This window comes from Acinetobacter sp. 243_ASPC (assembly GCF_001054715.1).
Taxonomy (GTDB): domain Bacteria; phylum Pseudomonadota; class Gammaproteobacteria; order Pseudomonadales; family Moraxellaceae; genus Acinetobacter; species Acinetobacter soli.
In genome coordinates this window covers 1-57671 of sequence record NZ_JVOR01000071.1, presented here as the reverse complement: position 1 = coordinate 57671, position 57671 = coordinate 1, and the positions used below count along the sequence as shown (strand labels likewise).

Sequence of the window (57671 nt, the reverse complement as noted above, 5' to 3'; positions counted from 1 at the left end):
GATTGCCGCCGCTGCTCAGGCTAAACAGATCCGAGTGTGTGATGCACCTGTATCGGGTGGTACCTTGGGCGCAAAAGATGGCACTTTGACTTTCATGATTGGTGCCGATGAAGCCACCTTTGAAGCGGTCAAGTTGCCTCTGAGCTGTATGGGTAAAAATCTGGTGCATTGTGGTGCTGTGGGAACAGGACAGGTCGCCAAAATCTGTAACAATCTGATTTTAGGCATTTCTATGACCGCCGTGGCAGAAGGGATGGCGCTCGGAGCAAAACTGGGTATGGATCCACAGGCGCTGGCCGGTGTGATCAATAGTTCAACTGGACGTTGCTGGAGCTCTGAAATCTATAATCCATGGCCAGATGTCTGCGCCAACGCGCCATCTTCACGTGGTTATACGGATGGTTTTGCCGCGCAACTGATGCTCAAGGATCTCGGCTTGGCAGTCGATGCCGCTCAACAGGCTGCGCAACCTGTGGTGCTGGGTAGCATGGTACAACAACTTTATCAAAAGTTATGTCAAGACGGTCATGCTCATCTGGACTTTTCCAGCATTATGCATCAATACACCACGCCACCCACTTAAAGCACACAATGATTCAATGAAGCAAGGATTCGCTTCATCAAAATAACTTGTCAGTAATAACGATAAACTCAGGCTGAGGTTGAATATGTTCGATTATCAAAAAACAATTGAAAATTTTAATTTAGAGACGGTAGCAAAGCAGTATCTATCTGGTTCTATGCAGGCAGTAAATGCGTGCTATGAATGCTGTGACCGGCATGCCGATTCTGACGCGATTGCTTTGTACTGGTATGCGAAAGATGGCCGTAAAGAACAATATAGCTTTCGTGAACTCAAAAAATACTCGACCCAATTTGCCAGCTTTTTAAAGTCACAGGGTGTGGGTAAAGGCGATCGCGTATCTGGTTTACTGCCAAGAACAACAGAGCTGATCATTACTATTTTGGCCACTTGGAGGATTGGCGCCGTATATCAGCCCTTATTTACCGCATTTGGACCCAAAGCAATTGAGCATCGCATCCAACTGGCACAAAGCAAGTTGGTAATAACAGATCTTGCTAATCGTGAAAAATTATCTGAGATCAGTAATTGTCCTCCGATTGTGACCGTGCAGGCAGAGTTACACACGCAAAATTATCCGCAAGATTTCGACTTCTGGCGTGAGTTAAATCGACAAACAGAAACCGTCGAACTTGAAATGTTGAGTATCAATGATCCATTTTTGCTCATGTTTACTTCAGGCACCACAGGGCCAGCTAAACCATTAAAAGTGCCGCTAAAAGCGCTGATCGCTTTTGGTGATTATATGAAAAATGCAATTGGCCTGAGCCAAGATGATATTTTTTGGAACATTGCAGATCCAGGTTGGGCCTATGGGTTGTATTACGCCATTACAGGGCCTTTATTGCTCGGGCACTCAACACTGTTTTATGAAGGTGGTTTCAATGCCGAAAGTGTATGCGATGTTATTAATGAATATGGCATCACCAATTTGGCGGGTGCTCCAACTGCCTATCGAATGATGATGGCAGCGGACCCATCACAAATGGCCCAGCTTCGCGGTAAGTTGCGTGTGGTGAGTAGTGCGGGAGAGCCTTTAAATCCAGAAGTGATTCGCTGGTTTAAAGAGGTACTAGATGTGCCGATTTATGATCATTATGGTCAAACTGAAGTCGGAATGGTGGTATGTAACCATCATGCGCTAGCGCATCCCGTTCGTTCGGGTTCGGCAGGCTTTGCTAGCCCGGGTTATCGAATTACGATTATAGATGAGCAGGGGAATGAACTAGCTACTGATGTTCCGGGTATTTTGGCAATTGATATTGCTCAATCTCCAATGATGTGGTTTTCAGGCTATGAAGAAAGCCGAAAATCACCTTTTGTTGGACAATATTATTTAACAGGCGATACGGCTGAAATCCATGCCGATGGCAGTATGAGTTTTGTTGGCCGTAGCGATGATGTTATTACGACCTCAGGGTATCGGGTGGGGCCATTCGATGTAGAAAGTGCCTTGCTCGAACACGACGCCGTGATTGAAGCAGCGGTGATTGGCGTACCTGATTTAGAGCGGACTGAAATTATTAAAGCATTTGTGATTTTGGCTCATCACCATACTGCATCAGCCGAATTACAACAGGAATTAAGCTTATTCGTCAAAAAACGGTTGTCTGCACATGCATATCCACGTTTGATTGAATTTGTAACTGAACTTCCAAAAACGCCAAGTGGAAAAATTCAGCGTTTCTTGTTACGCAATCAAGAAATGAATAAATCACATTCACAAACCGCCTAAATAGCCTAAGCAATATTAAAAAATTTAAATTACAGGATACTCTTCTATGCAATTTACAGAAGAACAGCAACTGATTCAAGACATGGCAAAAGATTTTGCTCAAGAACAGATCAAGCCATACGCAAGCGATTGGGACCAAAAAAGTATATTTCCTAAAAGTACACTCGCCCAAATGGGTGAATTGGGATTTTTAGGAATGCTTATTCCAGAACAATGGGGCGGCTCTGATACAGGTACACTGGCATATGTGTTGGCTTTAGAAGAAATTGCAGCAGCGGACGGCGCAACGTCTACCATTATGAGTGTGCATAATTCGGTTGGTTGTGTACCGATTTATAAATTTGGAACAGAACAACAAAAGCAACAATATTTAAAGCCGTTGGCCCAAGGTGAAATGATCGGTGCGTTTGCCTTGACCGAACCACACACTGGTTCAGATGCTGCTGCAATTAAGACCCGTGCAATAAAAGACAGCGATCACTATGTGATTAATGGTGCCAAACAATTTATTACCTCTGGAAATAACGCCGGCGTAATTATTGTTTTTGCAGTAACCGATCCGGCAGCAGGCAAAAAGGGAATGAGTGCATTTTTGGTACCTCGCGATACCCCTGGTTATGAAGTGATACGAGTCGAAGAAAAATTAGGCTTACATGCGTCAGATACCTGTCAGATTGCTTTAACCGATGTGCGAATTCATGAAAGCTTAAGATTAGGGGCAGAAGGCGAAGGACTGAAAATTGCACTTGCCAATCTGGAAGGCGGTCGGATTGGTATTGCTGCACAAGCAGTCGGTTTGGCTAGAGCTGCCTTGGAAGAAGCCACACGCTATGCACATGAACGCGAAGCGTTTGGTAAAGCCATTATTGAGCAACAAGCCATTTCTTTCAGGCTGGCCAGTATGGCCACCGAGATTGAGGCGGCGCGCCAACTGGTTCATTTTGCTGCACGAAAAAAAGAAGCAGGTGAAAGCTGTTTAACCGAAGCTTCCATGGCCAAATTATTTGCATCGGAAATGGCTGAGCGAGTTTGTTCTAAAGCCTTACAAATTTTTGGTGGTTATGGATATTTAAAGGATTTTCCAATAGAACGCATTTATCGCGATGCCCGAATTTGTCAGATTTACGAAGGGACAAGCGATATTCAGCGCTTGGTAATTGCACGCAGCTTATAAAAAATAAAAAAGGGATTTTTATCATGCAATGGCAAACGATTTTATTCGAAAAACGAAATGGTGTCGGACTGATTACATTAAATCGGCCCAAGGCACTTAATGCACTCAATAACCAACTGATTATCGAAGTCAATCAAGCGCTGGATCAGTTTGAAAAAGACCCAACGATCGGATGTATCGTGATTACAGGTTCGGAAAAAGCCTTTGCTGCCGGTGCCGATATTAAAGAAATGGCCGATTTAACTTTTCCCGATATTTATCTCGATGATTTTTTTAGTCTGGCCGATCGAATTGCTCAGCGTCGTAAGCCTCTTATTGCCGCAGTCAGTGGTTATGCCTTAGGTGGTGGTTGTGAGTTGGCACTGATGTGTGACTTTATTTACTGTGCCGATAATGCAAAATTTGGTCTGCCAGAAGTCACTTTAGGCGTATTGCCCGGTATTGGTGGTACTCAGCGCTTAACTCTGGCCATTGGCAAGGCCAAAGCCATGGAGATGTGTTTGACTGCACGGCAAATGGGCGCACAAGAGGCAGAGCAAAGCGGCTTGGTGGCGCGAGTATTTACCAGAGAAGAACTTTTACCACAAACCTTACAAGCGGCAGAAAAAATAGCTGAAAAATCTTTGCCAGCTCTGCTCATGATTAAAGAATCGATCAATCGAGCCTTTGAAGTCAGCTTGACTGAAGGCTTACGTTTTGAACGGCGTGTTTTTCATTCCATTTTTGCCAGTAATGATCAAAAAGAAGGCATGCAGGCCTTCGTAGAAAAACGTCCTGCCAAATTTACCCATCAATAATAAATATTCGAATAGGAAAAAATAATGAATGATCATGACGATTTGGAAATTCGAAGCGAAGGTGCTTTAGGCATTATAAGTTTAAACCGTAGTAGCCATTTAAATGCTTTAACTCTAGAGATGATTCGGGGTATTCAGGCGCAGCTCGATCAATGGCGAGAGGATTCGCAAGTACAAGCTGTGCTCATCAAATCCAATGCTGCGAAAGCATTTTGCGCAGGAGGTGATATACGCTATCTGTATGACAGTTATCAGGCTGGAAACACGCAATACCAAGATTTTTTTTCTGCTGAATATACCATGCTCAGTACAATACGTAATTATTCAAAACCTGTCATCGTGATGATGGATGGCTATGTGCTGGGTGGTGGCTTTGGGCTTGCTCAGGCCTGTCATATCAAAATTACCAGTGAAAAATCGCGTTTCGCTATGCCGGAAACGGCGATTGGCTTTTTCCCAGATGTTGGGGCGACTTATTTTCTATCCAGACTCGATGAAGTTGGTGTGTATATGGCGCTCACTGGAGCACAGATCAGTAGTAGTGATGCGTTATATCTGGATCTGGTGGATTATCATGTGCCAAGTGAGCATTTTGTCGCGCTAGAACACGCATTAAGTGTTGCACCCATTCTCAATCCGGTAGAAATCCGAACCATCATTAGCTCATTTATCACTCATCCGCAAGAAAGCGAATTACAACAACATATCGATCTGATTAATCAGTATTTTTCTTATCCTGACATTAATGAAATTGAGCAAGGCTTAGCTGATGCCAACGATACTCTTCATCAGGACTGGATCAAGAAAATGCAAGCGATTTTAGAGCAACGTCCTGAAATGGCAAAACAAATCAGTTTGAAGTTACAGCAGGTTGGGCAAAATCTTTCGCTTGAAAAATGTATGCAGTTAGAACGCGGCTTGCAGGATATCTGGTTACAGCAAGGAGATTTTATTGAAGGCGTAAGAGCATTGATTGTCGATAAAGACAAAAATCCGAAGTGGCAAACTGATAATACCGAATTTAAAAAAACACTGGAAAAATTCTGGCCAGTATGGAGTAAGCAACATAAAGATTCGCTTTGTTAAAAATAGATGGAATTTATTTTAAATAACAAAGCGAGTCACGGATGACACAGCTCAAAGAATAAGAGGGATAAATAACAATGAAACACGTACAAGAATCATCTACTCAAAGTAAAAAGCCTTCACATCGTCTGGCGGGTATATCGAGTATGGTGGGAACAACCATCGAATGGTATGACTTTTTCATTTACGGTGCTGCGGCTGCGTTAATTTTTAACAAACTGTTTTTTCCAAATCTAGATCCATTAATGGGAGTCATGGCTGCATTTGCCACTTATGCCGTCGGTTTTATTGGTCGACCTTTGGGAGGAATTGTATTTGGCCATTTTGGAGACAAAATTGGCCGTAAAGCGATGTTGTTAACTACTTTAATAATGATGGGTATTCCCACTGTGCTGATTGGTCTATTACCTACCTATGAAAGTATCGGTTACTGGGCAACAGTGTGTCTGGTGATATTGCGTTTTATTCAAGGTATGGCTATGGGAGGAGAGTGGGGTGGCGCAGTTTTAATGGCAGTTGAACACGCACCCGAAGGCGGCAAAGGATTTTGGGGAAGCTTACCTCAAGCCAGTGCAGGTGGTGGACTCATGCTTGCATCAATTGCTTTAGGACTGGTATCTATGCTACCAGAGGCTGCATTATTTAGTTGGGGCTGGAGAATCCCATTTCTGATCAGTATTGTTTTACTCGGTGTGGGTTGGTATATAAGAGTTAAAGTACCAGAATCCCCTGATTTTGAAAAAGTGAAGGATCAGGCAAAAGAAATTAAAGTACCGGCTTTGCAGGTTTTCAAAAATCATCCTAAAGAGCTTCTTACCATTATTTTTGCCCGCGCTGCTGAAAATGCATGGTTCTATATAGCTTCTACCTTCGCACTTGCCTATACCACCACTAAACTTGGCATTGCGCGTCAAGATATTCTATTTGCCACAATTTGTGGAGGTGGCTTGATTATGATAATGACTCCTTTATTTGGACATCTGTCTGATAAAGTAGGCCAAAGAAATATGTTTATGTCTGGCTTATTGGTACTCGCACTCTATTGTTATCCATTCTTTAGTATGTTGGATACCAAAGATCCTTTTCTGGTTTGGCTTGCAATTGTATTGGCCATTGGTGTGGTTTTTCCACTCATGTACGCACCGCAATCTCAGTTGTTTGCTCGACAATTTCCAACTGAAATCCGATACAGCGGTATTTCAATTTCTGTGCAGTTTGCTGGCGTCATTGGTGGAGGCTTAGCACCTTTAATTGCGACCAAGCTTTTGAGTATAGGCGCGGGAAGTCCTCATTTAATTATTAACTATATTATAGGTATGGCAATATTTGCGATTTTCTGTACTTGCTTTATGAAGCGTGACAAGTTATCTATTCGTTCTACTAAAGCAACTATAAACAATACAACAAAAACTGACTTATCTCGACCTTAATACAAAACACGCACTATGTCGTTTTGAATGCTTGGCAACGTGAATGATGATTGTGGAGATTTACGTTGCTGAGACATTATTACAAATAGATCAGTGAAGGCATTAGAATTCTGATAATTACGATTTCTGTTTGGCTTTTTGGCGTAAGACATACAAATATAAGCTTTCAACTTTTTCACGCGACCATGGTGTAGTACGTAAGAATCGTAATGATGACTTAACACTTGGATCTATACAAAAACATCTAATTTCTATTTTACGACTCAAACCCTCAAAGCCACCATAGTAATCCAATAATTCATCCAGAATGTCAGCAAGTTTTTTGCCGTGTAGAGGGTCATTGGAGGCGTTCATAATAGATCAATCATATTTGGGAAGGCTATTATTATAACCTGAGCGAATAGAAAAATGAGAGGTTTTAAATTTAAACGTAATTAACATAGAAAATTAGAGCTTCTCAAAAATGAGTTCATAAACTTATAGAGTTTTTGAGTACATTTACATAAAAATTAAGTTCTCCCAGAAAAGAAACAGATGCTATTTAGATAAAATTTCAATCAAATAATTTTATTGTTGATATTTCTAGTCACATAGTCTATTTTTATTTTATGAATTATTCTTCTTTACCCAAAAGACCACGTGGTCGACCAACCAAACACGGTTGTAACTATGCAGACACTAAAGAAGTGTTAATCCGCCGAGGTATCGAGTTACTAACCGAACGTGGAATGAATGCTATGAGCTTGGACGATCTCATGAAATCAGTCCAAGTTCCTAAAGGATCTTTCTATCATTATTTTGCAAATAAAGAAGCTTTTATTTTAGAAGTTCTAGATACTTATGAGCTTTATTTTGTGAAGCGGTTGAATAAGTTTTTAAGTCAAATTGATCTTTCCCCATTAGAAAGACTGCAAAATTTTGTAAAAGATGCCGGTGAAAAACTGGAAAAATATGATTTTAAACGAGGTTGTATTTTAGGTAACTTAGGACAAGAAGTTTCGTATTTGCCACCAGAGATCATCGCTCGAATTGAAAGTATCTTTAAGGTATGGGAGAAACTGGTTTCAGATTGTTTATATCGGTCAAATTCACAATATAGCGTAACTGATTGTGATGAAGCTGCTTATCAGTTTTGGATTGGGTGGGAAGGTGCAGTTCTAAGAGCACGTTTGGTCAAATCAACAAGTCCCTTAGATGCATTTTATCGCTTGTTTACTTTAGCTGTAAAACAACAAAATCACGTAAAAATTTAATTAAAAAAATAAATGCAGACGTCTGTATTTATTTTTTAATTAATTCTAGACAAGCAGTCTAATTAAATAGAGAGGAAATTCTATGTACCAAGGTATCGTAATTAATAAAGATGATGCAGGTTACACATCAAAAATTACAGAGATTGCATCAAAGACTTTAGAAGAAGGAGAGGTTAGAGTTGAAGTTAAATATTCAACACTAAATTATAAAGATGCTTTAGCCATTACTGGACGCTCTCCCGTAGTGCGTAGTTTTCCACTAACACCAGGGATAGATTTTTCAGGTGTTGTAATTGAATCAAAACATCCAGCATGGAAAAAAGGCGATGAAGCTCTATTAAATGGCTGGGGTGTTGGTGAAAAATATTCAGGCGGATTAGCTGAACAAGTGACTGTTCCAGGCGATTGGCTTATACAGAAACCTTCTGCTTTTTCTTTTAAAGATAGCATGATTATTGGTACAGCAGGTTATACCGCAATGTTGTGTGTTATGGCTTTGCAAAAGCATGGCCTTAAACCAAGTGATGGGAAAATTTTAGTAACAGGTGCAAATGGTGGTGTCGGTAGTATTGCGATTATTATTTTGAACCATCTTGGTTATGAGATTACAGCTTCAACTGGTCGGCCTCAAGAGTCAGAGTATTTAACCTATTTAGGTGCAAATGAAATTATTGATCGCGCTGAATTATCTTCACAAGGAAAGCCATTAAACAAAGAAATTTGGGCTGGTGTGATTGATACTGTTGGAAGCCAAACTTTAGTCAATGCATGTGCTAGTACAAAATATCGTGGTGCGGTCGCTGCGTGTGGCTTGGCAGGTGGAATGGACTTTCCAGCGACAGTTGCTCCATTTATCCTGAGAGGGATTACCTTATATGGAATTGATAGTGTGATGGCACCAATTGAATTAAGAAAAGAAGCATGGGAACGTTTAGCTACAGAATTAGATCAAACGAAATTGGAAACAGTAACGACTGAAATTCAGTTAACAGAAGCTTTAAATATTTCAAATGATATTTTAGATGGAAAAGTTCGAGGGAGAGTTGTTGTAAAACTATAATTCGAATTTATTTGTAGTTATAGATATATTAGTCTAAGGATTTCTGCATAACTCATATTATGTTCATTAGGATACTCAGCAACGTGAATCTCTACGATCATAATTCACGTTGCTGAGCTGTGGCAACAAACAGGTTGTGTAGGCCACATTTTTAGATATCCTATTTAACATAATATACATTATGCGAAATCATATGTATTTTATTATCCTAGAGTTTTCTGTGATCTATACGTTCTAATTTCCTCACGTCATTCCTTCTTTTTTGGTTTACTCTATAAATTGAAACGCTTCAAAAATTGCGCTGACCAACTATAAGTAAATGACTAAATACAAGGATGAAAAAAATGAGTGATGCTGAACGAAAACAAGTTAAAGCTGAAATGGAAATTGATCCTAAGCTAAGTTGGCAAGAAAAATTAGCCGTTGAGGAACAAGAAAAATTATCACCACGACTGGTCTATGAAATTATCCGTCGTGATGGTGTTGAAGAATTGAGTCGTCCGTTAAATGCACTCATTTTCTCTGGTATCACAGCTGGATTAGTCATGAGTTTTTCTTTCGTGTTTAAAGCTGTAATTGGTTCTTATTTACCGGTAGATGCTGTTTGGAAAGATTTAGTCACGAATATTGGATATACCATCGGATTTATTATTGCAATTTTAGGACACATGCAGCTTTTCACAGAGAATACCATCACAACTGTCATTCCGTTATTTAAACCCTTTAGCTTCGCAAAACTTAAAGCCGTGGGTCGGCTTTGGAGTATTGTTATTACTGCCAATGTGGTCGGAACTTTTTTATCGAGTCTATTTTTTCTCACAACAGCACTATTTACGCCTGAAGTGGATCATGCACTAAATGAGATTGCGCATCATGTTGCTTCATTTTCTGCTTGGGAAAACTTTCTTAAAGGTACAATGTCTGGTTTACTCATTGCTGCACTCGTTTGGATGTTGCCTTCTGTTAACAATAAGATTTTATTGATTTTTTTATTAACCTATCTGATTGGTTTAGGTGATTTTACCCATGTAGTTGTTGGCTCTGTTGAAGTTGCGTATTTGGTTTGGCAAGATCAGGTTTCTCTGAGTGAGTTTTGTTTTCAGTTCTTACTTCCAACTACGCTTGGTAATATTTTAGGTGGTACAGGTGTTTTCACCCTGTTAATTTATGGTCAAGTAAATGAAGAATTAGAGGAATAATAATTACTTACAATCTTAAATATCAATAAGTCAGCTTAAAATTATTAAATATTGTAATTTTAAAGTATGTATAACAATTTTAGCTGCTTATATCTAAAATAATCGATATTTCTTATAATAGTCTCATGTAACGCTAATATTTAGGAACATATATGCTGCAATGGTTTGAAAAACTCGTAGACCCCTATCCTACTCGTGGTTTAAACGAACCATTGCCTAGCAGTTTTTTTGCATTTATCTGGAAATCGACACAAGGCGTACGTCCTTTCCTATTTATTTTGATTTTGTGTACCGCCGGTGCCGCAACTTTTGAAGCAATTTTATTTTCAAAAATTGGTCATCTGGTCGATTGGCTCAGTACCAGTACGCCAGGTAATTTTTTAGACCGGCACACTGAGAACCTGACTATTTTGGCCAGTGTTTTATTCGCCAATATCTTTTTTGTGTGTTTACAGTCGATTGTTAAACACCAAATTCTATACAGCAGCTTTCCTATGCGTTTGCGCTGGCAGTTTCATAATCTCTTACTTCAGCAAAGTATCGATTTTTTCCATAACGACTTTGCTGGTCGTTTGTCTGCCAAAGTGATGCAAACTGCATTGGCTATTCGTGAATTCTGGATGATTTTGGGTGATATGCTGGTTTATGTCACCATTTACTTTATTACTATCAGTGTGGTACTTGGGTCTATTTCACCAATTTTACTGATTCCTTTAGCGTTATGGTTAGGGCTTTTTATTTTAAGTGCATGGTACTTTATTCCGCGTTTATCTAAAGTATCTCAACAACAGGCAGATGCACGCGCAGTGATGACTGGCCGTGTAACCGATGCCTATACCAATATTCAAACGGTTAAACTATTTGCACATGCGGGCCGTGAAAGCAAATATGCGAAACAGTCCATGGTCGAGTTTATGGAGACTGTATTTCGTCAGATGCGTTTGGGTACACAGTTTGAAATCAGTACCACGTTTTTAAGTGCAGTCTTATTTATTGGTGTGATTGGAACAGCTGTCTGGCTATGGCTCAATGGTCAAGCTGCACTGGGTGTGATTGCTGCCACCACAGCCATGATTTTAAAACTCAACAGCATGTCTGAGTTTATGATGTGGCAAATGTCTATGCTATTTGAAAATGTAGGCACCATTCAAGATGGTATGCGTACTTTGGGTCGACCGGTAAGTATTCAAGACAAAGAAGATGCCAAACCATTACAGGTAAAATCAGGTGAAATTCGTTTTGAAAATGTCAGTTTTGCCTATTCAGATAACAACGTGATCAGCCAATTTGATTTAACCATTCGTCCGGGTGAAAAAATTGGTGTGGTGGGTCGTTCTGGTGCGGGTAAATCGACTTTGATTCAATTATTACTGCATTTTTATGAGCTGAATCAAGGCCGAATCTTAATTGATGGCCAAGATATCAACGACGTTACTCAAGACAGCCTACGCGCCAACATAGCCCTAGTTACGCAAGATACTTCGTTACTGCATCGTACTGTTGCTGAAAATATTAAATACGGCAAGCCAGATGCTTCAGATGAAGAAATGTTCCATGCTGTTTCTAAAGCGCAAGCGGATGAATTTATTCCACAATTAAGTGACTTACGCGGCCGTCAGGGCTATGAGGCTTATGTCGGTGAACGTGGTGTTAAACTCTCTGGTGGACAGCGTCAGCGAATTGCAATTGCCCGTGTATTCTTAAAGGATGCACCGATTTTAATTCTAGATGAAGCCACGAGTGCTCTAGACTCGGAAGTTGAGGCAGCCATTCAATCGAGTTTAGATGCGCTCATGGAAGATAAAACAGTGATTGCAATTGCACATCGATTATCTACAATTGCCCAAATGGATCGTTTGATTGTTTTAGATCAAGGGCATATTGTAGAGCAAGGAACCCACGACGAACTGATCGCCCAAAATGGTTTATACGCACATTTGTGGAAACGACAAACAGGTGGCTTCTTGGTCGATGAATTAGAAACAGAGGGAAAAGAATAATGTTGTACCTGGAAGATCTTAAAGTGGGTGATCGTTTTATTAGTCGTGATTATGAAATGACCCTTGAAGAAATCACACAATTTGCCCAGCTTTACGATCCTCAGCCTTTTCATCTCGATGAAAAAGCTGCACAGAAGCATCCCGTCTTTCAGGGTTTGGCAGCCAGTGGTTGGCACACCTCTGCAGTGGTGATGCGTTTATGGACTGAGTGCTTTCAGGTTGCAGGTGGTCTCATTGGCTCTGAAACCAGTTTGCGCTGGCCACGTCCTACGCGTGTGGGTGATCTGGTGCATGTCGAAGTTGAAATCGCCAGTATTACCCCTTCAAAATCCAAACCAGATCGTGGTATCGTGAGCTACATCACACAAGCACTTAATCAACATGGCGATGTATTACTCATTTCAACCACCAAAATTCTTGTCTTTAAACGAGATAATTCAGTCATTAGTTAAAATTTTGTCTGACAATTTTTATTTTTTAAAATAATTTTCATGTAAATATAACAAACGGATGACTGTAGTCTATACGCATAACGGATTAGGAATGAAAATAAATTCAGCGCGTCAGGATCAAGGAATACCTGGTGTTTATGGCCTATTACTTTTAGACGTTGTGTCTCGATGGGGATACAACGATCAGACATTGTTTGCTCCTTTTCATCTCACCAGTGAGCAGCTTGCAGATCCGGAGTATCGTATTCCCATTCATATCGCCAATGAACTGGTGAAACATGCATTACGTCTTACCGGTGAAAGTACACTGGGATACCACCTTGGCCATCAGATGCGTATCTCTATTCATGGGTTTATCGGTTATGCCATCATGACTGCAAATGACATTACCGATGCACTGGCTTTGGCAACGCGATTTATCCAGCTTCGTATGCCCTTTTTACAGCTTTACTTTTCTACCTTTGGTCCAAAAGCCACTCTTCAGTTGCAATGTGATTTTGATTTAGAGCCTTTACGCACAGAAATTATTTTAAGTTTGACCATAGGTATCATGACCATGGCCAGAGCGCTCACTGGGCGTGATGATTTAACCGGTGAAGTTGATCTGGATTTTGAACAGCCCTTTGGATTTGAAAAATATTTAAATAAAATGGCCATCAACATGCGATTTGATCAACCACATCTGATTTCAAGCTTTGACAAACAGTATCTTGGTTTAAAAATGGTCAATGCAGATCCGATTGCGAGTCAAATTGCGATTAATCAATGCGAAAGTGAATTGTCTGCTCTGGGTGAACGTCGTCGTTTAGCCATGCGTGTACGTGATATTTTGACCAACTCCGAACAACATTATTTGAGTATTGAGAGTGTGGCCGAACTGTTGCACATGTCTGATCGTACCCTTAAAAGACAACTTGCAGCCGAAGGTACGTCATTTTCGACACTGGTTGATGAAGTACGTTATCGACACGCGACCTCGCTACTGTCTCGAACCGATTACAGTCTTGAGCAAATCGCAGATGAACTTGGATATTCAGATGTTGCCAATTTTAGCCGTGCGTTTAAGCGCTGGAGTGGACGAAGTCCAAGTAACTGGCGCAAAGACCCCTATCTATAAGCTTTTCATTTGCTTAAAAAACCTGTATAACCGCTATCAAAAATATTGAACTTTAGGATTGTGAGGAGCTGTTATGAACCATCCTTCTGAATTAAAGTATGCACGTACTCATGAATGGGCCAGAATCGAAGGCGATTTGGTTGTGACAGGAATTAGCGATCACGCTCAAGATGCACTAGGTGATCTTGTATATGTTGAAGTTCCTGAAGTGGGTAGCCGTGTTACTGCTGGTGAACAGGCAGGTGTAGTTGAGTCGGTTAAAACGGCTTCTGACATTCATGCGCCGGTGTCTGGTGTTGTGGTTGAAGTCAACACCGCACTTGAAGATGATCCTGATTTTATTAATGATGAGCCCTATGCTAAAGGCTGGATTTATAAAATCAAACCAGACAACCTGTCAGATGTAGATAATCTTTTATCGAATACAGATTACGAAGCAGGTTTATAACATAAAAAAACAGGCACTTCTTCTAAAGTAGTGCCTGCCTTGCATTTTATTGCTTATGCCGATTCGAGTAACTGCTGTGCATTCAATTGCTGCGCTGCGCGCAAAAGTAGGCGCTCGGTTTTGTCCCACCCCAAGCAACCATCCGTTACTGATTGCCCATACGTCATGTCACAAGAGATTTTCTGCTGACCATCCACTAAATGACTCTCAAGCATCACGCCACGTACATTGCTTTCTAAACGCTCTAAAATAATTTGTTCCAATACCTGTGGCTGATTCAATGGATTTTTTGAACTATTGCCATGGCTACAGTCAATCACCAACGCAGGCAATGTGCCATTGTGCTTTAATTTCATTTGATCAATTGCGTCAAGATCAAAGTTTGGTCCTTTGTTTGCACCACGTAAAATCAGGTGGGGTAAACGATTTCCATTGCTCATCAACACCGCAGGTAAACCTGATTGGCTCATCCCAAAAAATTGATGTTCATTTTTTGCCGATTGAATCGCATCTAATGCAATTTGAATTGAACCATCGGTGCCATTTTTAAAACCAATTGCAAATGGCATATGGCTCGAAATTTCTCGATGAATCTGTGATTCGCTGGTACGTGCGCCAATTGCTCCCCAAGCCAACAAATCATCAAAATATGCTGTAGCCATTGGATTTAAAATTTCACTGGCGATTGGTAGACCTTTTTCAATGATATCAAGATATAAAGCACGTGACTGCTCAATACCACGCTGCATATTAGCCGATCCATCGAGATCTGGATCGTACATAAACCCCTTCCAACCTACTGTGGTCCGCGGTTTTTCGATGTACGCACGCATCACCAGAAAAATCTGGTCTTTCACTTGTTGTTGTAATTCAATTAATCGTGATGCGTAGTCCAATGCAGAAACTGGATCATGAATCGAACAAGGCCCGGTAATCACCAATAGTCTTGGATCTTGACCCGATAAAATATTTTCAATGGTTTGACGGTGCTCGGCAATTTGCTTAACAAGTGGCGATGAGAGCGGATATTGTGCTTTTATTTGTTGTGGTAAACGAAGTTCGATTTCTTTTGAAGTGGTTTTTTCAATCAGATTATTTAGCGCGTTCATTGTAACTTCCTTTGGACTGAGTCGTTCAGTCCGATCTTTTATTTGAGCGATGTGGGACTATTGGATTGAGATTGCTGGCTAAAGTAAAACCAATAAACGTTGCTAAAATAAGTCGAGTTGAAATTAAACATGATGAATTCTCCAAAAAAGTTAAATAAAACAGCCATAAAAAAACCTGATCGGGGTTGCCGATCAGGTATTAACTTGAAGGGCAACCTTTTTGTTGCCCGAATGCAAACAGGCAACTATCTATATTGCCAAAAATAAAAATAAGCAGTGTGATGTACAGGTTGTTTTAACATGTCTGTTTCAATCAGGTAAAACGTATCTTGCCTCTAACATACGCGGACTCAAAACATTTGACAAGTGTTTTAGTAAAAAATAATTAATTGACGAGCATGTTCTTAATTGATTAATATCTAGCCATACCCTTCTTTATCTCGAGTCTCTGCCGATGAATTAAGTTCTTTTTTGTTTAACGTCATTTTTATTTGATGTACAAAATAGAACGCTATATCTATTCATGGTTCACCTGGCTCTACTTTTGTACATCCTGTTTTTTTTGGAGGTCTTATGACCCAACAGGCATGTATTATTCATCAACTTCATTTTGAACTTGGTTCTACAGTTCTCTTTGATCAACTTGATTTCCAATTGAATAGACACCAGCTAACAGGCTTAATTGGACGTAATGGGCAGGGAAAAAGTCAACTTTTACAATGTCTTTTAACTCAAAAAAATAGTAGAAGTCGATGTAGCACCGCCTCAGGCAGGGGAAGTGCTAATTAAAGTGACACATACAGGCGTGTGTCATACCGACGCTTTTACTCTTTCAGGTGATGATCCTGAAGGTGTATTTCCTGCCATTTTGGGGCATGAAGGTGCCGGTGTGGTAGTCGAGGTGGGAGAGGGTGTCACCAGTGTAAAACCGGGAGATCATGTAATTCCACTTTACACAGCAGAATGCGGTGAGTGCCTATTTTGTAAATCGAATAAAACCAATCTGTGTGTATCTGTTCGTGCAACACAAGGTAAAGGTGTTATGCCAGATGGCACCACGCGTTTTTCTTATAATGGAGAGCCAATCTATCATTATATGGGTTGCTCAACTTTTAGTGAATATACGGTGGTGGCTGAGGTTTCACTGGCGAAAATTAATCCTGAAGCCAATCATGAACAAGTGTGTTTACTTGGATGTGGCGTCACAACTGGAATTGGTGCCGTACACAATACAGCAAAAGTACAAGAAGGTGATTCTGTTGCTGTATTTGGTTTAGGTGGTATTGGTCTGGCTGTGGTTCAGGGTGCACGTCAGGCCAAAGCTGGACGAATCATTGTTGTAGATACCAACCCAGATAAATTTGAATTGGCTAAAGAATTTGGTGCAACAGACTTTTTAAACCCAAAAGAATACGACAAACCGATTCAGCAAGTGATTGTTGAAATGACAGGTTGGGGTGTAGATCACTCGTTTGAATGTATTGGCAACGTTAATGTAATGCGCTCTGCTCTAGAGTGTGCACATCGTGGCTGGGGACAGTCTGTGATTATTGGTGTTGCGGGATCTGGTCAGGAAATTTCAACTCGACCATTTCAGTTAGTGACTGGTCGCAAATGGATGGGAACCGCCTTTGGTGGTGTAAAAGGTCGTAGTCAACTGCCAAAAATGGTTGAAGATGCGATGAAGGGTGATATTCAACTTGAACCTTTTGTCACTCATACCATGCCACTCGATGAGATTAATCATGCATTCGATTTGATGCATGAAGGTAAATCTATTCGTAGTGTCATTCATTTTTAAGACTTCTCGTCTGTTGAATCCAATTCAAGGCTTAGGTACAAAATGTACTTAAGCCTTTATAACTTCTGACATATGAATTTCTTGATGAATACCACATTGACGAACGAAATCCACATCATGTGAGACTAAAATAACAGCACCTTTAAAATCGCGTATTGCACATGCAAGTAGCTCCCTTGATACAATATCGAGATAGTTTTCGGGTTCATCCAATAGTAATAGATCAATTGACTCAGCAGGATAGGCAAGAGCCGTCAGTGCCACTTTGAGTTGCTCTCCGCCACTTAATTGGGCAATAGGTCTGAGTGTGCTATCTCCCCGCAGACGCAACTGACCTAACTTGTTTCGCCAGAATACTTCATCGTATTCAGAATTCAGTAAACGTAAATTTTCTACGGCAGAATATCTTGAATCGAGGAAACTAAATCTTTGGTCAAGGTACAAACAGCGAGCCCGTTTAAAAAAAAGTGAGTCATCAGAAGTATGAAGACGAGCAATCAAATGTAATAAGGTCGATTTGCCAGCACCGTTCTCACCACATAGATGCAATTTTTCATGTGCTAGGAATGCAAAATGAAAGGTTAGATTGCAGTGGTATGGATGTAACACACCATTAAGACGTACCAATTCTCCTGATTGGGGTTGGGTAGATGAAAATTCGAATTGCTGCGCTTTGATGACTTCATGTCGAGAAGTTTTGTCTCGTAGCGCTTCTTTCTGAAATTCAAGCTGACGATGCTGCTGTCGAGTGATCTGTCCTAACTGTTGATCGGCCTTATTTTGTTTAAAATCTAAAATTACTTTTGCTTGGGAGCCGCTATTACGTTTTTTCTTTGCAGTGCTTTGCTTTTTTTGTTGCTTCATTAATGTTTCATGCTGCTTGATCGTTTGCTGCTTAAGCTCTCGTTTGTGTTGATCAATCGAAAGCTCAAGTGCAGCTTCTAGTGTATCTGTAATTTGCTTGTAATGGGCATAATTTCCACTATGTGCATGCAGGCCAAAATTATCCAATGCCAATATATGTTGCATTTGATTGAGTAGTTGCCGATCATGACTCGCTACAAGTGCTCCCATAGGATGCGCCAGTAAGCTGGAAATTAACCAATCGCGACCAGATGCATCGAGATGATTACTCGGTTCATCCAATAGCAAATAGTGATCTTTTAAATTAAAAAGTCGACATAAGGCCAGTTTAGTTTTTTGTCCTTCACTCAAAGCTGTGACCGGAAAGTCAAATGCTGTGGTTAAACCGGCTTTACTCAATTGCTTTTGCCAGTATTGAGGCAGATTCCAGTTACCTTCAGCCAGATCATAATCTTCAAATGTTGCTTGCCCGCACTCGATACGTTTTAAGGCTTTGAGGGTATCTTCAATCTGTAATGCTTGCGCGATCGTTTGATTAGTGAGTTGATGTTGTTGAGGTAAAAAAGCATAAGCACAGTTCCAAGCGACTTGTCCGGTAATATTTGTAAAGGTTGTCCCGGTCCAAACGCTACGGCCGCACGTGATTTCATGTGTATCTCCTGATTATTTTAAATAGGATTTTAAGATCTTACTAATTTCGACAAGCTCGTTACTTCGTTCTTGCTCGGTGGTATCGCCAGCAACCAGCGTATCTTTCAAATGTACCTCGAGCATTTCATTCATTAAGCCATTCATTGCACCACGTGTCGCACAGATCTGCTGAAGAATATCGGCACAAGCCGTATCGCCTTCAAGCGCGCGCTCAATGGCCTGCACTTGGCCCTGAATTTTTTTTACACGAAGAATAATTTTTTTCTTGTCTTCAATTTGCTTTGGCATAAACAATCACTTTGCACTGATTTATATACTATACCCAAGTATAGTAATAAGTAAAACATAAAACTTGTGAGAAATTTATTTATGAAGAACGGAAATTTTTGATCCTTGATGCCTGACTTGATATGCTTAAGATGAAAATAGCGTTGAATTGACAATAAAAATACAAACTGATGTTCTAATTCTGGAAAATATCATGTGGTGGATTCATCAAACTCAAAACTTTTTAAGATATTTTTTGATTTTAAGTTTTAGCTTGATCTCGATGGGATTACAAGCTTCACAAAGCGAGAAAAATTTGATTGAACAAAGTACGTGGCTTAACGATCCATCTGCCCAGCAAAAGATTCAGCAAGGCCTCACGGCCTATGTTGCACTCGATGATGCCTTTATTAGTATTGCTTCACGGATTTATCTGATTCGAAAGGCCAAACATACGATCGATTTGCAGTATTACATTTGGCACAATGATTTTGTGGGTCAGTTAATGCTTCACGAATTACTCAAGGCAGCAGATCGTGGCGTAAAAGTTCGGCTTTTGATTGATGATCAAAATGGTACACAGCTTGATTCAACAATTCAGGCGCTGGCACAACATCCAAACATTGAGTTTAAATTTTTTAATCCCTATCGATTTCGACATTTTAGAGCTTTAGATTTTGTCTTGCGGCCATATGAGATTAATCACCGCATGCACAACAAACTTATTGTTGCTGATGATCTGATTGCTGTAACAGGTGGACGCAATATCAGTAGTGAATATTTTGAAGCCAGCTACAAGTTTCAGTTTACAGATCTAGATATTCTGTTTTACGGCACGGCAGCAGCACAAGCAAAGCACACTTTTGAAAATTTTTGGACGTCTTCGCGCTCCGTCAATGCAACACATATATTAAAAACGTCTACACCTCAAGATTTAATCAATTTACGTCAAACCTACCAAGAAAATGAACGTATTGATACGCCGACTGAAGATAAAATCAATGACGCGCAAGCAGAGCTAAATCAGCTCTTAAAACAAGGTTATACTGTAAATTGGGCTAAGGCACATTTTGTAGCCGACTCACCCAAGAAAATCTCACGAACGGCCAAAGGTCAAGAGCTGATTTATAATCAGATTTTTGCACTCATGGGCCATCCAAAACAGCATCTAGAGCTGGTATCGGCTTACTTTGTCCCTACTCAAGCCGGTGCAGACTATTTGGGTCAATTGAGTCAGAAGCGGGTCGATATACGCGTGCTGACCAACTCGTTTGCCGCCAACGACGTGGCGATTGTGCATGCATTTTATAGTCAGTATCGTCGGGAGTTGCTTCAAAACGGCATCAAACTTTATGAGTTTAAGCCGATTATTGAGCGTACACGCCCAACTTGGTACGAAAAAATGACCGGCCGCGTCATTCCGGCAAAAGGCAAAAAAAGCTCAAGCTTGCATGCCAAATTTTTTGATGTAGATGGGAAAGTCTTTATTGGATCATTTAATTTTGATCCTCGATCTGCCTATATCAATACAGAGGTCGGACTGGTGGTTGAGTCGGAAGCACTGCAAGCCCAAATTCAACAGGTTTTAGATGAGTATCTACCCGTGATTGCCTATGAGCTTAAATTAGATGCTTCAGGTGAGTTGATCTGGCTTGATCACCAAGCCAATGGTCAGACTATCGTTTATCGTCATGACCCGCAAACCACTCGTTTCCAGCGCTGGATAATGAAATGGGTGACATATTTACCAATTGAGTGGATGATGTAACTCTAGAGCAAGCCTGTAGCTTCAAATAGTGCTGCATAAGCGTGCGCTTTTTTTTCTAATGCCAGTGGGTATGCTCTAGAAGATGATGGCATTCGATATAAATTGAATTTACGCTGTAAAAATATCGTTTTACTGGGCGTACCAATGACAGGTTTTGTGGTAGATGGCTCAAAAGACTGCATCAAGGTGTCGGTGGCCTTGTCTCCAGTGGTCACAATGGTACTGCACACTGGAATTTGACGCAGTAACTGCTCAAGGTCGGTGGGTGTCACAATGTCTAAAAACTTATCCGAGGCATTGCCTTTCAATCGTTTTACTTGATAGGCCGTATCAAAAATGGCAATTCCTTTTTCTGTCAAAAAATGCCGGATTTTATCTTCATGAAAATTTTTATGTTCAAGATTTAAAAAGTAATCTTTATTATTAAAAAAGATTAGACCAAAAATACGCCACATGTCGTTTTGATAATTAGGATAATAAAAGTCCATTTTCCAACGTTCTTTTGGAGGTGGGAAACTACCCAACATCAATAACCTTGCGTTGACGGGTAAAAATGGCGCGAGCGGATGTGTTTCAATCTGTGAAATTTCGTCTATGCTCATAAAGCTTAAGATATAAGTAAGTTATTGGGTATTTTAACTGATCATCGCCTTATTTTTCTCAAGTTCAACTCGCAATTTTCAGTACTAATTAATTAGTGATATCAGCATGAATACGTGAATATTTCTATACAATAACTTAAACGAATTAGATTTTCTTAACACACTTCATGTATTCAGTTAAAATTTTATATAAATTAATCTTAATTCAAGAAAAATAAGATAAAGTTAAATAGCATCAATACTTTAATACAAGAAAGTGAGTAACTTTAAAATGACAATTCGATTTGTTGAAGCGAATGATTTTGAGGCTTGGTTGACTCTTTGGAAAGGTTATCAAGAATTTTATCAATCATCGATTGATGATCAAGTGACACGCAGCACCTTTTCACGTTTTCTTACAGAACAAGAACCGGTGTACTGTTTAGTGATTGAAGATGAATCACAAAAGATCATTGGATTTGTACATTATATTTTTCATCGTAGTACATGGTCAGAAGGCAATTACTGTTACTTACAAGATCTATTTGTCGATCCTGCACAACGAGCTTCAGGTATTGGTCGTAAACTCATCGAAGAAGTGTATAAGATTGCAGAAGAAAAGAAATGCTCACGCGTTTACTGGCTCACGCAAGAAACCAATTATCAAGCTCGAATGCTCTATGATCGAATCGCCGACAATTCTGGCTTTATTCAATACAGAAAATTATTTCATTAAACTCATCAAGTGCCGATCGCGTTGCATTCAATGAGCAGCGCGATCTTTTTGTATTTTCATTTATCCACTCAGTTTATTTACCACTCTAAGCGGTAATACTTTCATAGCCAATGCAATTGGTCGCCATGGCCACTCCGGTACGTAGGCTTTAACCGGTTCTTTTTCGATGGCCTTTACTAAAAGGCGTGAGCCAGTTGCTTCATCAACCTCAAATGGTAAATGTTTTGCGCCTTCATTCAGCTCTGTTCGAATATATCCCGGAAATATGGTCGAAACTTTAATAGGCGTATCAATTAACTCGGCTCGAATACCTTCTGCTAAATGTGCGATACCCGCCTTGCTGGCAGCATAAGCAGAAAGATGCTTCGGGAGCCCTCGAATGGCACTGACCGATGAAATCACCACCAAGTGTCCTGCATTTTGCTGTCTAAAAATTTCAACTGCAGCCTCGCATTGTGCCAAAGCTGAAATGAAATTGGTTTCCGCTGTGGCACGATTGACTTCAAAATGTCCTTTTCCTACACGACGTCCTTCTCCTACACCTGCATTTACAATAATTCGCTCCAAATGACCAAATTCATCCTGAAAAGCTTTAAAAACTTCAAATACCTGCTGGTAGTCGGTTACATCGAGTGATCGGGTTTTTACGATAATGCCGTATTGTGCCTCTAACTCTGCTTTTAATACATCGAGTCGCTCAAGCCGCCGTGCGCAAATCGCAAGGTTATACCCTTTTTTTGCAAATTCTCGCGCCATGCCTGCGCCTAAGCCTGAACTCGCACCTGTAATCAGTATTGTTTTTGCCATTTAAAAAGTATCCTTTATATCCATGTGAGTAAGTCACGATTTTTTGCTTTTATAAAATGATGTTCATTGAGACTTAAAAGTTGTGGCTCATTCCCTACTAGTCTTAAGGTTGTTATGCTGGCATTGGTAATGGCCCAATTCAGTGCAAAAGTCCGGTTGGGATTGAGTTCGAGAATTTTTCCAGCAGCAACTGATACCACACCCCCAGAGGTAAATACGACAGCATATCTGGGCTTTAAAACTGAAAGCTCATTACATAGTTGCGCTAAAGTTGTTTCAACTCGAGATTTGAAATCTGGCCACGATTCTTCGTACTCGTGATGAAACGCGCCATCTGTCCATCTGGAAACTGCATTTTCAAAAATTTGCCCTAGATAGTCTCTCGGATTAGATGCTTTGGTGACCTCTTGTTTAAGTAATTCAGGTTGTTTAAAGCGTGGGTCGTAATTTGCAAATACTTGTTGATGATTAAACTCATTCCAGCCCGCATGGATATGAATATTCGCTTCAGGAAAACACTGCTTAAGCGCACCTTGCGCCGTTTGCATATGGCGTTTCATTGTACCTGCCACCACATAAGGCGCTTCACTTAAAATTTGTTTGAAATACTGGCCCAGTAATTCTGCTTGAGACTGTCCTGTAGGAGATAACTCATCATAATTTGCTTTACCAAAGGAAGCCTGACCATGACGAACCAGATAAATTGTGGTCATTTCTTTAAGATTCCTTGAACTTTGTGAAGATATTTGGTGTTGATCTTGCTGTGTTTGAACTTTTCGGCAGCAATTAATTTTAAAGCACGGATATGAAGTGCGTGAATCACAATCCAGAAATCCTTAAAAGCCTGATTTTTTGTCTGTTTATGAAAATATCGGTAATAAATTTGCTGTGCAATCACAGCCAGGCGAAAAACACCAAATACCTCATAAAACGTCCAGTTTGTAGTATCTAAACCGGTCTGATGCATGTAGTAGTCTACCACTTGTTTGCGAGTGAACATTCCTTTTAAATGTGTGGGCTGACGACGTGTCGATTTGAAAATCATGTTGTCTGTTTCTTCTACCCAGTAAGCCAATGCATTTCCCAAATCCATGAGTGGATCGCCCAGCGTCGCCATTTCCCAATCGAGTACGCCTATCACATTTGTTGGTGACTCAGGATCAAGGATCACATTATCAAATCGCCAGTCATTATGAATAATGCAAATTTTTGATTCTCTAGGTGTGTTGTCTTTTAGCCACTGTCGAACATATCCAAACGATGGCACATTGATGGTTCTTGCTTTTTCATAACGTTTATCCCATCCCTCGACCTGCCGCTGGCAATAGCCTTCACCTTTGCCCAGATCTTTTAACTCAGTCGCTTCATAAGGTACTTGGTGGAGTTCAATTAACCGATCCAGTACATTTCGACAGAGTTGATTGATTTGTTCTTCATTTAATTGAAGTTCCGGCGGAAGTTTTGCACGAGGTATAATTCCTTCGATACGCCGCATCACATAAAAGTCACAACCGATCACATGCGGATCTTGGCACAATGCAATCATCTCAGGCACTACTGGATAATAGGCTGCCAAGTGTTTTTGTACAAAAAATTCTCGTGCCATATCATGAGCAGATTTCGCTTTAGTACCGTTGGGTGGGCGCCGTAAGATCAGATCCACATTATGGTATTTCAGCCGATAGGTCCAGTTGGATGCGCCGCCCGTGTATTGTGTCAGCTCTACCTGTCCTTCAAGTAAGATTCCTTGCTGTTTTAACCATGATTCAATCGCATGGATGTCTAACTCTTCTCCCTCTTGAACCGAACCACCCAAATCAATAACTGACATAAATTTTCCTTATTTTTTATTGTGAAGGTTTCGACCGGCCATAGCCACGTTTCGCAAGCTCTAACCGAGCAATCATGCCTTTATGCACCTCATCTGGCCCATCGGCCAATCTTAGACTTCGTGCATGAATAAAAAAGGCAGATAGCATGGTATCGCGTGAAAGCCCAGCTCCGCCATGGACCTGGATTGCCATATCTACTACTTTTTCTAGTACATTGGGTGCAACCAACTTGATGGCTGAAATTTCTGTGAGCGCAGCCAAAGTTCCATAAGTATCCATTTTAAATGCTGTATATAAGGTAAGTAAGCGTGCTTGATCAATTGCAACGCGTGCCTCTGCGACGCGTTCGAGATTTCCGCCCAGTTTGAGCAACTCTTTACCAAACGCCGTACGTGACATACCTCGATCAATCATTAACTCGAGTGACTTTTCTGCGGCTCCAATGCATCGCATACAATGGTGAATACGCCCGGGGCCTAATCGCCCTTGTGCAATTTCAAAACCTTGACCTGCACCGCCGATAAAATTTTCTATAGGGACTCGCACCTGATCAAAAATAACTTCTCCATGACCATGCGGTGCATCATACTCCCCAAAAACAGACAACATTCGCTGGATTTTGACACCGGGTGTATCAAGCGGTACCAGCACCATCGAATGCTGATGATGTCGATCTTTACTGGTATCAGGCGTATGTGCCATAAAAATGATGAGTTTTGCATTTGGATCACCCAAACCCGATGACCACCACTTTCGGCCATTGAGTACAATTTCATTACCTTCAATCACCGCGGTTGCTTGCATATTAGTTGCATCACTTGAAGCAACATCAGGTTCAGTCATACAAAAAACGGAACGAATTTTGCCGTTTAAAAGCGGCATGAGCCAATCATTTTTTTGCTGCTCAGTACCATAGCGCCATAGCAACTCCATGTTGCCGGTGTCTGGTGCACTACAGTTAAATACAATCGGTGCCAAAAGGCTTCTACCTGTTAACTCTGCTATGTGTGCATACTCCTGAACAGATAGCCCTGCGCCAAGCTCCCTGTCGGGTAAGAAAAGATTCCATAAACCCGCCGCTCTGGCTTTGGCTTTCAATACTTCAAGCTGCTCTGGCCAAACCCAAGTCGTCCAGTCGCCGTTGGGATTCATTTGATGTACATCATCCCAAAACTTTAACTCAATCGGTTCTATTTCGTTATGAATGAAGTCTCGTGTTCTATTCACAAAATCTTGAGCACGCTCTGAAAGTTTAAACATTTTTATTCCTAATTCGTTGTGTTTATCCTTTACTCACCATAAACGTAAATTTATTATGCATGAAATGATTTTATTAAATACTTCACTATGAATGAAATTCATAAGTTTCATACTGCGCAACACTACCTAGATCTAAGCTTATTTCATCGCATTGATATCAACTTATATCCACTGTTTGTTGCAATTTTTGAACAAAAAAGTATTTCGAGAGCCGCGCAAAGTTTATCCATTAGTCAATCGGCTGCCAGTCATGCTTTACAGCGTTTAAGAGTTCAACTTGAAGATGAGGTATTTATACGTCTCGGCAATAGCATGCAACCTACACCATTTGCAGAACATATCTATCCTGTCATTAAAAACGCACTGATTCTTTTTCAAAATATTAGTCAACAAAAAAAGAGTTTTGATCCGAGCCTCATTAAAACATTAAGAATTGCTATCCATGACGAGATTGAACCACTTGTTTTGCCTAAAATCATTCAGCATTTTGAGCAGATCGATCAAAATATTGAGTTTAGTAGTATCAAACTCAATCGAAATACCATTCAAAATGATCTATTAAATCAACAGCTCGATTTTATTATCGATGTAGAATCGCCAACGCATGACAGCATTGGTTTTCAAGCTTTACTGAAAGATCATTATGTTATTTGCAGCCAACAATCTGTTATAAATGCTGAGATTTACCGATCTGGTCTGCATATTGGGGTGTCTTCACGCCGTACAGGTACATTGCTTGAAGATGTGTATCTTCATCGGCAAGGTATTCATCGTGAAATTTTTTTACGTTGCCAGCATTATTCGACAGCACTCAAAATTTTAGAATATAACCGCGATGCAATATTAACTTTACCAAGTGCAGTATTGAGCCATTTGTCTTACGCAAACAATTTGACAATCCATTCAATACCTTTTGAATTGCCCACTTTTACGATTGGTATTTATTGGTCAGATGCATTGATTGATAATTTGAGATATGAGTTTTTAAAAAAAGAAATTATTTCATTATTTACTTAGGCTATTTTAAATGATAAATCGAGTATAGATTATTTCAACTATCTCGATTTATCATTTTGATCAGTTACTTGAAAATTTTAAAGCGTGTTTCATCGTCAATATATGACTTTTCGGCAGCTGGTGCCTCAATTGAACCAAACACCAATTGTGCACGTAGTTTCCAGCTCGATGGAACAGCCCATTCAGCATGGACTTTGTCATCGACGATAGGATTATAGTGCTGTAAAGATGCCCCCACATTTTCAGCTGCAAGTGCTGTCCATACTGCAAGTTGCGCCATAGCAGTCGAATGCTCGGACCAAACCGGAAAATTATCTGCATACAAGGCAAATTTCTCTTGAAGCTCCTGAATGACATTTTGATCTTCAAAAAATAAAATAGTTCCCACCCCTGCTGCAAAGCTATCCATTTTTTTGCTGGTTTTTTCTGCTGCGGCTTCATCTGTGGCGTATTCTTTGAGTTTTTCTTTGATGAATCCCCAAAATTTTTCATGTTCTGCATCAAATAAGATAACTGCTCGAGAAGACTGAGAATTAAACGAAGATGGGCTTTGGCGTATTGCTTCTTGAATGAGTTCAGTTAATTGTTCTGGCGTTTGCTGAATATTTTTGCCGATAGCGTATATGGTGCGACGATTTTGAAGTAAGGATATTACTGGATTGGTCATGTGCTCAAATTCCTTGCTGCAGCAATGGTAATAAATGGAAAAACCACTATTTTTATAGCATGATTTATGCCAGATCGCTGCACAAGGTATTTGAATTTATACGATATATTTTTTACTTTTTGTTCAACGATTAAAGTTTTACAAGTAGAACATTCGAGCTCACTTCATCTTTCCAGAGTTCGCGTAATGTTGGTAAATAAAATTTTTCACCAATCTCGGATAGTTCTGCATCGATTAAAGTGTGTACTTCATGAATAAAAATGTAGTCCAGCTCGACCATATTTAGTTTTGTATGACTGGCACCCATTTGCTTACGTTTGGTTTGTGCTTGTTTAAGCACCTGATTGGTAAATTCTTTATCTTTATATGCTGTTAATGCATTAAGGCGTAATTCGATTACACCCCATGCCTCTACAAGTTTCTTGAATGTGGTGAAATCTTTCGATGTAGATTCCCATGTAACATTTTCAAGATTATTGTCCTCGGGTAATACAGGAAGTAGTAAATCAGCGGTACTTGGAAATATTTTTTTTAGATTAATTAAAAATTTAACAGGTTGATCACTCGGATAATCACGAAATTGAACATTTTTTTGAATATCTGTTAAATACACGTCAAGCATGGGAAATTTCATCAGCAGTCTTTATCAGGATGTCACATTGTACGTGTTTGCTCGTCAGATAAAAACTGCTGATGTGTGATTTCAGTGCAATTGCAAGTTATTTTGCATTAGGTGAAACCATTTTTTCTGGACGAACAATTTCATCAAACTGTTGTTCGCTCACCAATTCAAGTTCAACTGCCACTTGTTTAAGAGTTTTATTTTCTTTGTAGGCAGTTTTGGCGACCTTCGCTGCATTCTCATATCCAATTACAGGGTTTAATGCAGTGACCAGCATCAATGAATTATGCAAGAAGTGATCGATCTTATCTCGATTTGGCTCAATACCCACCGCACAATGATCATTAAAGCTATTACATGCATCGCCTAAAAGCTGAATAGACTGTAATAAGTTAAATGCAATTACTGGCATAAATACGTTCAGCTCAAAGTTACCAGATGCACCTGCTACATTGATCGTGGTGTCATTACCAAGTACCTGAGCAACCACCATCGTCATGGCTTCACTTTGTGTCGGATTAACCTTACCCGGCATGATACTTGATCCTGGTTCGTTTTCTGGAATACGAATTTCACCAAAACCACAGCGTGGACCGCTCGCCAGCCAACGAATATCATTGGCAATTTTATTTAAACTGACTGCCAATGTTTTAAGCGCGCCCGATGCAAATACAGCCGCATCGCGCCCTGCGAGTGCTTCAAATTTATTTGGTGCAGTGACAAAAGGTAAACCTGTTTGCTTGGCCAACTCGGCAGCAGCCTGAACTGCATAATCAGGATGAGCATTTAAGCCAGTGCCTACAGCCGTTCCACCTAAAGGTAATTCGTATAAGCCTTCCAGTGCTTGTTTTAGACGATGTAAACCATGCTCAAGCTGAGAGACATAACCAGAAAACTCTTGCCCAAGTGTGAGTGGGGTTGCGTCTTGTAAATGAGTGCGTCCGATTTTAACAATGTCATTAAATTCATCAGACTTTTGTTGCAACGTCGCTTTTAGGCGTGTTACTGCAGGAATAAGCAATTCATTGATCTGAAGGCTTGCAGCCACATGAATCGCGGTTGGAAACGAATCATTGGTCGATTGAGCACGGTTGACGTGATCATTAGGATGTACAGGTGACTGTGATCCTAATGCATTTCCCAATTTTTGATTGGCAATATTTGCAATCACTTCGTTGCAGTTCATATTGCTTTGCGTACCAGATCCTGTCTGCCAGACCACCAGTGGAAATTGTGAGTCCCACTTCCCTTCAATTACATCATCTGCCGCATCAACAATATAAGCAGATAAGTCTTGAGGTAATTGGCCCAAGCTTGCATTGGTGATGGCTGCAGATTTTTTCACTAAACCCATCGCACGAATCATGGCACGAGGTAAACGCTCTTGACCAATTTTAAAGTTTTGCAAACTACGTTGCGTTTGAGCTCCCCACATTGCATCGTTTGGGACTTCGACTTCACCCATCGTGTCGTGTTCAATTCGAGTTTGCATAAAAACCTCTATTATCCATAATGATTAATGACAAGTACGGGCTAGAGCAACCGTTACGATTACTTGGCTGGTCATGAAATATTAATAAAGCCAGCTCAGTTTGTAAATAAGAATCATTTTTATTACATTTTAAGTGTATTTTGATAGAACTGCCATTGGTGCTCAAGTATTTGCTGTAGAGTACGTTTCGGTTTCCAGTTCAATGTTTTTTCAGCTTTGCTGATATCTGCACCAAGTTGTGCCAATTCGTCTACAGCAAACATGGCATCGTGTGTATTAATCTGAGTTTGAGTAATGGCACTTATTTGCTCAAGTAGAGATTGAATCGAAGTCACATGATCATGCGCGATATTAAATGCTTCACACGTATGCTCTTGATGGTTGAGCCAGTATAAACTTGCGAGTACGGCTTCACATGCATCGAGCACATGCAAAAAACTTCGCTCTACGGTTTGATCATCGGTAAGAGCCTGATGCTGTAATTCCAGATAATCCCGTTGCATGGCGGCAACCTGCATCGCGAGTGGAATAATATTTTTTGGTAATTGAGGCACCATTTCTCCGAGTACCCCATGTTCAAAGGCACCGGCAATATTGGAAAGTCTCAAGATGGCGATTTTCCATTCATGATCAGTTTTATACGTATCTCGTATGATTTCTTCAATCATTTGCTGAGATTTAATATATGGATTGGGATAAGTGGTATTAAAAGACGTATCTTCTGTAAGATTTAATCCAGAAGCGCCATACACTGCTAAGCTTGAGAGATGAACCAGTTTTCTTACGCCTGTACGCTGCATAGAACGCAACAAGCTCATGATACAACTGACATTGTCATTATAATACTCAAGCGGTTTAAGCTTGGATTCTTCGAGTGCCTTAAAACCTGCGGTGTGTACGACAGCATCAATGGAATATTGCTCAAAAACTTTATTTAACGCGGGTGTGTTGCGAACGTCCACTTTCACAAATGGCACGTACATACCGGAAATATATTCTAATCGTTCTAATGTTTGTAAAGATGCATTGGCCAAGTTGTCGACCAATATAACCTCTTGACCTTGAGCCAGAAGACTCAAAGCAATGTGTGACCCAAGAAAGCCTAAACCACCTGTCACTAAAATCATTGTATACTTACCTTTTTATAATGTGTAAATAGCTCATCTGTTATCAGACGCATGGCTACAGTGAAATTTCAATGAGTACATTAGTTTTAATTACTGCTGCACCTACATCGGTTCATGCATGGCATGCACTTGGTTTAGTTCAGGCACTTCAGGACAAAAATGAAGTGTTCCGAGTGTTCTTTTATCAAGACGCTGTTCATGTTGCAAACGATTTGCAGTGGGTGCCCGATGATCAGCGTCGTTTGACTCAAGAATGGCAAAAGCTCTCAATACGACTCCCTGTTTGTGTTAGTGCTGCACTAAACCGTGGAATTACAGATGAAGAAAATGCTAAACGCCATCAACTCACGCATTACAACTTGGCTCAGGGATTTGAACTGGTTGGTTTAGGTGAACTTGCAGATGCCGTAGAATCTTCTACACGTCTAATTCAATTTTAAGCAGCTTTTTATTTCTAGAGTGTTGCTTTTAAAAGGTATATTGTGTGAAATCTGTACTCGTTATTTTAACCCAGTCTAATTTAAGTCAGTTACAGGTCAACGAAAGCCTGTCTGCGACGATGGTTTTAGCCACTTTTGGCTCTAATATCAGCGTTTTACTTCAAGATGCAGCCCTAACGCTGTTAAAAGAAGACCAAAGCTTTGATCAGCTCATTCATGCCTTTAAACCCGCTTCAAGTATGCTGGAAAGTTTTGAATTTTATGACTTAACGCCCATTTTAGTTGAATCAAAATATCAGCAACATGCGTTTGTTAGAAATTCTTCACAAGACATCGAGTTTGTCGAATTCAATGCAAGCCTGATTCAATCCTTTGATTATGTTTTATATTGGTAATTTCCAAAGATGAACAACACAATTTACCTCATACAAACTTCTTTTGCATCGACTGCTTCTGCTTTAAATAAAGTACAACAGGTCTTTGTGGAAGGTGATCAAATCGTGATCATGGGCGAAGCATTGTCGGCACTCACCAGCGAGAATATGCGTTCTTTTCAGTCGTATTACTGTTTAAATAACGAACGGACTCTTTTAAATCCTGATCTTAGTTCCGCTATAATTCCCCTAGATTACAGTGCATTTGCGGACTTAGTTTTGCAATTCAAACGTAGTGTATCTTTTAAATAATTTGATTTTTGCTTAGGCTATTTTATGCGCTTAGATCTTGATCAAGATGGACATCTTGTCGATTACACCATTTGGAATAAAGACGTGGCTCAAGAGCTTGCTCGTTCTTTAGATCTTGAATTGACTGAATGGCACTTTAACGTTTTAAATGCAGTCCGCCAGTTTTATCAACAGTTCGGACACTCTCCTGCAACGCGTCCTCTGATCAAATATCTAATGAAAACGGTAGATGCCAATATTGATAATGCAGTGTTACAGCAAGCATTCAAAACAGGTCTTGTTGCACGCCATTTAAGCCGTTTGGCTGGTATTCCAAAACCTGCTAATTGCTTGTAATCGATTAGGCAAATTTCTTGGCAGATGCCACACAACAAATGACGCCTGCTGTGATAATAAGCATGTTGGCACTAATTGGTTCATATAATATCACCGCTGCAAGTGCTAGGCCCATAAAGGGTTGCAATAATTGCAATTGCCCTACACTTGCAATACCGCCTTTTGATAAACCATAGTACCAGAAGAAAAATCCGATCAGCATGCTGAAGATCGAGATGTATAAAACAGCTACCAGACCAGATAAAGTCAATTTATCTAGTATTTCACTAGAATAATTATAGATCGTTACTATGAGCATTACAGGTAATGAAATAACCAGCGCCCAGCAAATGACCTGCCATCCCCCTATTTTTTTCGCTAGATTCGCCCCTTCAGCGTATCCAAATCCGCATAGTATAATTGCACAAAGCATATATAAAATCCCAAAAAAGCTTTGCGTATTCAGCGATATATCTAACAAAATATATAAAACAACCAATCCGCTTCCAAATAATGAAAACAGCCAAAATGTCAGTTGGGGTCGTTCATTTGAACGTAGGACTGCGAATATGGCAGTGCATAAAGGAAGCAATCCTATAAATACAATCGAAAAAGCCGCACTAATATGTTGCAGTGCTAATGCTGTAAATAACGGAAATCCCACAACAACACCAACCGCGACATATACTAAATTCCCGCAATCACGTTTTGATGGTCGCTTAGCTTTTAAGATTTTTAACAAGACCATAGCAACAATACCCGCAATGACAGCACGAATTCCTGTTAAAAACCAAGGATTAAAATCCATAACAGCAATACGTGTTGCAGGTAAAGATCCGGAAAAGATTACAACACCGATTAAACCACTTAACCAAGCAAAAAATTGAGAATTCATGATGACATCGCATTTTATAGAATGTCTTTTTATAAACTTATGTTAAGTTAGTACAAAGATACAGTACAGTACAATTTATAAAAACTGTACTGGATTAAAATTCAATACAGTAATTGGTTTGACATGACTAAAATTGAACACGTAATACGTTATATCGATTCTGAACTTAAAAGTCGTCGGCTCACACCAGGTATGCGACTACCATCTGTTCGACAACTGGCCAAACAGCTTGATTTTTCTGTATCTACAATTGTTTGTGCTTATGAGCGGATGTTATCTACTGGCCAGATAGAGTCTCGTGCAGGCTCTGGATTTTTTGTTAGCGCACCACTAGAACCTTTAAAGCTTTCAAATATGGAGCCGATACAGGTTAAACACCTTGATCCACTTCGGCTATCTCGCGAACTCTTAGAAGCATCTCCATCATTAATAAAGCCAGGATGCGGCTGGCTCCCAGATAGCTGGATGCCTCATGAAGCTTTAAGAAAAGCAATCCGTGACGTTTCCAAAGAATCGACCTTTGAATTGATGAATTACTCCTCGCCATTAGGGTTTAATTTGCTACGTGAATTATTGGCAAGACGCTTGCAAAGTAAAAGTATATTTGTAAGTCCAGATCAAGTTTTGCTGACCGATTCAGGTTCATATTCAACCGATCTACTTTGTCGTTTTTTACTCAAACCGGGTGATACTGTTTTAGTTGATGATCCTTGTTATTTTAACTTTAAGGCGTTACTTAAGGTGCATCAAGCCAAAGTCATCGGTATTCCATATACTACAGGTGGCCCAAATATTGAGGCCTTTCAGCAAGCCATCATAGAACATCAACCGCGGTTATATATTACGAATTCAGGTATTCATAATCCTACAGGCGCTATGCCTTCATCCGCGACGGTTCATCAACTGGTTTCTTTAATTACACAAGCGAATATGATTGTAATTGAAGACGATATTTTTTCAGATTTTGAAAATAAACACTCGCCTCGCTTTAGCGCACTTGACGGCCTTACAAACAGTATTTACATCGGCAGCTTTTCCAAAACATTATCAGCTTCATTACGCTGCGGCTATATCGTGGCAAAACCTGAGTGGATTAATGATTTAATTGATCTCAAAATTGCTACGAGTTTCAGTCATAATAATTTTTCAGCACATGTTTTGTATAAGGTGCTCACAGATGGAAAATACCGTAAGCATCTTGAGCAGCTGAATACACGTTTGGCAAATGCTATGGACATATCCATAAATACACTTGAACAAATTCAAATTCGCCCATGGATAAAACCACAAGCAGGAATGTTTCTATGGTGTGAGTTACCTGCTTATATTGATCTTCATCGACTACAAAAGTATTGCACAGAGCAAGGTGTCGTTCTTGCTTTAGGTGAAGCGTTTAGCACATCAGGTTTATTCAAACAATTTTTAAGATTTAATGTCGCTCAATGTGTTCATTACGATGTATTTAACGTATTACAAGCAGGTTTACTTGCATCAAAACTTTAATCGACTTATATGAATGATTATTTGATTGACTGACTTATGTATCGCTGTACTGCAATATCCCCCGTTCCATAGTCACAATGGGCGCATTGAGATAATCCAGCTCTTCTGGATGATGTGTTACGTAAATGATCGGAATATTTAATTGCTGTTTAAGCTCGAATAAAAAAGGCAAAAGCTGATTTTTTAGGTGTCGATCTAAACCTGTGAGCGGCTCATCAAGCAATAAAAGTTCTGGAGAAGCCAGTAAAGCGCGCCCAATCGAGACTCGCTGTGCCTCCCCACCAGAAAGCTGTAAAGCTTTACGGCCAAGCAATGCATCTAGGCTGAGTAACTTTACAATCTGCTCAAAACTGAATTTTTGCGGACGCTTCTTATTAAACCGCAACGCATATTCAAGATTTTGTCTTACGTTTAAATGTGGGAAAAGCTGCGCCTGTTGGAAAATCAGTCCAATATGACGTTGGTGCGTAGGTACAAATTGCTGCTCGGCTGTATTGACCAAAACACGCTCATTGAAAGAGATCTCACCGTCATGAGGCTTCAAAACTCCCACCATATTTTTTAAAAACGTACTTTTTCCAGAACCAGACGGGCCTAGAATCCCGAGTAAGTTATGCCTTAGTGTTAAATCAACATGAAGCTGAAAATCACGCTGGACGTAATTAAAGTGACAGCGCAGATTCATGGCGTTAACCTTTGCTGATAACGTTTTAAAATAAGATGATTGGCCACCAGTGCAGCAAACGCCAAACCTACGGAGAGTAGTACTAAACGCATTGCCATGCTTTCGCCATCCGGTTGTTGTAGTAACGAATAAATTGCGATGGGTACAGTGCGGGTTTCATCTGGAATATTGCCCACAAAGGTAATAGTGGCACCAAACTCCCCCAGACTGCGACTAAAACACAAAATACTTCCAATAAGTACACCAGGCAAGGCAAGCGGCAAACTAATCGAAAAAAAAGCCTGAATAGGGCTTGCCCCCAAGGTCTGTGCAATTTGTTCAAGCTGCTGATTAATCAGTTGAAAAGACAAACGAATCGGTTGAACCATCAGTGGGAAAGCCACCACCATCGAGGCAATGACTGCGCCTTTCCAGTTAAATGCCAGTTGAATCCCCCATTCACTTAAAAACTCCCCTACAATACCGCGGTTACCAAATAAAATCAGCAGTAAATACCCCAATACCACGGGTGGTAAAATCATAGGTAATTGTAAAAGAGATTCGAGTATAACTTTTAGGCGAAATTCATATCGAGCTAAGATCCACGCCACAAAAATAGCAAAAGGAAGATTCACCAAAGTGGCAAACAAGCCCACTTTGGCAGATAAATATAAGGCAGAGATTTCTTCAGGTGTGAGCATGTAGAACGACTATTTCAACTCACTAAAACCGTAACGGGTAAAAATGGCTTTTGCTTTGGCATTTTTAAGCATGAAATGTTCAAATTGGGCCGCTTCCCGATTACGTTCACCTTGTTTGGTGAGCGCCGCAGGATAAACAATCGGATCATGTGTTTTTGAAGGGAATGTTCCAATAATCTTAACTTTTTTACTGATTAATGCATCGGTTTGGTAAACAATTCCAACATCGCATTCACCACGTTCAACAAAGGCCAAAGCTGAACGCACATCATCTGTCCCAACAATACGTCCTTGCAAAGGTGTATACCAGCCTAAAGCCATCAAGCTTTGTTTAGCGTATTTGCCTACAGGCACAGATTCCATTTGACCAGTACATAAATGGCCTTTAAATGCATTGGCAAAGTTAAATTGTTTGGTGGGGCCAAAAGGTACATCCATATCCATCGGCGTGATGACCACAAGCTGATTGCCAAGTGTATTTTTTACCTTACCTGACGATATAAACTGAGTCTTAACTAAATATTTCATCCAGTCTGTATCTGCAGAAAAATAAATATCTGCTTTAGCACCACTCTCGATTTGTTTAGCTAGCGCCGATGATGCACCAAAAACAGTCACGACATTGGTTGATGGATGCTGCTGTTTGTAAAGCTTGGCAATATCAGTCACTGCATTAGTCAAACTTGCCGCCGCATAGACTCTCACCTCACCTGCCGAAACGTGTAAAGCACCAAGACAGAAAAGCGAAAATACAGCGATTTTTTTTATCATGATTGGCACCTTATATTCGTATTGCAGAGACGAGCGTTCCCACTTCTGGACTTATATCCGCTGGTACGCGAACCAGACAGTTCGCATCCATTAAGTTACTTAACATATGTGACTGTTGATTGGCAAGGTTTGCAGCACTTAGCTCACCAGCATGAAGCTCCAGTTTCATGCGCATAAAGCGCTCACGCTTATCGGCTTTAAGCGGTTGTGCAAGCTTGACTTCAAACCAATCGATATTTTGATTTTGACCTTGCAGCGCATCGATGAGCAGACGCGTATATACTTGCATACATACGTACACGGCGGCTGGATTGCCCGGTAGCCCGAGTAAATAACACGCATGCTGATCTTGTTGATATTTGGCAAAGAAAATCGGTTTACCGGGTTTTTGTTTGACTTTCCAAAAGATTTCTTTAAATCCAACCTCAAAAGCACAGGGCCGAACAAAATCATAGTCCCCTACAGACACACCACCTGTCGTAACAATCACATCATAGTGATTTTTAAGTCGAGCAAACAATTCACTGAGTGCCTTCGCTTCATCATGAATGTGTAAAATTTCAACTTGTATATGTCGCTCTTGAAACCACGCCTTAATTAGCGGTCCGTTGGCATCATAGACATGTGCACTACTTAGGCTATTTTGCTCAGTAGCAACTTCATCACCTGTAATTACTACGGCGACTTTAGGGTGACGATATACATCAACCTGCTGAACTCCAGCCATGCTCAACGCGGCTAAAGGCCCGGTCTTAAGATATTGATCTTTATTAGCAACCTGCTGCCCCAAAGCCAACTCTTCACCTTGGCGTCTGATGTCGATGTTGGCCTGAAGTGTTTCTGTAATCTGGATTCGATGATCATCGAGCCGATGTACAATCTCTTGACGCGCAATCGTCGTACATCCCTCTGGAAGTTTACCGCCAGTAAAAATACGCGTTGCCTGACCTGCTTTCAAAACCAGATCACTGCTTTGCCCTGCGCGTATTTCACCTATAAGTTCAAAGTATTGGTTCTTTTCAATGATATCACTCGCACACAGCGCATATCCATCAACAGCACTTTGATCAAAACTTGGTAGATTCACTGGCGAATGAATTGGCTGTGCCAGATATCTACTTAGGCTATTTTGTAGTTCAATGTTTTCCGTGCTAAGTGGCTTGGCCGTATTTAAAATATGATCAATTGCCTCATCGATACTGATTAGACCTTTTTCATGGCCACATGCGGACATTATTCATAACCTCCCGGATGTGGAAGATCACGGCACACATCAAAAATATGCACAATTGCTGGCAATAAAGCAGCCATTGTTTCAGAAGCACCACCACGGCTACCCGGGAATGTCATCACCAATGAACGATCGATAAAACCTGCAACTCCACGCGACATTGCTGCATACGGTGTACGGCGCTGACCAAATGCACGTGCAGCTTCCATCAAGCCATCGAGCTTACGTTCAAGTAACGGCTCTAGGGTGTCGACTGTAATGTCTCGCTTACCTATTCCTGTACCGCCCACTGTAATAACACATGCATAGGATTTGGTTAACTCAAGAACCAGTTCTTTAAGCTGTTCAGGCTCATCTGGCAAAATTTGGTAATGAATAGGCGTAAAGCCAGCTTCGGTTAAACTCTCAACCACAGACTTACCGGCAGTATCTGGTTTTTTGCCAGAGGCTACAGTATCTGACAATACAATTACCGCCGCAGATACAGCTTGGCGAAGTGTACGCTTGAAATGCGATTTACCGCCTTTTTTCTTTAAGAGCTTGCACTGATCTAACACCAAATCTTCTGGCTCACAGTGCGGTTTAAGCATATCGTACAGGGTTAAACCAGCAATACTTGCGGCTGTGAGTGCCTCCATCTCTACGCCCGTTGGGCCGATGGTTTCTACCGTGGTTAGAATCTCAACAAAGTTTTCATGTAACTCGTAATCGACTTCGGCACGATAAATAGGCAATGGATGGCAAAGCGGAATCAGCTCATCGGTACGTTTTGCGGCCAAGATACCTGCAATGCGTCCTGTTTTTAGTGCATCACCTTTTTCGGTATTTCCCTGACGAAGTAATTCAATACAATGTGGTGGTGCATACAAAATAGCTTGAGCTTCGGCAATACGATAACTTTCCGGTTTCATGCCTACGTTTTTCATTAAAAATCCCGTTTTAAATTAGTGCTGGTGTTCGTGATGATGTGAATGATCGATATGGTCATGATGATGATCTTTACGGATACAGCATCCTTCGACAAATTGACTGCTGCCATCGGTATAAAACTCTTCTTTCCAGATTGGCACTTCATGTTTTACACGCTCTACCGCCTCTTCGCAGGCCGCAAACGCTTCACGGCGATGCGGCGCATAGGCCACGGCAATAATTGCCATTCCACCGATATCTAGCTGCCCAATACGATGAATAACCCGTACATATGCAGCACCGTGCTTATTCATGATGTCTTGTTCAATCTGACGAATCATTTTTTCTGCAACAGGCGTATAGGAGGTATATTTCAGCCCACTCACAGCGCGACCATTGTGATGGTTACGTACCGTTCCCTGAAAAATACCAATACCACCACAAGCAGGAAAATCGGATATCGGATCAAAACTATCCAGTGTTAAGTCGACTGACTGTACGCGTTGAAACTCTTTCATATCAGCCTCCTGCTACTGGTGAAAGTAAGACCAAGGTACAATTTTGGCTTAAGTAGGTTTGACGCGAAATAATATCTTCACCAATTGCACAGGCACAGCGCTCAATGGCCTGTGTCGCATCTGGATATTGATGAGTAATATCATTTAAAACGTCAGAAACAAGCACTGTATCTGAATAATTCAAAACGATCTGGGAGGGTATTTTTCTTTGTATGGCACCATAACCTTCAATCGTGACGTTTAAGGCCGACATTGTTATCCTCCAATCATATGCATGGTAATTTTTCGTGTGTGTGTGTTTAAGCTATGAAAGCCTTTGGCTTTATTCCAGATATAGCTCGAGGTTTTATCATAGAGTTCTGTCAGTGTCCGATCTTGATCATACCCTTGAACCAATTCGTTTAGTAATGGCTTGAGATCAATGCCATTAGGCGCAAATAGGCAGTTATACAGCTCACCTTGAGCTGTTAAACGAATTCGATCGCATTGTCCGCAAAAAGAGTGGGTAATGGTTGAGATGACACCTACGTCATAATTTTGATCTAAACGAAAAAGCCGTGCTGGCTCACTGTGTTGCTCTAGCGCTTCAATTGAATAGGTTTTAGAGAGTACCTCTAAAATCTCTTGCTCTGACACTACAGCGGCGTTCGACCAGTGCTGATCACCATCAAGTGGCATAAACTCGATAAATCTGAGCGGAATATGTTGCGATTTGGCCCACTGAACTAATGGTAAAATTTGATCGTCATTTTTACCCTTCATGAGCACGGTATTAATCTTAAATTTCAAACCTACGGCTTGCGCTGCCTTGATACCTTCTAAAACAGGCAAAATTGGCTTTTTGGTCAGCGTCATAAATTGCTCAGGATCGAGACTATCTAGACTAATATTGAGATCATCTAAACCTGCATGTTTAAGATCTAATGCATATTTCTTTAAGTAATGGGCATTGGTGGTGATCGAAATACGCTTTAAACCTTTTGCCCGTAGCGATTGCAAATCACGTATAAAGTGCACCACGCCTTGGCGCATCAGTGGTTCACCGCCAGTAATCCGAATATTTTCAATTCCGTTTTGCACCATAAAACGACAAAACTCAAAAAGTGCCTCAAAACTTAGCAAGTCATGCTTTTTGATCCACTCTGGATGTTCTGGCATACAATACAGGCATTTGAAGTTACAACGATCTGTAACGGAAATACGTAGTTTCCGTTTATAACGCCCATATTGATCTTCAAAAGATGGCGTCATCAGATCTTGTGTTTCATGCTTCATTGTATGCACTCATAATTAAAACTTCGAGATGACCCTTACACAGCGCTATTGCACGTTGATAATTCTATAATGACTCATGATGTTGATTTTAAAAAGCAAAAATATTTCAAAAAATGATCAAAATATGCTTCCTTGCACCATTACTCATCAGTGACAATCCAATTTACTAACAAAAATCAGACCTGTCTTGCATTTTTTTGTTCGCTTCAGGATAAATGTAATAATGATTATCTAAACTCACATATATTCATTTAAGCGAATTTACGGCGGGATTTGATTAAAACTCGCTCTGCTTGAGCGTATTCAGCTGCTGGTATTGTTGTAACTCGTCTAATGAATTGATGCTATGAAAAAATAAGCGATGTTTTCTAAAATAAGCCACCTGCGCATGTAAGTCTGTTAAGGCTCTTTTCATGCTCAATTGATTTTGTTCAAGGTGATTTTTAAGCACCGCCGCACTTGATCGCTTCATCAGGCAAAATGGATATAATGCCGTCCCGTTGATTGCGACATAACTCATCATCGCACGTGGATCTTGATTCAAAGCATGATGCAATAAAGACACAACCTTGCTGGGAATGTAGGTAATATCACACGGTACAAAAAGCACATAATCCGATGCCACATGATTCCAAGCACTGTATATGCCCATCATTGGTCCTAAAAAACCATGCTGATGATCTTCATAACTACGTGTTTGTGGCAAAATCTGACGATACAAACTGGCATCTCGATGGCTATTCACCCAGATCTGATGAATATCGTGCTTTAAGCGCTCATAAATTTTCAGCAACTGAATCTGATCATCAAAGTTTTGTAATAACTTATTGACCCCGTTCATACGACGGGCCTGTCCACCAGCCAAGATGACCAAATCGGTTTGTGGATATTTGCTCGCGCTCACGCATCGATCTCCTGTTGACAAGCTTTAATTAAACCTCGTATTTCGGGTAAACATGATCCACAGTTTCCGCCTGCTTTAAGGCATGCTGTCACTTGTTTTTCATGCACTATGTTTTGCGCCTTGATGGTATCCACTATTTTGTTTTTTCCTACCTTAAAGCAACTACAGACCAATGGGCCATCATTGTTACGCACATTAATCGGCATGCCTGCAAGTAAAGCTTTACGATGCAATGCACTGAGGCGTTCACGCTTAAACAACGTTGCAACCCAGTCACGGTCGGGTAACATCTCTAACGGCGCAATATATAAGCTTGCAATCAATATACCGTCTTTTAACACCACACTGTGCGAGAGTTGTGTACTCGGATCACTTAAGTTTAACCATTCGTAGGATGCATCATCAAAAGGTAAAAATGCTTTTAAGTTGTTTTGTATATCTTCTATTCGGGAACGATCCGCAATCTCGTATCGAATCACTTTGGTCATTTTGACCTTTGTCCACCATGCCAACTGTTGAAGCTGCGATACCATAAGATGCTCCATACCTTCACGTACAAACAAGCATCCTTGCCAATGCGTATAAAATGGCTGCAACATTACAGGCGTATGTTTAAACTCAGGTTCTCCTGAAATCGCATCGACCACAGGATTGACCACCTTACCAATACGTGCATCGGAAGCATGTTGCTCGCTCCAATGTATAGGAACAAAAATCTGACCACGGCGAATACTGTCTGAAACACTCAAGCGCAATACACAACTGCCCCACTGTGATTTCACTTCAATCAGACTGCCATGCTGTACACCGTACTTGAGTGCATCTTGAGGATGTATTTCACAATAGGGTTCTGCACGATGTGACGTTAAATGCGCAGAAAGTGCTGTACGGGTCATAGTGTGCCACTGATCACGAATACGCCCTGTATTTAAAATCAGCGGAAACGCTTTAGATGGCGCATGCACAGCATCTATAGCAGGTGTGGCAATAAACTTCGCCTTTTGATTGCTATGGCTATACACCCCAGATTGGAATAACTGCTGCTGATTGATTGCCTTGTCATTCTCATTAGGATTATGCAAGACTGGCCATTGGATCGGTTTAAGCTCGTTATAGGCTTTTGTAGATAAACCGACTAACCCAGAAAGATTAAAGTAACGAAAGACACTATTTTCAGTTTGAATATTCGTTACTAAGTTGGCTGTGGCTGATAACCGGGCATGCTCATCAAAAATTTCAGCAGCAGATTGAAATTCAAACCCATCAAACTGCATTTTTTTTGCGACCTGACATACGGCCCACCAATCAGCTTTGGCCTGTACAGGTGCATCTAGAAAGGCGCGCTGTCTGGAAATACGGCGTTCAGAATTGGTCACTGTTCCGTCTTTTTCTCCCCAACCGAGTGCCGGCAACAAAAAATCGGCATAAGCAGTGGTATCGGTGTGTTCACTAATATCCGATACCACAACCAGCTCACAGGCTTCTAATGCACGTTTGACCTGATCAGCATTGGGTAAGCTCACTACCGGATTAGTGGCCATAATCCAGATGGCTTTAATTTTGCCTTGCTCAACTGCCTGAAATAAATCGACTGCTTTTAATCCCAGCTGAGTCGCAATAGATGGACTATTCCAAAATTGCTGAGTGATTTGCCGATGTAAAGGCTGTTCAATTTCCATATGTGCGGCCAGCATATTGGCCAAACCGCCGACTTCACGCCCGCCCATGGCATTTGGCTGCCCTGTCATCGAAAACGGCGCAGCACCTGGCCGACCAATTTTTCCAGTGAGTAAATGACAGTTGATAATTGAATTGGCTTTATTCACCCCTTGTGAGGATTGATTCACGCCCATAGAAAACAGCGTCATCACTTTATCTAAGCGAGCAAACAATGCATAAAACTGTTCGAGCTTGTCGAGTGAGATCCCGGTCTTTTCTGCCACGTCGTTTAAATTGGCTTGAGCCAGACTAACATCTAACGCATATTGCAGCTGATCGGTATGCGCATTTACAAAAGCATGATCGGTGTGACCGTGTTGATACAAATACTGTAATAGGCCATTAAATAATGTGACATCCTGACCCGGTAATATCGGCAAATGTAAGTCTGCTTGCTCGCATGTTGCAGTATAACGTGGGTCAATCACCACAACTGTAAGGTCACGCTCTGCTTTGGCTTGCATAATCCGTTGGTACAAGACCGGATGACACCATGCGGTATTCGAACCCACCAGTACCACCAGATCGGTCTGCTCAAAATCGGTATAACTGGCAGGCACCAGATCTTCACCGAAACTGCGTTTATGCGCCGCTACTGCCGACGACATACATAAACGTGAGTTGGTATCGATATTGGCTGTGCCCAAGTAGCCTTTTACAAACTTATTCACCACATAGTAGTCTTCAGTTAAGAGTTGCCCCGACACATAGAAAGCCACACTGTCTTTACCGTGTTCATCGATACAGGCTTGAAAACGTTTTGCAATTTCATCAGTCACATGCTCCCATGTAGTGACATGGCGGGCTGCACCACGCCCCGACATAGGTTGTAACACACGTGTTTCCAAACCCAGTGTATCGGCCAAACGACTCCCTTTGATACATAAGCGACCAAAATTAGAAGGATGTGTTTCATCTCCAGTCACCGAGATTTTTTTACCCGATTTGGTTTCTTCAACTGTCGCGGTCACGCCACAGCCAACACCACAATATGGACATGTGGTTTGGGTATGACGGATTAAGTTGGATGTATCACTCTGGAGTTGCACAAGGGGAATCGTATTCATGGCGGCTCCTTCAGATTAACCTGCTTTTCTTAATGCAAAATCGCGACCAAACAGCAATTTGTTTCGAATTGAGCCAATTGGAGTCTGATCTGCAATCAGTTCTGCATACCAAGAGCCATCTTCAGTATCACCAAACAAGACGGCGCCGATAATCTGGTCGTGTTGAATGATGATACGCTTGTAAATCTGACGCTTTTCGTCATTTAAAATGATGTCTTCATAATCATCTTGTGGCTGAAAATTACCGGCAGAAAATACATCCACGCCACTGACTTTTAACTGAGTGGGCACAGTCGGCGCTTTAAAGGTTAAGCTGCCATGTTCTGCCAAATGGCTGGCACAGATAAAGGCCTGCCCCCAGAGTGGCTCGACCAAACCAAAGGTTTGACCACGGTGCTCAATACATTCGCCGACGGCATAAATACTCGGATCGAAGGTTTGCATGGTGTCATTGACCAACACTCCACGATTACATCGCAGTCCGGCTCGTTGGGCCAGCTCAATATTCGGACGGATACCTACCGCAAACACCACGAGGTCAGCATTGAGTAAAGTGCCGTCGCTCAAGCGTAGCTGCTGAAGATGACCATGTTCATCGCCAATTAAGGCCTCGGTATTGGCTTGAGTAAGGATACGGATTCCCTTGTGCTCGATACTGCTTTTAAGTAGCTCGCTGGCTCGCTGATCGAGCTGGCGATCCATGATTCGATCCATCAAATGCAGCACAGTCACCTGCATTCCACGTTGCTTTAACCCATATGCAGCTTCAAGGCCCAGTAAGCCACCTCCAATCACAACGGCGTGAGTTTTGCTAGATGCGTAATCCACCATGGTGTTGACATCATAGATATCCCGAAAGCTGATGACGCCTTTGAGTTGATTCCCCTGTATCGGTAGAATAAACGGTTTCGATCCTGTTGCAAGAATCAAACGGTCGTAGTCGACGATCTGGCCTTGTTGTGTTGTCACTTGTTTACGGGTTCGATCAATTTTCACAGCCGGATCGCCCGCAATAAACCGCATTTGACGCTCTTGATACCATGCATGCGAATGCAACATGATGTCTTCTACCGTTTTTTCACCCGATAAAACAGGCGAAAGCATGATGCGGTTGTAATTGCCCCATGGCTCTTCACCAATCACGGTAATTTCATAGCGCTCGGCATTCATATCCAGTAAATCTTCTAGACAGCGCATACCCGCCAAGCCATTTCCGACCAATACCAGCTTCAGTTTTTCTTGCGCAGTTCCGTTGTTGGTAATGTACGTCTTTTGCGCTATGGGCGAAACATACACCCGTCCTTGTTCGACTTTGGTTGGAAATACCAATAGTCGTTGGTCTTTATCTTCCAGACAGCGACCTGTGGCCAAGCTAAAATGCTGCTTATAGATTGGAGATGCGACAACACGCTCACCTTGTAAATCGCCAATAATCCCGCGAGACATCACATTTGCGCCACTAAACGGATCGGTATTACTAAGCGCATACACTCGTTGCTCATGTCCCACACGAAATAGCGCAATCTGCTGCTCGTGAAGAAGCGCACCCACCCCCGTATTGGGCGTAATATCATTTAGTGCGCAAATCTCGATCCATTCTGCATCATTCACTCGATTTAAGGCTTTTAAACTGGTCATGTGTTTGTCTCCTTATGCTTCAACCATGGGAATACGATCTTCATGACGTTCGCTGTTTTTAAGCGGACGGATCTGACCTCGTTCTTGGGTAAACTGAATGTGTGGATCGTGTTGCTCTTTTTGGTTGATGAACGTCTGGAAACGTTTGCGTACTTCAGGATCTTCCACAGCTGTACGCCATTCGTCCTGATAAGTATTGATCACATGCGACATACGGCGCTCTAGCTCGTCCGCTATACCCAGTGAGTTTTGAACAATAACCGCCTTGAGATAATCTAGACCACCTTCCATGTTGTCGCGCCATACACTGGTCCGCTGTAAACGATCTGCGGTTTGAATGTAAAACATGAAGAAACGGTCGATATAACGAATCAATGTATCGGTGTCTAAGTCCGAAGCCAGTAGTTCTGCGTGACGTGGTTTCATTCCGCCATTACCGCACACATAAAGATTCCAGCCTTTTTCTGTAGCAATGACGCCGACATCTTTCCCTTGGGCCTCTGCACACTCACGAGTACACCCAGAAACTGCCATTTTTAATTTATGTGGAGAGCGCAGGCCTTTGTAACGATTTTCAAGAAAGATCGCCAAACCAACCGAATCATCGACACCATAGCGACACCATGTGCTGCCTACACACGATTTGACCGTGCGCAGCGATTTACCGTAAGCATGACCCGACTCAAAACCGGCAGCAATCAATTCTTCCCAAATCAATGGCAACTGATGTACCTGCGCTCCAAACATATCCACACGCTGACCACCGGTAATCTTGGTATAAAGATTATATTTTTTGGCGATTTGCCCGACTGCAATTAACCCATCTGGAGTAACTTCACCACCCGCCATGCGCGGTACAATCGAATACGAGCCATCTTTTTGAATATTGCCCAAATAATAATCGTTGCTGTCTTGCAAACCTGCATGGGTCGGTTTTAAAACAAAATCGTTCCAGCATGAGGCTAAAATATTGGCAACCGTCGGTTTACAGATATCACAGCCTAATCCATGACCGTGCTGATGGATCAAATCATCGAAAGTTTTGATTTCATTGACACGAACCAAGTGATACAGCTCTTGGCGCGAATAAGCAAAATGCTCACAAATGTGATTATTCACCGTAACGCCCTGACGCTGTAACTCTGATTTAAGTACTTGTGTCACTAAAGGGGCACAGCCACCGCAAGCTGTAGCTGCTTTTGTACATTTCTTTAATGCACCTAATGACGTCGCGCCGTCTTCAATCGCCTGACAGATATCGGCTTTAGACACATTATTGCATGAGCAAATGGTTGCACTGTCTGGAAGTAAGTCGACGCCACTGCCGCCTGTCTTAGCTGCACCGGATTGAGCATATCCCGGCATAATCAAGCTTTCAGGTTGATCTGGTAAATCCAGACCGTTAAGCATCATTTGTAATAAATCATTGTACTCTTTGGCATCGCCCACCAATACGGCGCCAAGCAGTTTGGTTTTTTGAGCATTGACCACAATTTTCTTATAAATGAGTGCGTCTTCATCGGCATAAAAATAGCTCAACGCATCGGGTGTCATGGCGTGTGCATCACCAATCGATGCCACATCTACCCCCATCAACTTGAGTTTGGTACTCATATCAGCGCCAGCAAAGCCATGAGTACTTTCATCCAGTACATGCTTGGCAGCTATGCGCGCCATATCATACCCAGGCGCAACAAGACCATAAATTTTGTTGTCCCAAAGCGCACATTCACCAATGGCATAAATATTTGGATCTGAAGTTTGGCAGTATTGATTAATCTTGATACCGCCTCGTTCACCAACAGCAAGCCCAGACGCTTTAGCTAATTCATCACGTGGACGAATACCAGCTGAAAACAAAACAATATCGGTTTCAAGTGAGCTACCGTCTGCAAACTTCATCACATGATGACTGGTTTCACCTTCTTCAATTGACTGCGTGGCTTTTTGCGTATGAACTTTTACCCCCAAGTTTTCAATTTTACGGCGTAATACTTTGCCACCTAAGTCGTCGATCTGTACTGCCATCAAGCGCGGCGCAAACTCGACCACATGTGTTTCAAGATTTAAATCGCGTAATGCCTTGGCGGCTTCAAGCCCTAATAAACCACCGCCAATCACCACACCAGATTTAGCCTTTAAACTTGCAGCACGAAGTGCATCTAGATCTTCAATGGTGCGATACACAAAACAGTTTGAACGGTCGTTTCCAGCAATTGGTGGTACAAATGCATAAGATCCGGTTGCCAAAATGAGTTTGTCATAAGCAATGACATCACCGGCAGATGTGGTCACTGTTTTTTCAACAGGGTCAATTGCGGTTGCGCGAGTATTTAAACTTAAATCGATACCATAGGCGTCGGCAAAATCCATACGTGCAAGAGAAAGATCTTTGGCACTTTTACCGCTAAAGTATTCGCTCAAATGCACTCGGTCATATGCGATTCTCGGCTCTTCGGCCAAAATGGTGATTTCCATTTCATCATCTGCTTTTTCCATCAAGCTTTCGATAAATTTGTGCCCGACCATACCGTGGCCAATCATGACAAGTTTCATGGGTATTCTCCGAATAGATATAAGATAGGTCAGTTCTGGTTATGCAAGGTTGTTTCGTTCAAGAACGGCTTGCTCAAAAAGACGCTGTTCTTTCACCTTATGCTCGACCGAAAAACGAATCAGCATCACAAAACCTGCTGCCACCACCACCAGACCACCCAACACCATCAAACAGGTTTGAATATCCACCATGCCTTTTAACAAGAAACCCGCTGCCACTGCGCCAACATTACCGCCAGCACCAATGATGCCTGCAACACCACCCAGCGCGTCACGATCGATAAACGGAACCAATGCATAGGTTGCACCACATGCCATGTGGGTAAACAGTGCAAATACGGTCATACTTAAGATCGCCAGCATCGGAGTATTCATTTGAGAGAATAAAACCAGAAATAAACCTTCACACAAAATCATGACAAAAAGTACTTTCGTGCGACCATCGAGGCCTTTTTTCATGGCTACTTTATCGGACACAATGCCACCGAGTGCGCGGGCAAATAAAGCCAGCAAACCAAAGATACCCGCTGCAAATCCAGCTTCCTTAAGGCCAAAGTTAAAGTTGTTGACGTAGTACATGGCTACGATGTTATGAATAAAGATTTCAATACCAAAACACGCCGCATAGGCACCAAATAAAATCCAGACGCGATAGTTACGTGCAGCATGCATCAAAATCGCCATACCGCCTTTTTTATCGCTCCCGACTGCAACTCCTTGTGCGCGAAGTTCTTTAAAATTACCTTGTGGGCAGTCTTGGGTCAGTTTCCAGTACAGCAGGCCTACAATCACCATCATCATACCTGGAACCAGTAAGGCCACACGCCAGCCCATGCTTTGCTCTACGCCAAACATCACCAGTGCAGCAAGCAAAAGCGGCATTAACGCTTGTGTTGCACCACCACCCGCATTTCCCCAGCCTGCAGTGGTGGCATTGGCCGTACCCACTACATTTGGAGCAAACATGATACTGGTGTGATATTGGGTAATAACAAAGCTTGCCCCGATGGCACCAATGAGTAATCTAAAGAATAAGAAGGATTCATAACTGTTTGCGGCAGCGACACCAAAAACAGGAATACTGCCAATCAGCAATAAAGCAGTATAAGTTTTACGTGGGCCGTATTTATCACATAGCGGCCCGACAATAAGGCGAACCAAAATGGTAATCGCAACGGCGGCAATATTGATATTGGCAATCTGATCTTTAGTGAGGTGAAATTCACCTGCAATCACCGGCATAAGTGGTGCACATGCAAACCAAGCAAAAAAACAGACAAAAAAAGCGAGCCAACTCATATGGAAGGCTCGCATCGCTGGAACTTTAAAACTAAATAGATTTATTTTCGTCGCTTTTTTTGCTGTTAAATCTAAATTTGAAGACATGGCCTTCTCCTGAACTGAACGTAATATGGGCTAAACAGCTTGCGCTGTATTGGCAATCGATCAGAACGGACGTCGTTGGCCGTCTTACAAATTTTTTAAAACAGAGTCGTCTTTGACTCAGTAATATCTATGCAAAGCATGTGCCAGTTTTTCGTTTTATGCTTTTTTTATTTAAAAATCGTTTCTTTAAGCTCGCTTTTTGATGGCTCACCTTTTTAAACAAGAACAAATGTCGATTTTTGCTTCTTATTTAACGAATAATAGTCGGCACATGCGTCATGACGAGACGCCAATGCACCACAACAGATCACTTCATAAGATCGAAGTACAAATAACCATCAAATTTTACTCTTTTTAAGGTGGCACTTATCTTGCTATGCAATTTTTCAATTATTTTCGCTTACACTGTTTCGCAAATGCGAAAAATTATGCCCTACGACCTATGCCAAAATTAAAAATTGCATTGATTGATGACGATCTTGAACGCGCTGAATTTGTTCAACAAAACTTGCGTGCGCATGATTTTGATGTGGTGGCATGTCTACCGCTAGACCACATGAATACATTTAAGCTTGAAAATCTTCAGGCCGATGTCATTTTGCTGGATATGGATCATCCACATCGTGACATTATTGAAAGCTGCGTCAGTCACTTTGATCTGCCTACAGTACTCTTTACCAAAAACAGCAACAAAGAAACCATTAAACAAGCCATCGATGCCGGTGTAACCGCCTATATTGTGGATGGTATTGACCCTGCACGCTTGGAAACCATTCTTGAAATTTCGATTGAACAGTTTAAAAAGCATAAGCAGCTCGAAAGCGATTTAAAAGAAACCAAGCTCAAGCTAGCCGACCGAAAAGATATCGAAAAAGCCAAAGTGCTTCTGATGCAGCTTCACAGCCTGACCGAAGACACCGCATTTCAGTTACTACGCAAAAATGCCATGAGTCACCGTATCACGATCGGTGAAATGGCACGGCGGCTGATCGATGCCCAGCAATTACTCAATAGCCAGTTAAAAGAGGACTAACATGAGCCACTTGGAAAAAACACAACTGCATATTGGCTATATTCCTTTACTGGATTGTATTGCACTACTTTGGGCAAAACAGCGCGGTTTTTTTGATGACTTCGGACTTGATGTTACTTTGGTTAAGGAAGCCTCGTGGGCAAGTTTGCGAGATCGTCTGGCTTTTGGCATTTTAGATGCCGCACATTGTTTATCTGCCATGCTCCCTGCTGCGGCAGTAGGCGAAGACCAAATCGGTATTCAGCTCAAAACACCTTTAGTTTTAAGTATTAATCGTGCTTATATCAGCTTAAGCCAGAAGCTCAGCCATGATTTACGCATTCAACCTGCAGATACGCCGTTTCAATCGGCACAAAAACTGGTACAGCATCTTCATGCAGGACATCCGGTTCATCTGGCGCATGTGTTTAATCATTCGATTCATCACTATTGCTTAAGAGAATGGATTGCACTTGCAGATCCAAGTGTAGCACAAGACATTGTATTAAAAACGCTACCGCCACCGTATATGGTCGAGGCAATTTCTTCTCATGCCATAGACGGTTTTTGTGTAGGTGAACCATGGAATACCCAAGGTGAAGTCGAGGGTGTGAGCCAAATTGTAGCGCACAGCCGCGATATTGTTCCCGAAATTGCAGATAAAGTATTGGCAGTCACGCATGAATGGGCATCACATCATCCAAATACCTTATGTGCACTTACTGCTGCTATTCTCAAGGCTCAGCGTGAGCTTGAAATACTGGAGGACTTCAAACCGGTCTGGCAAATGCTCATCGACTTTAATGTAATTCGCTTTCAATGTAACGAAGAGATTCATGTACAGAAATACCATGCTCTGGAAAAAATTATTCGACATTTGGTTCTAGACCATACAGCGCCAAAACAAAGCGATATGCAATGGTTATTTGAACAAATGCAAACTTGGCAAGGTTTGAATCTAGAGCAGACAGCACTACAGCGCTTGAGCAAGCAATGTATCGATTTAAAAAGTCACATGGCAGCAAGACAATTACTTGAAGACTAACGTACATTTTATTCGACATAAACAAATTAATTAACAGCAGATCAAAGGGTTAGTTTGTTGATTGTGTGTGCAGTCGTTACAAATTTTAGCAACGATATGTTAAAAATGGATTTAGTATGAAAACTTAGCAAAAGCATCAGGACGAGGATATGGACAGCAGAGAAAAATTGGCAGATGAAAATAATCCAAACTATGCCCGTATTGAACCATACGATCAGCCTGCTGGTGGTTGGGGCGCATTACTCAGTGTTGCACGTAATCTGAAGCGGCAGGAAACGTTTAAAAAAGGTTCGATTTCTCTGCTCAATATTAACCAGCCGACCGGATTCGACTGTCCGGGCTGTGCATGGCCAGAAAAAAAAGATACGCAAACTTTTAACTTTTGTGAAAACGGTGCCAAAGCTGTGGCATTTGAAGCCACCAGTAAGCGCGTAACGCCTGAGTTTTTTGCAACGCATACTGTAAGCTGGCTATCTGAACAAAGTGATTTCTTTTTGGAAGACGTTGGGCGTATTACCGACCCAATGCGATACGATGCCGCAACAGACAAATATGTACCAATCTCTTGGGATGATGCGTTTCAACTGATCGCCAAACATTTGCAAGCGCTCGACAATCCGAACGAGGCTGCCTTTTATACTTCTGGACGCGCCAGTAACGAAGCCGCCTTTTTATACCAACTTTTTGTACGTAGCTTCGGTACCAACAATTTTCCAGATTGCTCCAATATGTGTCATGAGCCGACCAGTGTGGGCTTAAAAGATGCCATTGGTTTGGGTAAAGGCACTGTAACGCTAGACGACTTTGATCTGGCCGATACGATCTTTAGTTTTGGACATAATCCGGGGACCAATCACCCGCGTATGCTCGCAACCTTACGAGAAGTGTCTAAACGTGGAGGCACCATTGTTGCACTCAATCCGCTTAAAGAACGCGGACTAGAACGTTTTCAAGACCCTCAAGCCCCACTTGAAATGATGACCAACGGCAGCACGCCGATCAGTCGCTATTATTTCCAGCCGAGTATTGGGGGGGATTACGCGATTATGTTTGGTCTGTTAAAACATACGCATGAATGGAACAAACAAGCCGTGGCACAAGGAAAGCCAAGTTTATTCGATCAAGCATTTATTGAGGAGCAAACGATTGGTTTTTCAGACATGCTTGCCGAGCTGGATCGTACCGAATGGGCAGAGATTCATCGTTATACTGGCTTGAGCCCAGACCACCTTGAAGCGCTCGCCAAGCTCTATATTCAATCTGAGCGCCCAATCTTTTGCTGGGGAATGGGCATTACCCAACATCGACATGGTACAGCCAACGTTCATTTACTTGCCAACTTGGTATTATGCCGTGGCCTATTAGGTAAGCCGGGAGCAGGACTCGCACCCATTCGCGGGCATAGTAACGTTCAGGGTGACCGTACGGTAGGCATTAATGAGCGTCCGGCACCTAAACTACTCGATAGCTTAGATCGCGTGTTTGGAATAAAAAGCCCACGTGAAAACGGATTGGGCGTTGTCGAAACCATCAAAGCGATGGCCGATGGCCGCGTAAAAGTCTTTATTGCCCTCGGTGGCAATTTTGCAGTTGCGACACCCGACAGTCATTTTACTCAAGATGCACTACGCAAGTGTAAACTCACCGTACATATTACCACCAAGATGAATCGAAGCCATTTGGTCTGCGGTGAAGATGCCTTGATGCTGCCTTGTTTGGGACGTACTGAAATTGACATGCAAAAACACGGACCTCAAGCGATCAGTGTTGAAGATTCGATGAGTAATGTGCATTTATCTTCGGGGCCAAATCAGCCGATTTCATCTGATCTATTGTCTGAACCAGATATTGTGGCACGCATTGCAGAAGCGACACTCAAAGAAACGCCTGTTCAATGGCGCTGGTACATTGAAAACTACGATCGTATCCGCGATGCGATTTCAGAAGTGTTTGATGAATTTCATGATTTCAATAAACGCGTTTATCAGCCGGGTGGTTTTCATCTCGAACATCCAGCAAATAGCTACACATGGAATACTGCCAGCGGTAAGGCACAGTTTATCATTTCACCACTCAGTGAAATTTATGCCGATAAAGAACACCAGTATGCCGATGCCTATCCAGATGCAAAAGTGTATACCCTGATGACTACCCGTTCTCACGATCAGTACAACACGACATTGTACGGTCTTGATGATCGTTATCGAGGTGTTTTTGGTCAGCGCCGTGTTTTGTTTATGAATGAACAGGATATTCAAGCATCTGGTTTCAAAGCAGATCAGTGGGTCGATATCGAAAGTGTGTTTTCCGATGGTCAAAAACGTATTGTGAAAAGCTTTCGTATTGTGCCATATAACGTACCTGTCGGTAGTTTGGCTGCGTATTATCCTGAAACTAACCCTTTAGTTGCCTTAAGTAGCCACGATAAACACGCCCGGATTCCTGCATCGAAAAGCATTCCAGTGATTTTACATGTGGGTCAACCACCTGAAAACTTTAATCTGGCGGTAGAAGTCGATCCCGAACATGCCAATGGATGAATCTAATCAAAGCAGCGCCTTGAGAGAATCCATTTTTTCTCAAGGCCATCAATCGGTTTCGGTGACACGCTATCGCCATCATGAAATTAGTACGGGTTTAGACGAAGTGGTTGAAGAATATCCCGTTGCTTTAATTTATAACGGTATATCACATGCCGTGATGATGGTGACTCCCGTCAATCTGGATCTGTTTGCAATTGGCTTTAGTCTGAGCGAAGGTATTATTCAGCATGTACGTCAGATTTATGATCTAGACATTGAGAAAAGTCCGCTGGGTTATCAAATACACATCACCATTGCTTCTGAAGCTTTTGCACAATTAAAAGCACATAGACGTTCTTTGATTGGTCAAACCGGTTGTGGACTTTGCGGTATTGAAAGTCTGCAACAAGTGGATGCGTCTTTAGCAAAAATTACCATATCTGCTCCTACAGAGTGGCTGTCATTGATTCCCGAAGCCATGATTTCGCTACAAAAACGACAGCCCATTAGTGCCGTGACAGGTGGTGCACACGCAGCAGCATGGGTGTGTGAAGGTCATGTACTTATGGTGTTTGAAGATGCTGGCCGGCATAATGCACTAGATAAACTGATTGGCTATTTGGTCAAGCATAAGATTCCATTAAACCAAGGCTTTGTCGTCATGACCAGCCGTGCAAGTTATGAACTGGTTAAGAAATGTATCCAACTTGATATCTCATTACTGGCCACTATTTCTGCACCCAGTACACTGGCCATAAAAACAGCTAAGCGCTCAGGTCTGACTTTGGCAAGCTTTTGTCGTAATGAGCGCTTTTCAGTTTACACCTAAATTTGATGCGGCTATTCGCCCTCATGTTTTAGGTCATATGCCACTATTGCGGTGTAATGATAAAAATCATCTTGGGATGCAACATAAGCATGGCTAATCGATTTAATTTCGACACGCCTGTTTTTACTGTATTCGTATTCAATCCAGTGATTGATATCGGTTTCAAGTTTACTAAACACTTTGGTTTCAAAAATTTTAACCTGTTGCATCACTGTTCACTCCTTAAACGATTTTAATGCGTTACATGCCATTCATTTTTAGTTTCTTGTTATATGTTTATTCTTGCTGATGTTTTTAATCCATAAGAGCCTCTTTACACTATCTTAGCATGCCGATTAATGCAGTGATACTTTCACTTCATCAGATCATAGAGGAAGCAATACAATTAACATAAAACATAAAAAACGTGATTTACTTTACATTTAACATTTAATGCGTATAATTCATCAAACTTATTGATCCCTAATTAATGAGTAAACAGAAAGCCCGACTTGAGCGAGTTCGGGCTTTCTTTTTTCATATCGTATTTAATGCAGATTCTTAAAATGACATTGCGCCGGATCAATCCAGGCCAGTAGAGGCCCAAGCTCTGTAAGGCGATCATTTCGTTGCTGTGCGGCCCAGTACAAACTAGAAATTGAACCATCTAAATACAACGCATTATCGATTTGTAGTTCATCTTTAAAAAGCCGAGCTAGCGCATAAAAATTGACGCGATTACGCGTGATCACAAAATAAAGTTGATTGTCTTTCACACCCACTGCATTTCGAATCTTCAAAGAATCTGAATCTGCTAAGAATTTAGAATGAATGTCTCCATTGATGACAAGCATAGGCCCCGACTGAGTCGCATATTTTGTATGAAATGCACGCTTCGTAAACTCGGATGTTGTTTTAATAATTGCTTCGCGATCATTCCAAGCCAACACACCATTGGGTTGAAGAAAAAAATTGCCATATCCATCTTGAGTATTTAAAGCAGTTCTTCGTTGATTTGCCTCAATATAAAGCCCTACAGGTTCACGATCGCGATGATACATACCAGCATTCATTGCAAAAACTAAATGTTGGCAAGCTGGCAAACTGTTTTGTAATGAAGAAAATGAGCCGTATTTTTTGAGCGTATCTGGATCATTTAATACCAATGATAGCTTTGATAGATCGCTCACCTGTATGACGATTGCATCAACACCGAGCTGACTATGTATTTCTCGATAGGTAGGTACAAGCTTTGCAAAGGCGGGAACACTCAGACACATGAATACAAATGAAAAAATATAAATCATTTGTTTCTTTTTAAATCGCATCTAAATTAGCTCCTGATTACAACTACTATGTAGTGACTCAAATGATTTGAATATAGCGTCAAAGTATTGCAGCTTTTACAATAGTGACACATTTTTTGGTTATAATTGGGCACACCTAAGTCTATGTACAGATTTTTGTTGGTTTAGGAGCACATGCAGCGCACAAACAAACGCTATCCAATTGGTTCGCATCTTGTGGTTTATCATTTTGGATACAGTCACCATGGTATTTATGCCGGACGTGGACGCGTGATCCATTATTCAGGCTTTGCTCACCTATTTAAAAAAAAGCCGATCGAGATCACCACTTTAAGTCATTTTTCTCATGGTAAAAAAATTCATGTCCGTCACTACGAACACGCCCGATATAAAGGCCGTATTGTCGTGAGGCGGATGCGCTCACGCATGCATGAAAATCACTATCACCTCATCCTCAATAATTGCGAGCATTTATGCTCTTGGGCCATTACCGGTATTGAAGACAGTCCGCAAGTTGTAAAAATGATGAATCGACTCACCACGATTGGCTATATCAGCTCAATTATGAGTTATATGAACAGTTTTTTCTTGACCATTGCGACCACCTGCTTTGCAATCGTGCTGTATATTAAAAAGAAATTACGTGAACGTGCAAAAATGAAGGCGCCCTATCATCTGCTTTTAAAAGATGAGCAAAAAAATAAGCTACCCTAAAGTAGCTTATTTTTAATCTAAAACTGTCGCAATTTACCCTGCGGGGCCTTGCGAAAAAATAAGGTTATTGCACTTTACCCTGCGGGGCCTTGCGAAAAAATAAGGTTATATCACTTTACCCTGCGGAGCCTTGCGAAAAAATAAGGCTAT

56 protein-coding genes and 1 pseudogene (1 of these 57 running past the window's edge) are annotated in these 57671 nt (G+C 41.4%); 28 read left to right on the top strand and 29 right to left on the bottom strand.

Going from position 1 to position 57671, the window contains the following annotated elements:
* From mmsB to ADA42_RS07230, 6 genes are all read left to right on the top strand, one after another.
* A protein-coding gene (mmsB, locus tag ADA42_RS07255; RefSeq protein ID WP_048764385.1) for a 3-hydroxyisobutyrate dehydrogenase crosses the window boundary here: on the top strand, window positions 1–583 show its 3' portion. It extends 308 nt beyond the left edge of the window; the window shows 583 of its 891 coding nt (coding positions 309–891); its start codon lies beyond the left edge, outside the window; the stop codon is at window positions 581–583.
* 85 nt (window positions 584–668) lie between these two features.
* Window positions 669–2318, top strand: coding sequence for an AMP-binding protein (locus tag ADA42_RS07250; RefSeq protein ID WP_048764384.1), 1650 nt, complete (start codon window positions 669–671; stop codon window positions 2316–2318).
* A gap of 46 nt (window positions 2319–2364) precedes the next feature.
* Window positions 2365–3492, top strand: coding sequence for an acyl-CoA dehydrogenase family protein (locus ADA42_RS07245; protein WP_048764382.1), 1128 nt, complete (start codon window positions 2365–2367; stop codon window positions 3490–3492).
* Window positions 3493–3515: 23 nt separating this feature from the next.
* Window positions 3516–4289 (top strand): enoyl-CoA hydratase, encoded by a 774-nt coding sequence (locus ADA42_RS07240; RefSeq protein WP_004947290.1) that lies wholly within the window; start codon window positions 3516–3518, stop codon window positions 4287–4289.
* A 24-nt stretch (window positions 4290–4313) separates the two neighbouring features.
* On the top strand, window positions 4314–5375 hold the full coding sequence (locus ADA42_RS07235) for an enoyl-CoA hydratase/isomerase family protein (protein ID WP_048764380.1): 1062 nt from the start codon (window positions 4314–4316) through the stop codon (window positions 5373–5375).
* 77 nt (window positions 5376–5452) lie between these two features.
* Window positions 5453–6805: an MFS transporter gene (locus ADA42_RS07230; RefSeq protein WP_048764379.1), complete on the top strand. Its 1353-nt coding sequence runs from the start codon at window positions 5453–5455 to the stop codon at window positions 6803–6805.
* Window positions 6806–6922: 117 nt separating this feature from the next.
* On the opposite strand, the gene ADA42_RS07225 is transcribed toward ADA42_RS07230, so the two are convergent.
* On the bottom strand, window positions 6923–7159 hold the full coding sequence (locus tag ADA42_RS07225; RefSeq protein WP_048764377.1) for a VF530 family DNA-binding protein: 237 nt from the start codon (window positions 7157–7159) through the stop codon (window positions 6923–6925).
* A gap of 254 nt (window positions 7160–7413) precedes the next feature.
* On the opposite strand from ADA42_RS07225, the gene ADA42_RS07220 reads away from it, so the two are divergent.
* The 7 genes from ADA42_RS07220 to gcvH all read left to right on the top strand — a co-directional run bounded on the left by ADA42_RS07220 (window position 7414) and on the right by gcvH (window position 14334).
* Entirely contained in the window at window positions 7414–8058 is a 645-nt protein-coding gene (locus ADA42_RS07220; protein WP_004947283.1) for a TetR/AcrR family transcriptional regulator, read from the top strand.
* An 82-nt stretch (window positions 8059–8140) separates the two neighbouring features.
* Complete coding sequence (locus tag ADA42_RS07215; RefSeq protein WP_048764375.1) at window positions 8141–9118, top strand: MDR family oxidoreductase; 978 nt, start codon at window positions 8141–8143, stop codon at window positions 9116–9118.
* A gap of 380 nt (window positions 9119–9498) precedes the next feature.
* Complete coding sequence (locus ADA42_RS07210; RefSeq protein ID WP_414629811.1) at window positions 9499–10317, top strand: formate/nitrite transporter family protein; 819 nt, start codon at window positions 9499–9501, stop codon at window positions 10315–10317.
* Window positions 10318–10469: 152 nt separating this feature from the next.
* A complete protein-coding gene (locus ADA42_RS07205; protein ID WP_048764372.1) occupies window positions 10470–12317 on the top strand; it encodes an ABC transporter ATP-binding protein in 1848 nt (615 codons plus the stop codon).
* Entirely contained in the window at window positions 12317–12769 is a 453-nt protein-coding gene (locus ADA42_RS07200; protein WP_004937471.1) for a MaoC family dehydratase, read from the top strand. Before ADA42_RS07205 ends, ADA42_RS07200 begins: the two co-directional genes overlap by 1 nt.
* A 91-nt stretch (window positions 12770–12860) precedes the next feature.
* The gene (locus ADA42_RS07195; RefSeq protein WP_025095094.1) at window positions 12861–13886 is read left to right on the top strand and encodes a helix-turn-helix transcriptional regulator; all 1026 of its coding nucleotides are present in this window, start codon (window positions 12861–12863) and stop codon (window positions 13884–13886) included.
* 73 nt (window positions 13887–13959) lie between these two features.
* Window positions 13960–14334, top strand: a complete 375-nt coding sequence (gene gcvH, locus ADA42_RS07190) for a glycine cleavage system protein GcvH (RefSeq protein WP_004937465.1) — start codon at window positions 13960–13962, stop codon at window positions 14332–14334.
* 53 nt (window positions 14335–14387) lie between these two features.
* On the opposite strand, the gene ADA42_RS07185 is transcribed toward gcvH, so the two are convergent.
* A complete protein-coding gene (locus ADA42_RS07185; protein ID WP_004937463.1) occupies window positions 14388–15443 on the bottom strand; it encodes a 3-deoxy-7-phosphoheptulonate synthase in 1056 nt (351 codons plus the stop codon).
* Window positions 15444–16016: 573 nt separating this feature from the next.
* On the opposite strand from ADA42_RS07185, the pseudogene ADA42_RS07180 reads away from it, so the two are divergent.
* A pseudogene (locus ADA42_RS07180) lies at window positions 16017–16184 on the top strand (ATP-binding cassette domain-containing protein); the annotation flags it as partial.
* Window positions 16183–17244, top strand: a complete 1062-nt coding sequence (locus ADA42_RS07175) for an S-(hydroxymethyl)glutathione dehydrogenase/class III alcohol dehydrogenase (RefSeq protein ID WP_048764368.1) — start codon at window positions 16183–16185, stop codon at window positions 17242–17244. The pseudogene ADA42_RS07180 and the gene ADA42_RS07175, both read left to right, overlap by 2 nt.
* Window positions 17245–17292: 48 nt before the next feature.
* Here ADA42_RS07175 and ADA42_RS07170 read toward each other — a convergent pair whose 3' ends face one another.
* Together ADA42_RS07170 and ADA42_RS07165 are read right to left on the bottom strand one after the other, a co-directional pair.
* The gene (locus tag ADA42_RS07170) at window positions 17293–18753 is read right to left on the bottom strand and encodes an ATP-binding cassette domain-containing protein (protein ID WP_081407822.1); all 1461 of its coding nucleotides are present in this window, start codon (window positions 18751–18753) and stop codon (window positions 17293–17295) included.
* An 18-nt stretch (window positions 18754–18771) separates the two neighbouring features.
* Window positions 18772–19047: a metal/formaldehyde-sensitive transcriptional repressor gene (locus ADA42_RS07165; protein ID WP_004937454.1), complete on the bottom strand. Its 276-nt coding sequence runs from the start codon at window positions 19045–19047 to the stop codon at window positions 18772–18774.
* A 262-nt stretch (window positions 19048–19309) separates the two neighbouring features.
* On the opposite strand from ADA42_RS07165, the gene ADA42_RS07160 reads away from it, so the two are divergent.
* Window positions 19310–20794: a phospholipase D family protein gene (locus ADA42_RS07160; RefSeq protein ID WP_171249921.1), complete on the top strand. Its 1485-nt coding sequence runs from the start codon at window positions 19310–19312 to the stop codon at window positions 20792–20794.
* A 2-nt stretch (window positions 20795–20796) separates the two neighbouring features.
* Here the strand turns inward: ADA42_RS07160 and ADA42_RS07155 are convergent, their stop codons facing one another.
* Window positions 20797–21396: a uracil-DNA glycosylase family protein gene (locus tag ADA42_RS07155; protein ID WP_029952270.1), complete on the bottom strand. Its 600-nt coding sequence runs from the start codon at window positions 21394–21396 to the stop codon at window positions 20797–20799.
* Window positions 21397–21667: 271 nt separating this feature from the next.
* Between ADA42_RS07155 and ADA42_RS07150 the strand changes: the two genes are divergently transcribed.
* Window positions 21668–22111, top strand: a complete 444-nt coding sequence (locus ADA42_RS07150; RefSeq protein WP_048764365.1) for a GNAT family N-acetyltransferase — start codon at window positions 21668–21670, stop codon at window positions 22109–22111.
* Between the two features lie 60 nt (window positions 22112–22171).
* On the opposite strand, the gene ADA42_RS07145 is transcribed toward ADA42_RS07150, so the two are convergent.
* Genes ADA42_RS07145 through ADA42_RS07130 form a run of 4 tightly spaced genes read right to left on the bottom strand, consistent with a single transcriptional unit; the run spans window position 22172 to window position 26010 of the window.
* On the bottom strand, window positions 22172–22918 hold the full coding sequence (locus tag ADA42_RS07145) for an SDR family oxidoreductase (protein ID WP_025095100.1): 747 nt from the start codon (window positions 22916–22918) through the stop codon (window positions 22172–22174).
* 14 nt (window positions 22919–22932) lie between these two features.
* On the bottom strand, window positions 22933–23631 hold the full coding sequence (locus ADA42_RS07140; RefSeq protein ID WP_048764363.1) for a histidine phosphatase family protein: 699 nt from the start codon (window positions 23629–23631) through the stop codon (window positions 22933–22935).
* Window positions 23628–24749 (bottom strand): phosphotransferase family protein, encoded by a 1122-nt coding sequence (locus ADA42_RS07135; protein ID WP_048764362.1) that lies wholly within the window; start codon window positions 24747–24749, stop codon window positions 23628–23630. The genes ADA42_RS07140 and ADA42_RS07135 overlap by 4 nt, the downstream gene beginning before the upstream one ends.
* A gap of 16 nt (window positions 24750–24765) precedes the next feature.
* Entirely contained in the window at window positions 24766–26010 is a 1245-nt protein-coding gene (locus ADA42_RS07130) for an acyl-CoA dehydrogenase family protein (RefSeq protein ID WP_048764360.1), read from the bottom strand.
* Window positions 26011–26097: 87 nt separating this feature from the next.
* Here ADA42_RS07130 and ADA42_RS07125 point away from each other — a divergent pair, with 87 nt between their 5' ends.
* Complete coding sequence (locus tag ADA42_RS07125; RefSeq protein ID WP_048764359.1) at window positions 26098–27027, top strand: LysR family transcriptional regulator; 930 nt, start codon at window positions 26098–26100, stop codon at window positions 27025–27027.
* Between the two features lie 64 nt (window positions 27028–27091).
* Here ADA42_RS07125 and ADA42_RS07120 read toward each other — a convergent pair whose 3' ends face one another.
* The 4 genes from ADA42_RS07120 to ADA42_RS07105 form a co-directional block, all read right to left on the bottom strand.
* The gene (locus tag ADA42_RS07120) at window positions 27092–27694 is read right to left on the bottom strand and encodes a nitroreductase family protein (RefSeq protein WP_048764357.1); all 603 of its coding nucleotides are present in this window, start codon (window positions 27692–27694) and stop codon (window positions 27092–27094) included.
* A gap of 130 nt (window positions 27695–27824) precedes the next feature.
* Window positions 27825–28316 (bottom strand): hypothetical protein, encoded by a 492-nt coding sequence (locus ADA42_RS07115; protein WP_048764355.1) that lies wholly within the window; start codon window positions 28314–28316, stop codon window positions 27825–27827.
* Window positions 28317–28413: 97 nt separating this feature from the next.
* On the bottom strand, window positions 28414–29808 hold the full coding sequence (fumC, locus tag ADA42_RS07110) for a class II fumarate hydratase (protein WP_004937423.1): 1395 nt from the start codon (window positions 29806–29808) through the stop codon (window positions 28414–28416).
* A 122-nt stretch (window positions 29809–29930) separates the two neighbouring features.
* Complete coding sequence (locus ADA42_RS07105) at window positions 29931–30935, bottom strand: SDR family NAD(P)-dependent oxidoreductase (RefSeq protein WP_048764353.1); 1005 nt, start codon at window positions 30933–30935, stop codon at window positions 29931–29933.
* A gap of 71 nt (window positions 30936–31006) precedes the next feature.
* Here ADA42_RS07105 and tusD point away from each other — a divergent pair, with 71 nt between their 5' ends.
* Genes tusD through ADA42_RS07085 form a run of 4 tightly spaced genes read left to right on the top strand, consistent with a single transcriptional unit; the run spans window position 31007 to window position 32397 of the window.
* A complete protein-coding gene (tusD, locus tag ADA42_RS07100) occupies window positions 31007–31375 on the top strand; it encodes a sulfurtransferase complex subunit TusD (RefSeq protein WP_004937417.1) in 369 nt (122 codons plus the stop codon).
* Between the two features lie 44 nt (window positions 31376–31419).
* Window positions 31420–31770 (top strand): hypothetical protein, encoded by a 351-nt coding sequence (locus tag ADA42_RS07095; RefSeq protein WP_004937411.1) that lies wholly within the window; start codon window positions 31420–31422, stop codon window positions 31768–31770.
* 9 nt (window positions 31771–31779) lie between these two features.
* Window positions 31780–32061, top strand: a complete 282-nt coding sequence (locus ADA42_RS07090; protein ID WP_048764349.1) for a lipoprotein — start codon at window positions 31780–31782, stop codon at window positions 32059–32061.
* Between the two features lie 24 nt (window positions 32062–32085).
* Window positions 32086–32397 carry a TusE/DsrC/DsvC family sulfur relay protein gene (locus tag ADA42_RS07085; protein ID WP_004947231.1) on the top strand — a complete coding sequence of 104 codons (312 nt, stop codon included), beginning with the start codon at window positions 32086–32088 and terminating at the stop codon, window positions 32395–32397.
* A 4-nt stretch (window positions 32398–32401) separates the two neighbouring features.
* Here the strand turns inward: ADA42_RS07085 and ADA42_RS07080 are convergent, their stop codons facing one another.
* Window positions 32402–33271 (bottom strand): DMT family transporter, encoded by an 870-nt coding sequence (locus ADA42_RS07080; protein WP_048764346.1) that lies wholly within the window; start codon window positions 33269–33271, stop codon window positions 32402–32404.
* A gap of 123 nt (window positions 33272–33394) precedes the next feature.
* Here ADA42_RS07080 and ADA42_RS07075 point away from each other — a divergent pair, with 123 nt between their 5' ends.
* On the top strand, window positions 33395–34774 hold the full coding sequence (locus ADA42_RS07075; RefSeq protein WP_048764344.1) for a PLP-dependent aminotransferase family protein: 1380 nt from the start codon (window positions 33395–33397) through the stop codon (window positions 34772–34774).
* A gap of 34 nt (window positions 34775–34808) precedes the next feature.
* Here the strand turns inward: ADA42_RS07075 and ADA42_RS07070 are convergent, their stop codons facing one another.
* From ADA42_RS07070 to ADA42_RS07010, 13 genes are all read right to left on the bottom strand, one after another.
* Window positions 34809–35459 (bottom strand): ATP-binding cassette domain-containing protein, encoded by a 651-nt coding sequence (locus ADA42_RS07070; protein ID WP_048764341.1) that lies wholly within the window; start codon window positions 35457–35459, stop codon window positions 34809–34811.
* Window positions 35456–36139 (bottom strand): molybdate ABC transporter permease subunit, encoded by a 684-nt coding sequence (gene modB, locus ADA42_RS07065; protein ID WP_048764339.1) that lies wholly within the window; start codon window positions 36137–36139, stop codon window positions 35456–35458. The genes ADA42_RS07070 and modB overlap by 4 nt, the downstream gene beginning before the upstream one ends.
* A gap of 9 nt (window positions 36140–36148) precedes the next feature.
* A complete protein-coding gene (modA, locus tag ADA42_RS07060) occupies window positions 36149–36910 on the bottom strand; it encodes a molybdate ABC transporter substrate-binding protein (protein WP_048764337.1) in 762 nt (253 codons plus the stop codon).
* Window positions 36911–36920: 10 nt separating this feature from the next.
* Window positions 36921–38144: a molybdopterin molybdotransferase MoeA gene (locus ADA42_RS07055; protein WP_048764335.1), complete on the bottom strand. Its 1224-nt coding sequence runs from the start codon at window positions 38142–38144 to the stop codon at window positions 36921–36923.
* Window positions 38144–39067 carry a bifunctional molybdenum cofactor biosynthesis protein MoaC/MoaB gene (moaCB, locus tag ADA42_RS07050; protein ID WP_004937388.1) on the bottom strand — a complete coding sequence of 308 codons (924 nt, stop codon included), beginning with the start codon at window positions 39065–39067 and terminating at the stop codon, window positions 38144–38146. Before moaCB ends, ADA42_RS07055 begins: the two co-directional genes overlap by 1 nt.
* A gap of 18 nt (window positions 39068–39085) precedes the next feature.
* Window positions 39086–39568 carry a molybdenum cofactor biosynthesis protein MoaE gene (locus ADA42_RS07045; RefSeq protein ID WP_048764333.1) on the bottom strand — a complete coding sequence of 161 codons (483 nt, stop codon included), beginning with the start codon at window positions 39566–39568 and terminating at the stop codon, window positions 39086–39088.
* Between the two features lies 1 nt (window position 39569).
* The gene (locus tag ADA42_RS07040) at window positions 39570–39821 is read right to left on the bottom strand and encodes a MoaD/ThiS family protein (protein WP_004937383.1); all 252 of its coding nucleotides are present in this window, start codon (window positions 39819–39821) and stop codon (window positions 39570–39572) included.
* 2 nt (window positions 39822–39823) lie between these two features.
* The gene (moaA, locus tag ADA42_RS07035) at window positions 39824–40843 is read right to left on the bottom strand and encodes a GTP 3',8-cyclase MoaA (protein WP_048764331.1); all 1020 of its coding nucleotides are present in this window, start codon (window positions 40841–40843) and stop codon (window positions 39824–39826) included.
* 277 nt (window positions 40844–41120) lie between these two features.
* Window positions 41121–41747: a molybdenum cofactor guanylyltransferase gene (gene mobA, locus ADA42_RS07030; protein ID WP_048764329.1), complete on the bottom strand. Its 627-nt coding sequence runs from the start codon at window positions 41745–41747 to the stop codon at window positions 41121–41123.
* Window positions 41744–44533, bottom strand: a complete 2790-nt coding sequence (locus tag ADA42_RS07025; protein ID WP_048764327.1) for a nitrate reductase — start codon at window positions 44531–44533, stop codon at window positions 41744–41746. Before ADA42_RS07025 ends, mobA begins: the two co-directional genes overlap by 4 nt.
* A gap of 15 nt (window positions 44534–44548) precedes the next feature.
* The gene (gene nirD / locus ADA42_RS07020; RefSeq protein ID WP_048764326.1) at window positions 44549–46171 is read right to left on the bottom strand and encodes a nitrite reductase small subunit NirD; all 1623 of its coding nucleotides are present in this window, start codon (window positions 46169–46171) and stop codon (window positions 44549–44551) included.
* Window positions 46172–46183: 12 nt separating this feature from the next.
* Entirely contained in the window at window positions 46184–48727 is a 2544-nt protein-coding gene (gene nirB / locus ADA42_RS07015; RefSeq protein ID WP_048764324.1) for a nitrite reductase large subunit NirB, read from the bottom strand.
* 39 nt (window positions 48728–48766) lie between these two features.
* A complete protein-coding gene (locus ADA42_RS07010; RefSeq protein ID WP_048764323.1) occupies window positions 48767–50113 on the bottom strand; it encodes an MFS transporter in 1347 nt (448 codons plus the stop codon).
* 442 nt (window positions 50114–50555) lie between these two features.
* Between ADA42_RS07010 and ADA42_RS07005 the strand changes: the two genes are divergently transcribed.
* The 4 genes from ADA42_RS07005 (at window position 50556) to fdhD (ending at window position 55521) form a co-directional block, all read left to right on the top strand.
* Window positions 50556–51146, top strand: a complete 591-nt coding sequence (locus tag ADA42_RS07005; protein ID WP_048764405.1) for an ANTAR domain-containing response regulator — start codon at window positions 50556–50558, stop codon at window positions 51144–51146.
* Window position 51147: 1 nt separating this feature from the next.
* Complete coding sequence (locus ADA42_RS07000; RefSeq protein ID WP_048764321.1) at window positions 51148–52170, top strand: ABC transporter substrate-binding protein; 1023 nt, start codon at window positions 51148–51150, stop codon at window positions 52168–52170.
* 149 nt (window positions 52171–52319) lie between these two features.
* Window positions 52320–54710 (top strand): FdhF/YdeP family oxidoreductase, encoded by a 2391-nt coding sequence (locus ADA42_RS06995; RefSeq protein ID WP_004947185.1) that lies wholly within the window; start codon window positions 52320–52322, stop codon window positions 54708–54710.
* Window positions 54697–55521: a formate dehydrogenase accessory sulfurtransferase FdhD gene (gene fdhD, locus ADA42_RS06990; RefSeq protein WP_048764319.1), complete on the top strand. Its 825-nt coding sequence runs from the start codon at window positions 54697–54699 to the stop codon at window positions 55519–55521. The genes ADA42_RS06995 and fdhD overlap by 14 nt, the downstream gene beginning before the upstream one ends.
* 11 nt (window positions 55522–55532) lie before the next feature.
* On the opposite strand, the gene ADA42_RS06985 is transcribed toward fdhD, so the two are convergent.
* Entirely contained in the window at window positions 55533–55730 is a 198-nt protein-coding gene (locus tag ADA42_RS06985) for a DUF2536 family protein (protein WP_048764317.1), read from the bottom strand.
* Window positions 55731–56048: 318 nt separating this feature from the next.
* Window positions 56049–56828 carry a phosphodiester glycosidase family protein gene (locus ADA42_RS06980; protein WP_048764315.1) on the bottom strand — a complete coding sequence of 260 codons (780 nt, stop codon included), beginning with the start codon at window positions 56826–56828 and terminating at the stop codon, window positions 56049–56051.
* 153 nt (window positions 56829–56981) lie between these two features.
* Between ADA42_RS06980 and ADA42_RS06975 the strand changes: the two genes are divergently transcribed.
* Window positions 56982–57521, top strand: a complete 540-nt coding sequence (locus ADA42_RS06975) for a lecithin retinol acyltransferase family protein (RefSeq protein ID WP_004947175.1) — start codon at window positions 56982–56984, stop codon at window positions 57519–57521.
* The last annotated feature ends 150 nt before the right edge of the window (window positions 57522–57671 follow it).

Coding starts and splice junctions, on each gene's coding strand:
- ADA42_RS07250 (WP_048764384.1), top strand. CDS start 669: ATGTTCGATTATCAAAAAACAATTGAAAATTTTAATTTAGAGACGGTA.
- ADA42_RS07245 (WP_048764382.1), top strand. CDS start 2,365: ATGCAATTTACAGAAGAACAGCAACTGATTCAAGACATGGCAAAAGAT.
- ADA42_RS07240 (WP_004947290.1), top strand. CDS start 3,516: ATGCAATGGCAAACGATTTTATTCGAAAAACGAAATGGTGTCGGACTG.
- ADA42_RS07235 (WP_048764380.1), top strand. CDS start 4,314: ATGAATGATCATGACGATTTGGAAATTCGAAGCGAAGGTGCTTTAGGC.
- ADA42_RS07230 (WP_048764379.1), top strand. CDS start 5,453: ATGAAACACGTACAAGAATCATCTACTCAAAGTAAAAAGCCTTCACAT.
- ADA42_RS07225 (WP_048764377.1), bottom strand. CDS start 7,159: ATGAACGCCTCCAATGACCCTCTACACGGCAAAAAACTTGCTGACATT.
- ADA42_RS07220 (WP_004947283.1), top strand. CDS start 7,414: ATGAATTATTCTTCTTTACCCAAAAGACCACGTGGTCGACCAACCAAA.
- ADA42_RS07215 (WP_048764375.1), top strand. CDS start 8,141: ATGTACCAAGGTATCGTAATTAATAAAGATGATGCAGGTTACACATCA.
- ADA42_RS07210 (WP_414629811.1), top strand. CDS start 9,499: ATGGAAATTGATCCTAAGCTAAGTTGGCAAGAAAAATTAGCCGTTGAG.
- ADA42_RS07205 (WP_048764372.1), top strand. CDS start 10,470: ATGCTGCAATGGTTTGAAAAACTCGTAGACCCCTATCCTACTCGTGGT.
- ADA42_RS07200 (WP_004937471.1), top strand. CDS start 12,317: ATGTTGTACCTGGAAGATCTTAAAGTGGGTGATCGTTTTATTAGTCGT.
- ADA42_RS07195 (WP_025095094.1), top strand. CDS start 12,861: ATGAAAATAAATTCAGCGCGTCAGGATCAAGGAATACCTGGTGTTTAT.
- gcvH (WP_004937465.1), top strand. CDS start 13,960: ATGAACCATCCTTCTGAATTAAAGTATGCACGTACTCATGAATGGGCC.
- ADA42_RS07185 (WP_004937463.1), bottom strand. CDS start 15,443: ATGAACGCGCTAAATAATCTGATTGAAAAAACCACTTCAAAAGAAATC.
- ADA42_RS07165 (WP_004937454.1), bottom strand. CDS start 19,047: ATGCCAAAGCAAATTGAAGACAAGAAAAAAATTATTCTTCGTGTAAAA.
- ADA42_RS07160 (WP_171249921.1), top strand. CDS start 19,310: ATGGGATTACAAGCTTCACAAAGCGAGAAAAATTTGATTGAACAAAGT.
- ADA42_RS07155 (WP_029952270.1), bottom strand. CDS start 21,396: ATGAGCATAGACGAAATTTCACAGATTGAAACACATCCGCTCGCGCCA.
- ADA42_RS07150 (WP_048764365.1), top strand. CDS start 21,668: ATGACAATTCGATTTGTTGAAGCGAATGATTTTGAGGCTTGGTTGACT.
- ADA42_RS07145 (WP_025095100.1), bottom strand. CDS start 22,918: ATGGCAAAAACAATACTGATTACAGGTGCGAGTTCAGGCTTAGGCGCA.
- ADA42_RS07140 (WP_048764363.1), bottom strand. CDS start 23,631: ATGACCACAATTTATCTGGTTCGTCATGGTCAGGCTTCCTTTGGTAAA.
- ADA42_RS07135 (WP_048764362.1), bottom strand. CDS start 24,749: ATGTCAGTTATTGATTTGGGTGGTTCGGTTCAAGAGGGAGAAGAGTTA.
- ADA42_RS07130 (WP_048764360.1), bottom strand. CDS start 26,010: ATGTTTAAACTTTCAGAGCGTGCTCAAGATTTTGTGAATAGAACACGA.
- ADA42_RS07125 (WP_048764359.1), top strand. CDS start 26,098: ATGAATGAAATTCATAAGTTTCATACTGCGCAACACTACCTAGATCTA.
- ADA42_RS07120 (WP_048764357.1), bottom strand. CDS start 27,694: ATGACCAATCCAGTAATATCCTTACTTCAAAATCGTCGCACCATATAC.
- ADA42_RS07115 (WP_048764355.1), bottom strand. CDS start 28,316: ATGCTTGACGTGTATTTAACAGATATTCAAAAAAATGTTCAATTTCGT.
- fumC (WP_004937423.1), bottom strand. CDS start 29,808: ATGCAAACTCGAATTGAACACGACACGATGGGTGAAGTCGAAGTCCCA.
- ADA42_RS07105 (WP_048764353.1), bottom strand. CDS start 30,935: ATGATTTTAGTGACAGGTGGTTTAGGCTTTCTTGGGTCACACATTGCT.
- tusD (WP_004937417.1), top strand. CDS start 31,007: ATGAGTACATTAGTTTTAATTACTGCTGCACCTACATCGGTTCATGCA.
- ADA42_RS07090 (WP_048764349.1), top strand. CDS start 31,780: ATGAACAACACAATTTACCTCATACAAACTTCTTTTGCATCGACTGCT.
- ADA42_RS07085 (WP_004947231.1), top strand. CDS start 32,086: ATGCGCTTAGATCTTGATCAAGATGGACATCTTGTCGATTACACCATT.
- ADA42_RS07080 (WP_048764346.1), bottom strand. CDS start 33,271: ATGAATTCTCAATTTTTTGCTTGGTTAAGTGGTTTAATCGGTGTTGTA.
- ADA42_RS07075 (WP_048764344.1), top strand. CDS start 33,395: ATGACTAAAATTGAACACGTAATACGTTATATCGATTCTGAACTTAAA.
- ADA42_RS07070 (WP_048764341.1), bottom strand. CDS start 35,459: ATGAATCTGCGCTGTCACTTTAATTACGTCCAGCGTGATTTTCAGCTT.
- modB (WP_048764339.1), bottom strand. CDS start 36,139: ATGCTCACACCTGAAGAAATCTCTGCCTTATATTTATCTGCCAAAGTG.
- modA (WP_048764337.1), bottom strand. CDS start 36,910: ATGATAAAAAAAATCGCTGTATTTTCGCTTTTCTGTCTTGGTGCTTTA.
- ADA42_RS07055 (WP_048764335.1), bottom strand. CDS start 38,144: ATGTCCGCATGTGGCCATGAAAAAGGTCTAATCAGTATCGATGAGGCA.
- moaCB (WP_004937388.1), bottom strand. CDS start 39,067: ATGAAAAACGTAGGCATGAAACCGGAAAGTTATCGTATTGCCGAAGCT.
- ADA42_RS07045 (WP_048764333.1), bottom strand. CDS start 39,568: ATGAAAGAGTTTCAACGCGTACAGTCAGTCGACTTAACACTGGATAGT.
- ADA42_RS07040 (WP_004937383.1), bottom strand. CDS start 39,821: ATGTCGGCCTTAAACGTCACGATTGAAGGTTATGGTGCCATACAAAGA.
- moaA (WP_048764331.1), bottom strand. CDS start 40,843: ATGAAGCATGAAACACAAGATCTGATGACGCCATCTTTTGAAGATCAA.
- ADA42_RS07025 (WP_048764327.1), bottom strand. CDS start 44,533: ATGAATACGATTCCCCTTGTGCAACTCCAGAGTGATACATCCAACTTA.
- nirD (WP_048764326.1), bottom strand. CDS start 46,171: ATGACCAGTTTAAAAGCCTTAAATCGAGTGAATGATGCAGAATGGATC.
- nirB (WP_048764324.1), bottom strand. CDS start 48,727: ATGAAACTTGTCATGATTGGCCACGGTATGGTCGGGCACAAATTTATC.
- ADA42_RS07010 (WP_048764323.1), bottom strand. CDS start 50,113: ATGTCTTCAAATTTAGATTTAACAGCAAAAAAAGCGACGAAAATAAAT.
- ADA42_RS07005 (WP_048764405.1), top strand. CDS start 50,556: ATGCCAAAATTAAAAATTGCATTGATTGATGACGATCTTGAACGCGCT.
- ADA42_RS07000 (WP_048764321.1), top strand. CDS start 51,148: ATGAGCCACTTGGAAAAAACACAACTGCATATTGGCTATATTCCTTTA.
- ADA42_RS06995 (WP_004947185.1), top strand. CDS start 52,320: ATGGACAGCAGAGAAAAATTGGCAGATGAAAATAATCCAAACTATGCC.
- fdhD (WP_048764319.1), top strand. CDS start 54,697: ATGCCAATGGATGAATCTAATCAAAGCAGCGCCTTGAGAGAATCCATT.
- ADA42_RS06985 (WP_048764317.1), bottom strand. CDS start 55,730: ATGCAACAGGTTAAAATTTTTGAAACCAAAGTGTTTAGTAAACTTGAA.
- ADA42_RS06980 (WP_048764315.1), bottom strand. CDS start 56,828: ATGCGATTTAAAAAGAAACAAATGATTTATATTTTTTCATTTGTATTC.
- ADA42_RS06975 (WP_004947175.1), top strand. CDS start 56,982: ATGCAGCGCACAAACAAACGCTATCCAATTGGTTCGCATCTTGTGGTT.